We start from the raw sequence: 57671 nt of genomic DNA, 5'->3' as shown, positions 1-57671 counted from the left end.
CCTGCAGGCAGACGATGTCGGCGTCGAGCTGCTCGATGGCCAGGCCCAGGTTACCGATTTCCAGCCGGCTCAGCGGCCCCAGGCCTTGCACGCCCTTGTGGATGTTGTAGGTGACGATGCGCAGCAGCTCGGGCGCCTGGGCGTCCTCATGCTGGGCCAGGCTGGCGTGGGGGCTGTGCTCTTGGCGCATGCGGCGGGGCCTTCAGCTGGCCGCAGCAGGGGTCGGCCCGGGCGGCAGGCGCGTGGCGGTGACGCGCTCGACCATCTTGCCGTCCATTTGCACGACCTCGAAGCGCCAGCCCTGCCATTCGATGGTGTCGCCCACCTGGGGGATGCGTTCGAGCAGCAGCATGAACATGCCGCTGAGCGTGTGGTAGTGGCCTCGTTCTTCCTCGGGCACGCTGTTCAGGCCCAGGCGATCCTTGAGCTCCACGTTGGGGATGGTGCCGTACAGCGACCAGGCATCCTCGCTCAGCTGGCGCGCCCAGGCGTCGTCGGCATTGTGGGTGGTGAACTCGCCGGTCAGCGCCTCGGTTACGTCTTGCAGGGTGACGATGCCGCCAGTTTCGCCGTATTCGTCCACGACGAAGGCCATTTGCAGGCTGTTGGCGCGAAACTGCTCCAGCAAGGCCATGCCGGTCAGGGTCTCGGGCACGTACAGGCTGGTGTGCAGGTCGCGCGCGAAGTCCGGGCCCTGGCCACTGGTCACGCGCGCCAGCACTTGCTTGGCGTGGATATAACCCAGGATTTGATCCAGCCCGCCATTGCAGACCGGAAAGCGGGTGTGCCCGGATTCGGTGATGCGGCGCAGATTTTCCTCGTCCGAGGCCTGCAGGTCGATGAAGACAATGTCCGTGCGCGGCGTCATCAGCGAGCCGACCTCGCGGTCGTCGAGGCGAAAGACGTTGCGCACGATGTCGTGCTCGCTCTGGTCTATGACGCCGGACTGTGAGCCCTCGGCCAGCACGGCGCGGATTTCCTCGGCGGTGACGCCGTCATCGCCCGCCTGGCGCGCGCCCAGCAGCTTGAGTGAGGCATTGGTGGAAAACGCCAGCAGCCACACGAAGGGGCGCGTCAGCAGCGCCAGCCAGTGGATCGGGAAGGCCACGATGCGCGCTACCGATTCAGGGGAAATCTGTCCCAGGCGCTTGGGCACCAGCTCGCCCACGACGATGGAGATGTAAGTCACGCCGATGATGACGGCCACTGTGGCGACGATGCTGGCTGTAGTCGCAGGCATGCCCAGCGCGCCCAGCCAGGCCGCCAGCGGCGCGGCCAGCACGGCCTCGCCCACGATGCCGTTGAGCAGGCCTATGGAGGTAATGCCAATTTGGATGGCCGAGAGAAAACGGGTCGGATCCTGACCGAGCTTGAGCGCCAAGGCCGCGCCTGTATCCCCTTCGTCGGCCATGGCCTGCAGGCGCGCACGCCGCGCCGTGACCAGAGCAATCTCGGACATGGCAAACATGCCATTGAGCACCACCAGGCCAACGAGAATCAGCACTGCCATGCAGGGCCTCCGTACAGAGCAGGCTCAGCCGAGCAGTGGGCGCGGCGGCTGGGCAGGGAAAGATGCAAAAAGGCGAAGGCGCGGGCTGGCTGCAGGTGCCAGCGGCAACTGGGAGGTTCCATCAGGCAGTCGCCACGCCGTGTAGTGCAGGTGCGCGCTGCTGCATGGCCTGACTCAGACCTGCAGAACGCACCACGACCGGGCGTGGCGGGAAGTTGAGAAGAAACGTATCGTAACGCAAACCGCCGCGCCACCCGAAACCGGCTGGCGCGGCGACGAAGAGCCAGCGCTCAAAATCTTCACGCTGGCGCGCGCACCCCGACCCCGGGGCGAGCGCTGTGCGCGGTGAATTCAAGGGCAGGCGGCTCTAAGAGCCTGTTCGAAGGCATGCAGATTGATCCATGCATGGCCCGCCCTGGATGCTCACTTGGGCGCCAGGCGGATGGCGCCGTCCAGGCGGATGACCTCGCCGTTGAGCATGTCGTTCTCGATGATGTGGCGCGCCAGCTTGGCGTAGTCCTGCGGGGTTCCCAGGCGGCTGGGGAAGGGCACGCTGGCGGCCAGCGCGTCCTGCACCTCCTGCGGCATGCCAAACAGCATGGGCGTGCCGAAGATGCCGGGGGCGATGGTCATGTTGCGGATGCCGTCGCGGGCCAGATCGCGGGCAATGGGCAGCGTCATGCCCACTACGCCGCCCTTGGAGGCGCTGTAGGCAGCCTGGCCGATCTGGCCATCGTAGGCGGCCACGCTGGCCGTGGAGATCAGCACGCCGCGCTCGCCGGTTTCTTCCGGCTCGTTGCCGACCATGGCGGCGGCGGCCAGGCGGATCATGTTGAAGCTGCCCACCAGGTTGATCTGCACCACCTTGCTGAAGGTGGCCAGGTCGTGCGCGCCTTTCTTGCCCACGGTCTTCTGCGCCGGGGCGATGCCTGCGCAGTTGACCAGGCCAGAGAGCTTGCCCAGCTTTTGCGCTGCGGCCACGGCCGCCTGGCCATCGGCCTCGTTGGTGACGTCGGTCTTGACGAACACTGCGCCGATTTCCTTGGCCACGGCCTCGCCGCGCTCGACCTGCAGGTCGGCGATCACGACCTTGCCGCCCTGCTCGGCGAGCATGCGCGCTGTGCCTTCGCCCAGGCCGGACGCGCCGCCAGTGACGATGAATGCATTGCCTTGGATTTTCATGGAGTCTCCTTTGGTGGTGAATCTAGCGCGGCGATTGTAGAAGCTGTAGCAAAGGCTTCACATAAGGCGCGGCCCCAGAGGGCGCTGCAGGCAGTTATGCACATTGCCAGGGCCTGTCAAGAGGGCCGCCGCGCCGCGCCCAAGGGGATGGGTAGGCAAAGCGCATGTTTTCAATATCGATTTGCAACCTATTGATAAAGAAAGACTTTTTTGATTTTTTGGTGCTTGCTGAAATTTTGTGCGATCTACCGCTGCGCACGCAATGACAAGCATTGGTTGCGGCTGCCCAGGGCTTTTCCACAAAGTTATCCACAGATTTTGTGGACTACCAGGTAAACGCTATGTAAATCAAACAGTTGGCGCGCCTTTCGGGGTGTGGGCAAGGCTGTGCGGCTGCGCTCAGCGCCGCCCGCCCGAACGGTATTCCTCATCCATATCCGGCCCGGTGTAGGCGCGTCGCACCACGCGCTGGGCATCGAGCACGACGGTGAACATGCCTTTGGTGGTGGCGTCCTGCAGATAGCGCCAGTCCACGTGGTGCTCTTGCTGCAGCGGGTACCAAACGTCCTTGGCGGGCTTGCCCAGCAAGCGGCGCACCTGGTCGTAGTGCATGCCGGGGCGGACTTTGGCGAACTCCTGCGCGGTGAGCACTTGGCGGATGGCCTGCAGCCGCCCATCCGGGCCGATCACCAGCATGTAGTTGACGTGGCCGGCCGGCTGGCGGTTGTACTCCAGCGTGCGGCTGCCGTCGGCTTCGGGCCAGATCTGGTGTGGCGCGCCCATGGCGTCGCGCACGTCGGCTTCGGTGGATTGGCCGATGGAGAGCTTGTCCAGGGCGATGGGGTCGCAGGCCTGCAACAGCGGCAGCAGGGCGGCCAGCAGCAGCGTGCGCCGCAGCTTGGGGAAGATGCGCAAGGAATGGGCCATGGCTAAAGAGTGAAAGGGAAAGACAAAGGTGGGCGGCGTAGAATCGGCGGCTTGTGTCTGCCCCGCCGAGCCAAGTCTATGTCAATCTTCCAACGCCCCCACTACGAGTCCGACGCCACCCGTTTTCTCGACCAGCTCAAGGCCGAGCGCCCCTATCTGGATGCGCAGCAGCAGGCCGGGCGCGATTTGCTGTGGGACAAGGATGTCAACCCGCGCCTGTGGGCCCAGTTCCGAGCTGGCCAGGTGGCGCAAAAGCCCTACGTCTACCAGACCAATTCCGATCACGCCGAGCCGGCCGCTGCCGACGAGCAGCCAGGCCCCGGCAGCCAGGGCTGAAGCGGGCAGGCTGCGCGCCCGCTGGTTTTTGAGTCCACGTGCACGGCGACCCCGAGCCGATGATGGGTGCTGCTGCGGAGCAGCCCGCCGCTGATGCGCCCGCGCCAGACGGGCCTTTGCCCCAGCCGCCCCAGGGCGAGGCGCTGGCGCGCCTGTACGGAGAGCCGCTGTTCGAGCTGCCCGCCGACCTTTACATCCCGCCCGATGCGCTGGAAATCTTCCTCGAAGCCTTTGAAGGGCCGCTGGATTTGTTGCTGTACCTGATCCGGCGGCAGAACTTCAACATCCTGGACATCCCCATGGGGCCGCTGACCCAGCAGTACATGGGCTATGTGCAGGAAATCCGCAACCGCAACCTGGAGCTGGCGGCCGAATACCTGCTGATGGCGGCCATGCTGATCGAGATCAAATCGCGCATGCTGCTGCCGCGCCCGCCCGCCGCCGAGGAGGAGGACGAGCCCGACCCGCGCGCCAAGCTGGTGCAGCGCCTGCTCGAATACGAGAAAACCAAGCTGGCTGCGCGCGCGCTCGATGCCCTGCCGCAGCAGGGGCGCGACTTCTGGCCCACGCAGGCGCATTTCGACCTGGAGCTCGCGCCCGTGCTGCCGCATGTCGAGCCCGAAGACCTGCGCCGCGCCTGGCTGGCCATCGTGCGGCGCAGCAAGCTGGTGGCGCACCACACCATCACGCGTGAAAAACTCAGCGTGCGCGAATACATGAGCCATGTGCTGCGCGATCTGCAGGGCAAGCCCTACGTGCCGTTCGAGGCTTTGTTCCGCCCCGAGCTGGGCGTGCCCGTGCTGGTGGTGACCTTCATCGCACTGCTGGAGCTGGCCAAGGAAACCCTGATCGAAGTCGTACAGGCCGAGGCCTTTGCTCCCATCTACGTGTTGGCGCGCCAGCATGAGCCCGCCCCGGCTGGGGGCGACGATGCAGAGGGCGCAGCAGGCGAACAGGCCGATGCAGCCGCAGCGCCCATGTGAGTGGCGATGAACTTCGCGGGTTCGCGAAGCTCATAAAAACGTTCCGAAGCTTGCTCGCGAGCCCGGCCCGTGCCGAGCCCGTGAACAGGCGCTTGCTTACTCTGGGAGATTTTTGCCATGAGCCAACGAGTTCGCGCGGGCGCTGACCGCATCCATGCGGCGCGACGCCGCTTCCCATGGGGCTGGGCCACGCTGGCGCTGTTGCTGCTGGCCGCTGCGGCGCTGTGGTGGGCCTGGCGCACGCCAGGGGCACTGCCCGAGACGGTGCGCCATGGCCTGGAGCAGGGCGCGCAGCAGGCCCGGCAATGGGCGCAGCAGCTGCGCGATGACGAGCGCCCGGCTGAGCCGGCCCAGCCTTCGTCAGCGCCCCCCGACAGTCCGGGCGATGCCCAGGCCAGCGCGCCACAGGCGGGCGGGGCCGATGGCGCCGCTGCGCTGGGTCAGGCATTGGATGCCGCGCCGCGCCATCCCATTGCGCCTTGGTCGGTGCCAGGGCAGGAAGGCGCAGACGCCCAGGACCTCGCCCAGGCCCGCGCTGCGCTGCCCGAGCTGGATGCCTCGGACGCGGCCATGGCTGGCGTGCTGGCGTCCCTGGCTGGGCCGCAGCCCATGCAGACACTGGTGCGCAGCGACCGCTTCGTGCGCCGCTTCGTGGCCACGGTGGATAACCTCAGCCGGCCGCGCGCCTCGGCCATGCTCTGGCCGGTACACCCTACGGACGAGCGTTTCACCGTGCAGGAGTTGGCCGCCGAAGGCGGCACGGCCATCGCCCAGGCCAACAGCGCCCGCTATGCCGCCGCCGTAGCGCTGCTGCAAGGGCTGGATGCGGCCGAGCTGGCGCGCAGCTACCGCCAGCACTACCCGCTGTTTCAACAGGCTTATGAGGAGCTGGGCTATCCGCAGGCGTACTTCAATGACCGGTTGGTGGCCGTCATCGACCACTTGCTGCAGGCCCCAGAACCGCAAGCGCCGCGCGTGCGCCTGATGCCGGTGCGCGGCCAGGTGCCCTCGCTGCAGCCCTGGGTGCGCTATGAGTTCGAGGATCCGCAGCTCGAAGCCCTGTCGGCTGGGCAGAAAATCCTGGTGCGCATCGGCCCGGAACATGCGCGTCTGGTCAAGGCCAAGCTGCGCGCCCTGCGGGCCGAGATCGCCACCAATGCCCCAGCAGCCGGCGCAGATGCGCCGCCGCCCAGCCAGTGACATCACCCACGCGGGTGGTGCTTGGCGTGCAGTTGCTTGAGGCGCTCGCGCGCCACATGGGTGTAGATGGTGGTGGTGGAGATGTCGCTGTGGCCCAGCAGCATTTGCACGGCGCGCAGGTCGGCGCCGTGGTTGAGCAGGTGCGTGGCGAAGGCGTGGCGCAGCGTGTGGGGGGACAGCGGCTGCGTGATCTGGGCCTGCTGCGCGTACTTCTTCACCAGCGCCCAGAACATGGCGCGGCCCATGCCTTGGCCGCGCGCGGTGACGAAGAAATCGTCGCTGAGCTGGCCGCCCAGAATGGCTGCGCGCGCCTGCTGTGCGTAGCGCTGCAGCCATTGCTGGGCCACGGCGCCAAAGGGCACCAGGCGCTCTTTGCCGCCCTTGCCGCTGATGTGCACGATGCCTTCGGCCATGCGCAGCTGGTGGGTTTTGAGCGCCACCAGCTCGCTCACGCGCAGGCCGCTGGCGTACATCAGCTCCAGCATGGCCTTGTCGCGCAGGCCCAGCGGCGTGCTGGTGTCGGGCGCGGCCAGCAGGGCATCGACCTGGGCCTCGCTCATGCTTTTGGGGATGCGCAGGCTCTGGCGCGCAGCAAGCACGCGCGCCGTGGGGTCGTCGCTGCGCAGGCCCTCACGCAGCAGCCAACGGAAAAATCGCTTGAAGACCGTGAGCCGGCGGTTGGCCGTGCTGGGCCGGGTGTTGGCGTGTTGGGCGCCGAAGTAGGCTTGGATGTGCGCCTCGCCGGCGGCCTGCAGCGCCACGGGCGGGCGCTGCTGCGCCAGCCAGGCGGCAAACAGCTCCAGGTCCTTGCGGTAGGCGTACAGCGTGTTGCGCGACAGGCCATCGTGCAGCCACAGGCTGTCGGCAAAACGCTCAATCAGCGCCTGGTCATCGGGCGCTGCTGTGCCGTGCGACACGGCGCTCACTCCAGGGTCAGCTTGCGCTGCTTGACCAGCTCCTCATAGACCTCGTATTCCGCCTTGATCTGCGCGGCAAACTCCTCGGGGCTGCCCGAAATGACTTGTGCGCCGGTGTCCTCAATGCGCTGGCGCACGTTGGCCATGCCCAGCACCTTGGCAGTGGCGGCGTGGATTTTGTAGACGATGGGCCTGGGCAGATCCTTAGGGCCGACGATGCCGTAATAGGCCATGCGATTGGCCGGCTCCAGGCCCAACTCCTTGAAAGTGGGCACCTGGGGCAGCGCGGCAATGCGCTCGGGCGCGGCAATGGCGATGGGGCGCAGCTTGCCGCTGGTGACGGAGAACAGCGAGGAGGGCAGGTTATCGAACAGGATCGGCACCTCGCCCGTCACCACGCTGTTGAGCGCCGGCCCGGCACCGCCGTAAGCGGCGTGTTGCATCGCCAGGCCGCTGAGCGATTGCAGCAATTCCATCTGCAAATGGCCGATGCCGCCCGTGCCCGATGAGGCATAGCGATAGCCATCGGGTTTGGCCTGCACGGCCTTGACGAATTCGGCGTAGCTCTTGGCCGGGAACGAGGAGTGCACCGACAGCAGATTGGGTGTCGAGGCGATGTGGATGATGGGGCTGAAATCGTTCAGCGGGTGGTAGCCCACATCGGGGTGGATGGCCGGGTTGGAGGCCATGCTGGAGACTGTGGCGATGCCCAGCCGATACCCGTCGGCGGCTGAGCGCGCGATCTGCTGCGCGCCTGCGATGCCGCCTTCGCCATCGATGTTAACCACCAGCACCGGCTGGCCCAGCTCCTTGCCCAGCGGCTCGGCAATGGCGCGGGCGATGATGTCGGTTGTGCCGCCAGCGGCAAAGGGCACCAGCAGCTCGATGGGCTGCTCGGGGTATTCGGTCTGCTCGGCCATGGCTTGGCCTGCGCCCAGGCTGAGGGTGCAGCAGGCCAGCGCAGAGGCAAGTTGGCGTGTGAAGCAGCGGCGGGACAGCGTCATGAAGATCGTTTCCTGTTGGTTCCGGTGGAAGAAGGCGGTCACGCCCCGCGCCATACCGGCAGGGGCGAGCAAGAAGATATTGCGTGCACTCATGCGGTGCGCGCGCCGCGCCCGAATATACCCAGCTTTGCCGCAGCGCAGCCGCTGCTGCGCGGGCGGCAGCGGTGCGTGCGGCCAATGCGGCTGCAGTGGTCGCTCACTCCAGCGTCAGTTTCTGTTTCTTGACCACGTCGGCATAGACCTCGTACTCGGCCTTGATCTGCGCGGCAAACTCCGCAGGGCTGCCCGCGACGATTTGCGCGCCCGTGTCCTCGATGCGTTTGCGCACGGCAGGATCCTGCAGCACCTTGGCGGTGGCTGCGTGGACTTTTTGCACGATGGGCTCGGGCAGGCCCTTGGGGCCGACGATGCCGTAGTAGGCCATGCGGTTGGCCGGCTCCAGGCCCAGCTCCTTGAAGGTGGGCACCTGCGGCAGCGCTGCAATGCGCTCGGGCGCGGCAATGGCCAGCGGGCGCAGCCGCTCGCTGGCGATGAAGGGCATCGAGGAAGGCAGGTTGTCGAACAGGATCGGCACCTGGCCGGCCACCACATCGGCCAGCGCCGGGCCCGAGCCGCGGTAAGGAATGTGCTGCATGGACAGGCCGGTCAAAGTCTTGAACAGCTCCATCTGCAAGTGGGCGATGCCGCCCGTGCCCGACGAGGCATAGGCATAGCCATCGGGCTTTGCTTGCACGGCCTTGACGAACTCCTCATAACTCTTGGCCGGGAATGAGGGATGCACTGCGATGATGTTGGGCGTGGCGGCAATGTTGATGATCGGGGTGAAGTCGGTCAGCGGCTTGTATGCCACCTTTGGGTTGATGGCCGGATTGGATGCGGTGGTGGAGACCGTGGCAATGCTCAACAAATAGCCATCGGCCGGTGCGCGCGCCGCCTCGGTCGCGCCGATGGTGCCGCCGCCGCCGCCTTTGTTCTCGACCACCACGGCTTGCCCGAGCTCCTTGCCCAGCGGCTCGGCAATGGTGCGGGCGATGATGTCGGTCGTGCCGCCGGCGGCAAACGGCACCAGGATGCGCACCGGCTTGCTGGGGTAGTCCGACTGCGCCAGCGCGCTGCTGCCCAGGCCCAGGGCGATGGCGGCAGCGGTGCAATAGTGGCGCAAGCGGCGGTTGAAGTGGCGGCGTGAAATGCGCATAGGGTGTCTCCTCGGTTTGTTGGATGGGTGATGGCCGACATCAGCGGCGCGCGCCATCATGGCATGGGCGCGCCAGTGCCGGAGCTATTCGTACTGCGCCAGCGTGGCGGGCTCGAGCACTTGCAGGCCGCCGTATTCGAGCTGTACCAGGCCCTGGGCCTGCAGTCGCACCAGCGCCATGTTCACGCGCTGGCGCGACAGGCCGATCAGGTAGGCCAGCTCTTGCTGGGTGATGCGCAGGCTGCGGTCGGCGTTGGGGGCCAGCACGGGGTTGACCAGCGCGGCCAGTGAGCGGGCCACGCGCGCATCGGGGTTGGAGAGGCGGTCCATCTCGCGTCCGGCGATGAACTGGCCCACACGCTCGTTGAGCTGGCCCATGATGACGCGGTTGAATTCGATGGAGCGATCCAGCAGGGTGTGGAAGGCCTCCAGCGGCAGTGCGGCGATGGTGCTTTTGCGCAGCGCCTGGATGTTGTAGCGATAGGGCTCGCGCTTGAGGGCCGTGCCCTCGCCGAACCAGCAGCTTTTGGGAATGCCCGCGTAGCTGATGGTGGTGCCATCAACGCGGTTGTTGCTCATCTTGAACAGGCCATCGACCACGCCCAGCCAGTAGCGCACGGGCTTGCCGGCAATGCAGATGAAGTCGCCCTGCGGGATCTGGCCCACTTCGATGGCTTTTTCGGCAAAGCGCCGATCCTGGGGCTTGAGGCGCGCCAGCCAGGGGATGGCGGCGAGCTCGTCCTCGGTGGGCGCGCGGCGCTGCTGCACGATGGCGGGCAAGCGGCGTTCTGGAATAGGGCTTCTCATGCTGCGAAACATAGGGGCAGTTGCAGTCTGGAAAAACCAGGGAAATACCTGCCTAGGGTTTACCCAAGATTGTCGTTGCAAGGACAGAAAAACGTCAAACTGATGGCTATCATGCCGCCGTGCATTCACCCAGGATGGCGGGTGGCGGGCGTTGCTTTGGCAGCGCGCAGTCACAACCGCTCAGGTGGTGCAGGCTCTTGAAAGACCCGTTCTTGCAGAGAAAGGCACAGGACATGGAGACGACATTTCCCCGGCTGCTGCTTCAGCATGCCCAGCAACGGCCCGAGGATCCAGCAATCCGGGAGAAGGAATACGGTATTTGGCAGACTTGGAACTGGCGCGAGGTGGCGCGTGATGTGCGTCACCTGGCCTGTGGGTTTGCAGCGCTGGGCTTGAGCGAAGGGCGCAATCTGGCGCTGGTGTCGGGCAACCGCCCCTATGCGTACATGAGCTTTCTGGCCGCGCAGTGCCTGCGCGCCGTGCCGGTGCCGATGTACCAGGATGCGGTGGCTTCGGAGATGGCCTATGTCGTGGCCGATGCCGAGGTGCACGTGGTCTTTGCCGAGGATCAGGAGCAGGTGGACAAGCTGCTGGAGATCCGCGAGACCTTCCCGCAATTGCAGTACATCGTGTATGACGATCCGCGCGGCATGCGCAGCTACCAGCAAGATTGCCTGGTCAGCGTCGAGCAATTGCTGGAAATGGGCCGCCAGTGGGATCAGCAGCATCCAGGCGCGTTCGAGCAGCAGGTGCAGGCCGGCCAGCCCGATGATGTTTCGGTGATCCTCTACACCTCGGGCACGACGGGCAAGCCCAAGGGTGTGTGCCAGACGCACCGCTCCTTTGCCACTGCGGCGCAGGGCGGGGTGCAGGTCGATGGGCTGAACAAGGACGACAACGTGATCTCCTACCTGCCGCCGGCCTGGGTGGGCGATCACCTGTTCTCGATCGCGCAGTGGTTGGTGGCGGGCTTCACGATCAACTGCCCCGAGTCCTCGGCGACGGTGCAGATCGACCTGCAGGAGATCGGCCCGACGTATTACTTTGCGCCGCCGCGCGTGTTCGAGGGGCTGCTGACCAATGTCTCGATCCGCATGGAAGATGCCTCGCCGCTCAAGCGCTGGATGTACGCCAAGGCCATGGACGTGGCCCAGCGCGTGGGCGCCGACATTCTGGACGGCAAGAGCGTGGGCGGGCTCGATCGCCTGAAGTACGCGCTGGGCAACTTCTTCGTCTATGGGCCGCTGCGCAATGTGATGGGCTTCTCGCGCATCCGCGTGGCCTACACGGCCGGCGCGGCCATCGGGCCGGAGCTGTTCAAGTTCTTCCGCTCCATTGGCGTGAACCTCAAGCAGCTCTACGGCCAGACCGAGACCTGCGCCTATGTCTGCATCCAGAAGAACGGCCACGTCAAGCTCAACAGCGTGGGCCAGGCGGCGCCAGGCATTGAGCTGAAGATCGCCGACAACGGCGAGGTGCTGGTCAAGGGCGTATCGGTGCTCAAGGAGTACTACAAGCGCCCGGACGCCACGGCCGAGGTCATCAACGAGGATGGCTACTTCCTCACAGGCGACGCCGGCGTGCTCGACTCCGAGGGGCATCTGCGCATCATCGACCGCGCCAAGGACGTGGGCAAGCTCAACGGCGGCGCGATGTTTGCGCCCAATTACATCGAGAACAAGCTCAAGTTCTTCCCCCAAATCAAAGAAGCCGTGTGCTTTGGCCACAACCGCGATGAGGTCTGCGCCTTCATCAATATCGACTACGAGGCCGTGGGCAACTGGGCCGAAAAACGCAACCTGCCCTACGGCGGCTATGTGGATCTGGCCGGCAAGCCGCCGGTGCTGGAGATGATTGCCGATTGCGTGTCCAAGGTGAACCAGGAGCTGGCCGGCGAGGAGGGTATGGAGGCCACGCAGGTCACGCGCTTTCTGGTGCTGCACAAGGAGCTGGACCCGGACGACGACGAGCTCACGCGCACACGCAAGATTCGCCGCAACTTCGTGGCCGAGAAGTACGCCGTGCTGATCGACGCGCTGTACGGCGGCAAGAAGGAACAGTTCATTGAAACCCAGGTGAAGTTCGAGGACGGGCGCACCGGCAGCGTCAGTGCGACGCTGCAAATCCTCGACGCGAAAACCTACCCTGCGGCAAGAAAGGCGGCCTGAGCATGAGCAGCAGAAAAATCGGCGATGTCATTCTGGACATCAAGAACATCAGCCTGCGCTTTGGCGGCGTGAAGGCGCTGACCGACATCAGCTTCAACGTGCGCGAGCACGAGATCCGCTCCATCATCGGCCCCAACGGCGCAGGCAAGAGCTCGATGCTCAACTGCATCAACGGCGTGTACACGCCCAGCGAGGGCTCCATCACCTTCCGCGGCCAGACTTTCAGCCACATGAACAGCCGCCAGGTGGCGGAGATGGGCGTGGCGCGCACCTTCCAGAACCTGGCGCTGTTCAAGGGCATGAGCGTGATCGACAACATCATGTCCGGTCGCAATCTGAAGATCAAAAGCAACATCTTCCTGCAGGCGCTGCGCTGGGGCCCGGCCGAGCGCGAGGAGATTCGCCACCGCGAGTTCGTTGAGCACATCATCGACTTTCTGGAAATCCAGGCCTACCGCAAGACGCCCGTGGGCCAGCTGCCCTACGGCCTGCAAAAGCGCGTCGACCTGGGTCGCGCGCTGGCCATGGAGCCGCAGGTGCTGCTGCTCGACGAGCCCATGGCCGGCATGAACCTGGAAGAGAAGCAGGACATGAGCCGCTTCATCATCGACGTGAACGAGGAGTTCGGCACCACCATCGTGCTGATCGAGCACGACATGGGCGTGGTGATGGACATCTCCGACCGCGTGGTGGTGCTCGATTACGGCAAGAAGATCGGCGATGGCCCGCCTTCGGAAGTCGTGCACAACGAAGACGTGATCCGCGCCTACCTGGGCACGTCGCACTGAGCAGGGGCTGCAAGAAATCGAAGGAGACCCATCATGGCATTTTTTCTTGAGACCCTGTTTGGCGGCCTGATGACGGGCATGCTGTATTCGCTGGTAGCGCTGGGCTTCGTGCTCATCTTCAAGGCCAGCGGCGTGTTCAACTTCGCGCAGGGCGCGATGGTGCTGTTCGCCGCGCTGGCGATGGCGCGCTTTTCCGAATGGCTGCCCAAGTGGACGGGCATCGACAACCCGTGGTTTGCCAACATCGGCGCCTTTGTGATCGCCGCGCTGATCATGTTCGTGGTGGCCTGGTTCATCGAGCGTCTGGTGCTGCGCCACCTGGTCAACCAGGAAGGCGCCACGCTGCTGATGGCCACGCTGGGCATCACCTACTTCCTCGAGGGCGTGGGCCAGACCATCTTCGGCAGCGAGATCTACTCCATCCACATCGGCATGCCCAAGGACCCGGTGTTCGTGCTGGAGTCCATGTTCGAAGGCGGCGTGCTGGTCAACAAGGAAGACCTGATCGCCGCGCTGATCGCTGCCGCGCTGGTGGCGCTGCTGACACTGTTTTTCCAGAAAACCGGCACGGGCCGCGCGCTGCGCGCCGTGGCCGACGATCACCAGGCGGCGCAATCCATCGGCATCCCGCTCTCGCGCATCTGGGTCATCGTCTGGACGGTGGCCGGCATGGTGGCCCTGGTGGCCGGCATGATCTGGGGCAGCAAGCTGGGCGTGCAGTTCTCGCTGGCCACGGTGGCGCTGCGCGCGTTGCCGGTGGTGATCCTGGGCGGGCTGACCTCGGTGCCCGGCGCCATCATCGGCGGGCTGATCATCGGCGTGGGCGAGAAGCTCTCCGAGGTCTACCTGGGCCCCTACGTGGGCGGCGGCATCGAAATCTGGTTTGCCTACGTGCTGGCGCTGGTGTTCCTGCTCTTCAGGCCGCAGGGCTTGTTCGGCGAGAAGATCATCGACCGTGTGTGACACACAGGATCCAAGGAGTCATAAAGCATGTTCTATAGAGAAAACGGTCAGTTCAAGACCAGCTACCGGGCCGATCAGCAGATCTTCCCGATCCGGCAGGATCGCATCGCCATCGGCCTGATCCTGGCCTTTGCCTTCATCGGCGTGCCGCTGCTGGCCAGTGACTACCTGTTCCTGTCCATCCTGCTGCCCTTCGTCATCATGTCGCTGGCAGCGCTGGGGGTGAACATCCTGGTGGGTTACTGCGGCCAGATCTCGTTGGGCTCGGGCGCCTTCATGGCCATGGGCGCTTATGCGGCCTACAACGCCTATATGCGCATTCCCGGCATGCCGCTGGTGGTGGCGCTGATCATCGGCGGCATTGCCGCCATGGTGTTTGGCGTGCTGTTTGGCTTGCCCAGCCTGCGCGTCAAGGGGCTGTATCTGGCTGTGGCCACGCTGGCGGCGCAGTTCTTTGCCGACTGGATGTTCCTGCGCGTGACCTGGTTCACCATGGATTCGCCCTCGGGCTCGGTGTCGGTGTCCAACCTGAAGGTGTTTGGCATGCCGTTGGATTCGCCTGTGGCCAAGTACCTGTTCTGCCTGACGGTGCTGGTCATCATCGCCTTGCTGGCCAAGAACCTGGTGCGCAGCGCCACCGGGCGCGAGTGGATGGCCATTCGCGACATGGACGTGGCCGCCGCCGTGATCGGCATCCGCCCGCTGTACGCCAAGCTCAGCGCCTTTGCCGTCAGCAGCTTCATCGTCGGCATGGCCGGCGCGCTGTGGGCCTTCATCTACCTGGGCGCGTGGGAGCCCGCCGCGTTCTCGCTGGAGGCCATGTCGCTCAAGCTGCTGTTCATGGTCATCATCGGCGGCATGGGCTCCATCATGGGCAGTTTCTTTGGCGCGGCCTTCATCGTGGTGCTGCCCATTGCGCTCACGCGCATCCTGCCGGTGCTGGCGAGCCTGGTGGGGGTGGAGTTCTCCACCACTGCGGTCTCGCACGCTGAACTGATGATTTTCGGCGCACTGATTGTGTGGTTCCTGATCGTTGAGCCGCACGGCCTGGCCAAGCTCTGGTCCACGGCCAAGCAAAAGCTGCGCGTCTGGCCCTTCCCGCACTGATGCCTGGCCCTGCCTGGGCGGGCGCTGTCAGCGCCGCGCCCGACTCTTTTCACCCCCCTCAAAGGAGACAACCATGAAACGTTCCCTGAACCTGATCACCGCTGCGGTTGCCGTGGCCGCGTCGCTGGCAGCGCCTGCCGCCATGGCGCAGGAGCAGTTCATTCCGGTGCTGACCTACCGCACTGGCGCTTACGCCGCCAACGGCACGCCGATCGCTAACGGCATGGTCGATTACTACAAGTACATCAACGCCAAGGGCGGCGTCAACGGCGTGAAGATCGCCTTTGAAGAATGCGAAACCGGCTACGACACGGCGCGCAGCGTGGAGTGCTATGAGCGCCTCAAGACCAAGGGCGGCGGCGCGGCGCTGGTGCATCCCTGGTCCACTGGCGCGACCTTCGCCCTGACCGAGAAGGCCCCTGTTGACCAGGTGCCGCTGATCACCACCGGCTATGGCCGCAGCGAGAGCCAGGACGGCATGGTGTTCAAGTGGAACTTCCCGCTGGGCGGCACTTACTGGGTGGCCGCTGACGTCATCATGAAGGCCATTGCCGACAAGGAAGGCGGCATGGACAAGCTCAAGGGCAAGAAGATCGCGCTGGTCTACCACGACAGCCCGTTCGGCAAGGAGCCCATCCCACTGCTGCAGGAAATGGCCAAGCAACAGGGCTTTACGCTGCAAATGCTGCCTGTGACCGCGCCCGGCGTGGAGCAGAAGTCCACTTGGCTGCAGGTGCGCCGTGATCGCCCCGATTACGTGCTGCTGTGGGGCTGGGGCGTGATGAACTCCACCGCGCTGAAAGAAGCCCAGGCCACCGGCTATCCGCGCGAGAAGATGTACGGCGTGTGGTGGGCTGGCGCCGAGCCTGACGTGAAGGACGTGGGCGCAGGCGCCAAGGGCTACAACGCCGTGACGCTGATGCACTCGGCCGACAAGAACTCGCCCATCGTCAAGGAGATCCTGGCCACGCTGCACGACAAGGGCCAGGGCACTGGGCCGAAAGAGGAAGTGGGCGACGTGCTGTACCTGCGCGGCGTCTTCAGCGCCATGATCGGCGTGGAAGGCATCCGCGCTGCGCAGGAAAAATTCGGCACAGGCAAGGTCATGACTGGCGATCAAGTGCGCTGGGGCCTGGAGAACCTGGACCTGACGCAGGACAAGCTCGACGCGCTGGGCTTCAAAGGCGTGCTCAGCCCGATCAAGACCAGCTGCAAGGACCACATGGGCAACATGCAGGCGCGCATCCACACTTGGGATGGCAAGGCCTGGAGCTACACCACCGACTGGATCCAGGCTGACGAAGCCCGCATCAAGCCGCTGGTGGACGCCACCGCCAAGCGCTACGCCGACGAGAAGAAGGTGCCTGTGCGCCCTGAATCCGACTGCAGCTGAGCGGGCCTGATGGCTGGGCAGGCGGCTGCCGCGCAGCAGCGCCGCCTGCCAGCCATTGGCACGCATTGCCCCGCCGTGCAGGCGGGGCCATTTCGACGACGAGGTTTTCTCACATGAACAACGCCGCATCCACCACCGCCCCCATCGTGCTCAATGTCAATGGCATCGAGGTCATCTACAACCACGTGATCCTGGTGCTCAAGGGCGTCTCGCTGGCCTTGCCCGAGAGCAGCATCGTCGCCCTGATGGGCGGCAACGGCGCGGGCAAGACCACCACGCTGCGCGCCATCTCCAACCTGCTCAAGGCCGAGCGCGGCGAAGTCACCAAGGGCAGCATCGAGCTGCGCGGCGAGCGCATCGAAAACCTCTCGCCATCCGATCTGGTCAAGCGCGGCGTGGTGCAGGTCATGGAAGGGCGGCACTGCTTTGCCCACCTGACCATCGAGGAAAACCTGATGACGGGCAGCTACACCCGCACCGACAAGGCCGAGATCGCGCGCAACCTGGAGAAGGTTTACACCTACTTCCCGCGCCTGAAAACGCGCCGCACCAGCCAGGCCGCCTACACCTCCGGCGGCGAACAGCAGATGTGCGCCATTGGCCGCGCACTGATGGCCAACCCCTCCATCGTGCTGCTCGACGAGCCCAGCATGGGCTTGGCGCCGCAGATCGTCGAAGAGGTCTTCCACATCGTCAAGGACCTCAACACCAAGGAAAAAGTCACCTTCCTGCTCGCGGAGCAGAACACCAACATGGCCCTGAAGTACGCCGACTACGGCTACATCATGGAATCGGGCCGCATCGTCATGGACGGCCCAGCGCAGGATCTGGCCAACAACGCCGACGTCAAGGAGTTCTACCTGGGCATCGGCGGCGAAGGCCGCAAGAGCTTCCGCGACATCAAGAGCTACAAGCGGCGCAAGCGCTGGCTTGCCTGATGCGCCAGCGCCCTGACCGACTCGTTTGATTGGAGGAGACTGCATGACCAGCCCCAACCTGGATTCCCTGGAAACCCGCGCGCCACAAGAGCGCGAGCAAGCGCTGCTGGCGGCCCTGGCCGCCCAGGTGGCCAACGCCCAGCGCCGCAGCGCTGCCTTTGCGGACATTTTGCAGGGCGTGGACGCCAGCGCCATCACCAGCCGTCAAGCCTTGGCACAGCTGCCGGTGACGCGCAAGTACGAGCTGCTCGAACGCCAGAAGGCCCAGCGCGCGCAGGACTTGTTCGGCGGCTTCAGCGCCATCGGCTTCGGCCCGGCCATGCGGCGCGTGTTCGCCAGCCCAGGCCCGATCTACGAGCCCGAGGGCGTGGCCGTCGATTACTGGCGCATGTCTCGCGCGCTGCGCGCGGCCGGGCTGAAGGCCGGCGAGCTGGTGCACAACAGCTTCAGCTACCACTTCACGCCCGCAGGCTCAATGATGGAAACCGGCGCCCATGCGCTGGGTTGCACCGTCTTCCCTGCCGGCACCGGCCAGACTGAGCAACAGGCCCAGGCCATTGCCGAACTGCGCCCGGCCGCCTATGCCGGCACGCCCAGCTTCCTCAAACTGTTGGTGGAAAAAGCCCAGGCCATGGGGCTGGACATCGGCAGCCTGAAAAAAGCCCTGGTCTCGGGCGAAGCCTTCCCGCCCTCGCTGCGCGAATGGCTGCAGCAGCACGGCATCGAAGGCTACCAGTGCTATGCCACGGCCGACCTGGGGTTGATCGCCTATGAAACCGAAGCCCGTGAGGGCCTGGTGCTCGACGAAGGCGTGATCGTCGAAATCGTGCGCCCCGGCACCGGCGAGCCCGTGCCCGAGGGCGAAGTGGGCGAGGTCGTGGTCACCACACTGAACCCGGACTACCCGCTGATCCGCTTCGGCACCGGCGACCTCTCTGCCGTGCTGCCCGGCCAATGCCCTACCGGCCGCACCAACACCCGCATCAAGGGCTGGATGGGCCGCGCCGACCAGACCACCAAAGTGCGCGGCATGTTCGTGCACCCGGCCCAGGTGGCCGAAATCGCGCGGCGCTACCCACAGGTGCAAAAGGCGCGCCTGGTCGTCAGCGGCGCCATGGCCAGCGATCAGATGCAGCTGCTGGTGGAGACCACCGAAACCTCCGGCGGCCTGGCCGGGCAGATTGCCGACACCATCCGCGAAGTCACCAAACTGCGCGGCGAGGTGCAGCTGGTGCCGCCGGGCAGCCTGCCCAACGACGGTAAGGTCATCGAGGACGCGCGCAGCTACGACTAGGGCGGCGCGCCTGCCTGCCGCTCGCAGCAGCAAGTGGCCGTGCCAAAGGCGGGAAGGCGTCACATAGCCCTATGGAAAACCCTGATCCTGGTGTTTTTTGACAATCGTTGACGTTTGCGGTGTGGAGCTCGGCCATACTGAGCGGCGGTGAAACATTGGCTTGCATATGTGTGCGTGCGCGTGGTTGCTCTGGCGCTGTGCAAGCCGAAAGCCTGTTCAACGCCTCTGCACGCTGAAAACCCCAGGCAAGGCCTGCACAAATCGCAGCGCTACGCGCATCTGCATCTGCGGATTCGGGCGGCCTGGCGTCGTTGCCAATAGCCCACTCGCGTCCGAGACCTTGAACAGGCCCTGACAGCACAAAAGCGCAAGCCGGGTGCAGAGCGCCCTCGGTGGATGAATGGAGAGTGCCATGGGCAAGCCTGGATGTCACAGCATCGGCAGTGAGACACACAAATACCGCACAGCCCTGCTGTTTTGCAGCAGTTGCTTTGGGATCATCTATGCCCAGCATGCTCAGGCCCAAGCGCAGGCCATGACGATGGAACGCCTGAGCGTGTTCGCGCAGGCCGGTGGGCAAAGCGCCGAGGACAGACGCCTGCCCAGCACGCGCGAAGGGTTGGCGGCGCTGGGCTTGCGGGCAGTCTTTTCCGAAATGCAGCAGCCCAATGGCGACTGGCATTGGATCTGGCAGCTGAGCAACGACAGCGGCGCGGATTTGTCTCAGCTGCGCTTTACGGCCGTGCTGGACGCCGACTTGAATGCCGAGCACAACACCTTTTTCAACGAGGCCGGCCAACTGATTGCCTTGCAGGCGCCGGATCTGCACATTGCCGCTGACCGCTGGGAAATTGGCGAGCCGGGCTATCTGCGCGGCGATCTGCTCTCGCGCGCCGTCAGCGGAGCGCTGAACAACCAATCGGCATGGACGGCGGCGCAGGCCGACGACGTGGCCTTTGCCGCCTCCTTGCCCGTGCCCCTGCTCAAGGCCGGGCAGGTGGTGACGCTGACGGCCATTGCTTCGCGCCAGGGGCGCAGCGGCCAGTTGCAAAGGGACACGCAGGACGGCGCCCAGGCGCAGTTTCAGTTCTATGCTCGGCTGGGGCAGGACCCCAGCCCGGCGCCGAGCCCAACACCGAGTCCAAGCCCGTCACCAAGTCCAAGCCCGGCACCAAGTCCAAGCCCGGCACCAAGTCCAAGCCCAGCGCCGAGCCCAGGCCCAGCGCCGAGCCCAAGCCCAGCGCCGAGCCCAAGCCCAGCGCCGAGCCCAAGCCCAGCACCGAGTCCAAGTCCAGCGCCGAGTCCAGGTCCGGCGCCAAGCCCAGGTCCGGCGCCAAGCCCAGGTCCGGCACCGAGTCCAAGCCCGACCCCCAGCCAAATCACGCCGGTGCCCGTGGCTGGCCCCTGGGGCAGCGTGTGGCTGGCCTTGGGTCTGGCGCTGGCCGGGTTGTTGGGCCGTGGCAAAGGGCGGCGCGGTGCTGGCGGCGCTGACCAGTCTGACCGCAAGGCGCGCAAGCGGTCAGGCGGTGGCTTCTGGGGCCTGTTTGGGGCCTGGCTGCTGGCGGCGCCGCTGCTGTGGAGCGTGCCGGAGCCAGCGCAGGCCATCTTCCTCAATGGCGATTTTGAAATCGGCACCTTCGACGACTGGGTGGCCGGGCATGGCAGCAACCCTGGCCTGCAGGGCCTGCCGCCTTTCAACGAAGGGGCGATTCGCATCACGCCCGGCGGCACGCGGCTGCTGGAGCTCATCGGCGCTGGCGTCGATCCGCGCGCGCCGCATCTGGTGCTGCCGCGCCAGGGCAATTACTCGGCCAAGGTCAATGATGAAACCAATGGCTACCACCTGAACTACATCCAGCAAAAGGGCACGATCCAGGAAAGCGACCGCGATCCCGTCGATGGCAAGCTGCACGTGCGCTTTTCCTATGCCGCCGTGCTGGAAGACCCGGGTCACGAACCCCAGGGGCAGCCGTACTTCCACGTCTATCTCAAGGACTTGACCAGCGGCCAGACCCTGTACGACGACTTTGCCTACTCCAACCAGCCGGGCCGGGTCTACTACGTCACCCGTTACCGGGGCGGCAAGTGGGTTTCCACCCCGTTCATCGACGTGGACATCGTCGTGCCCGACTCCAGCCTGGGTCATGAGCTGGAAATCCGCGCACTTGGGGCAGATTGCGCCCATGGTGGCCACGGCGGTTACGTTTATGTCGATGCCTTTGGTTCGCTGGCCATTCCGCCGCAGGGCGCCTGCATCCACGACCTCAAGGCGCGCGGCAAGCCCGGCAATGTGCAGCTGACCTGGGGCGACACCGGCGCGGCCTCCTACGCCGTGTACCGCGCCACGGCCCTGCAAGGCCCCTTTGTCAAACTGGGCGAGACCCAATCGCGCTATGCCACCTGGCTGGACCGCAGCGTGGCCGCAAACACCCCTTACTACTACAGCGTGCGCGCGTTGGACACCAACGGCAACGAAATCTGCACATCCGGCGAGATAGTCGGCGTGGCGCCCGAGGACTGGAGCCCGGGCGACGCGCTCAACCGCGCGCCTTACTTCACCAGCGCGCCGCAGCGCAGCGCCGACGTGCGCAACCCCTGGAGCTACCAGCCCCAGGTGCACGACGAGGACGGCGACAGCCTCAGCTACGTGTTGCACTACGGCCCCACCGGCATGACGCTCGATGCCGCTACCGGCGCGCTGCAGTGGCAACCCACGTCCACGGGCGACTTCCGCGTCAACCTCGGCGTCAGCGACGGCCATGGCCACCAGGCCAGCCAGGCCTTTGCTATCCGCGTGACCGACAGCAACCAGCCCCCGCAGATCGGCAACAGCTTCCCCGGCAAAGTGCCCGCTGGCGTGCGCCTGACGCACCAGGTGCAGGCCAGCGACCCCGAAGGCGACGCCCTGATCTACAGCATCGGCAGTCAGGCCACGGGCATGGACATCTCGTCCTCCGGCCTCATCACCTGGCAAGACCCCCAACCTGGGCGCTACCCCGTCACCATCGTCGTGGCCGACACGCACGGCGCGCGCGACACCCAGCAGGTCGTCGTTGCCGTCGAAGCCTTCCCCGAATTCACCAGCACCCCCGTCATCGGCGCCAGCGTGGGCCAGCCCTACCGCTACCAGGCGCGCGCCACCGACCGCGATGGCGACCCCATCACCTACAGCGTGCTCGAAGGGCCGGCGGGCATGGTCGTTGACGCCGCCAGCGGCCAGGTGCAGTGGGACCCCACGGCCACCGGCAGCTTTGCCGTGCGCCTGGGCGCGGCCGACCCCAGCGGCAACACCGCCCAGCAGCGCTACCAGATCACCGTGCGCACCGAGCCCAACCGCGCCCCGGTCTTTGCCAGCACCCCCGTCACCCACGTCGTCTACCCGGCCAGCTACAGCTACCAGGCCCGCGCCACCGACGCCGATGGCGACCACCTGCTCTGGAGCCTGCTGCAAGCGCCCCCCGGCATGGAAATCAGCGCCACTGGGCACCTCACCTGGAAATTCGACAACGCCACCAACGGCCGCTTTGCCGTGCGCATCCAGGTCGATGACCAGAGGGGCGGCACCGCCGTGCAGGAATACCAACTGCAAGTGGGCGCCTTCGCCAACAGCCCGCCCACCATTCGCAGCGCCCCGGCCAGCCAGGTGCGCGCCGGGCAAACTTACAGCTACACCATCCAGGCCAGCGACCCCGACCAGGACGCCCTGAGCTACGCCCTCGTGCAAGGCCCGCAAGGCAGCGCCAGCGCCCCTGCGCTCACCAACAACCAGCTCAGCTGGGCCACGGCCGATGCCGACGTGGGCGTGCACGACTTCCAGATCAGCGTCAGCGACAGCGCCGGCAACACCGTGCTGCAAACCTGGCAGATCGAAGTGCTGCCCGCCAGCGGCAACCGCCCGCCGGTCATCCAATCCAGCCCGGCCGTGAGCGCGCAAGCGGGCAGCCACTACCAATACCAGGTGCAGGCCAGCGACCCCGACGGCGACGCCCTGAGCTACCAGCTTGCCCAAGGCCCTGCGGGCATGCACATCGACGCCGCCAGCGGCCTGGTGCAATGGCCCATCCCCGCAGGCACAGCCGGGCGCTTTGCCGTGGCCATCGACGTCAGCGATGGCCGCGCAGGCGCCGTGCGGCAGGAATTTGCCATCGGCGTGGGCATCGGCGCCAACCGCCCGCCCATGATCGGCTCCACCCCCACAGCCAGCGCCAGCGCCGGCAGCACCTGGCGCTACCAGGTGCAGGCCAGCGACCCCGATGGCGACAGCCTCACCCTGAGCCTGAGCAGCAGCGACCCCGCCATCACCCTGGGCGCTGGCGGCCTGGTCGAATGGGCAGTGCCCGCAGGCGCCACTGGCAGCGCCACCCTGGAAATCACCGCCGACGATGGCCGCGGCGGAGCCGCCGCGCAAATCTTCAGCGTGGTCATCCAGGGCGCGGGCGGCACAAGCGGCAACCGCGCGCCGCGCATCAGCAGCCTGCCTGCCGTCACCGCCGCCCAAGGCAGCGACTGGCGCTACCAGGTGCAGGCCAGCGACCCCGATGGCGATCCGCTGGGATACCAGCTCGCCCATGCCCCCGCAGGCATGCACATCGACGCCAACGGCCTCATCCAGTGGCGCGTGCCCGCCGACCTGGCCGGCCTCGTGCCCGTGGGCCTGGAAGTCAGCGACGGCCAGGGCAGCCTGGCGCGCCAGAGCTGGGACATCTCCATCGCCGGCAGCGGCAACCGCGCGCCGCGCATCACCAGCGCCCCGCCCGTGCAGGCCACGGCTGGCAGCGCCTGGCGTTACCAGGTGCAGGCCAGCGACCCCGATGGCGACCCCTTGAGCTACCGGCTCGCCCAGGCTCCCTCGGGCATGCAGATCGACGCCGCCACCGGCCGCATCGACTGGACCCCCAGCGCCGCGCACAACGGCCCGCAGCGCGTGAGCCTCATCGTGCGCGACAGCCACGGCGCCCAGGCCCAGCAAAGCTGGCAGGTCTACGTGCAGCTCTCGGCCAACCGCCCGCCCAGCATCGGCAGCCAGCCCGTGCAGCGCGCCCAGCCCGGCCTGACCTACAGCTACCAGGTGCAGGCCAGCGACCCCGATGGCGACCTGCTGAGCTACCAGCTGCACACCGCCCCCGTCGGCATGAGCATCAGCGCCACCGGCGCCATCCTCTGGACCAACCCCACGGCGGGCAACCACCCCGTGGAACTGCGCGTGAGCGACCCCCACGGCGCCTGGGCCAGCCAGAGCTGGACCCTGCGCGTGGGCGCCAACGGCCAGCCCGTCATCCACAGCGCGCCCGTCAGCAGCGCCCAGCGCGGCCAGCCCTACAGCTATCAGGTGCAGGCCAGCGACCCCGATGGCGACTTCCTCACCTACCAACTCAGCGGCGCGCCCAGCGGCATCAGCGTCAACGCCAGCGGCCTCATCAGCGGAGTGCCCGCCAGCATCGGCAACCACACGCTCACCGTCACCGTCAGCGATGGCCAGGCCAGCGTCCAGCAAAGCTGGACCCTGCACGTGAGCGAGCCCATCGTCGCCCCGCTGGCCGCCAGCGTGCAAATCGCCCCGCCCGTGCTGCAAGTGGGCCAAAGCGCCGCCATCACCATCCTGCCCAGCGGCGGCACGCCCCCCTACACCCTGCACAACCCCGCCATCGCCGGGCGCAGCCACCCCTTCACCCCCAACGACAGCGCCAACCCCAGCGCCTGGCAGGCCAGCTACACCGCCACCACCGCCGGCCGCTACCCCGTGCGCGCCACCGTGCGCGACAGCAAAGGCGCCAGCATCAGCGTCGAAGAAGCCTTCAGCGTTGCCCATGCCGGCGACAGCGACGACCCAGTAGCCCAAATCACCGCGCCGGCCAGCAGCGAGCAAATCAGCGTAGCCACCATCAGCTCGCCCACGGACGTGGTGGGCACAGCCAGCGACGCGCACCTGGCCCGCTGGCAACTGCTCATCAGCCCATCGGGGCAGAACCAATGGAGCGAACTGGCCCAAGGCAGCAGCAGCGTGATCGACGCCAAGCTCGGCCACATCCAAAGCCAGACCATCGCCAACGGCCTGTACGACATCGGCCTGATTGCCACCGACACCAGCGGCAAGCAAACCAGCGCGCGCATCACCGTGGCCATTGAAGGCGCGCAAAAAACCGCGCCGCTGCAACTGAGCTTCGAAGACCTCAGCCTGGACGTAGAGGGCCTGCCGCTGACCGTCACGCGCACTTACGACAGCCTCAAGCGCCACCAATCGCTGGACTTTGGCCACGGCTGGAGCGTCAACTACCAGGACATCCAAATCCAGACCAACGGCCAGCTCGGGCGGCACTGGAGCTTCGAGCAAGTGGGCAGCGGCTTCAACCGCCGCATGTGCGCCCGCCCCGCCGGCGCGCGCGTAGCCAGCGTGCGCCTGCCCGGCGGCCAGCTCGAACAATTCGAGTTGCGCGCCCAGCCCGAATGCGTGCCCTTGCTGGGCTGGATCGGCAACATGGACATCGCCATCGCCTTCCAGCCCAAATCCCGCAACCAAAGCGGCGCCCAGCTCGAAGCCATCAATCACGGCCAGCTCAGAATCATCAACGGCGCGCTGTTCGACATGGGCAGCGTCGACACCTTCGACCCCAGCCAATTCAAACTCACCCAACGCGACGGCAGCCAATACCTGCTCGACAAACACTTCGGCATCCGCCAAATCAAAGACCCGCGCGGCAACACCCTCGACTTCCACGAAAGCGGCATCCGCCACAGCGGCGTGGACGGCTGGGCGCTGCAATTCGTGCGCGACGCGCAAGGGCGCATCAGCCAAATCCACGGCGCAGGCCAAACCCACCACTACCAATACGACAGCGCGGGCAACCTCATCAGCCACAGCGAGCCCAGCGGCGCGCAATCGAACTACCGCTACAGCGCCCAGGCCGGCCAGGCCCACCTGCTGACCGACTACACCGACCCCCTGGGCCGCCTGCTGCTCAAAACCGAATACGACCAGGACGGGCGCATCGTGCGCCAAACCGATGGGCAGGGCAAAACCATCCACATCAGCACCGATGTGGCCCGCCAGCGCCAAACCATCAAAGACCGCAACGGCCACACCACCGTCTACGACTTTGACCAGAGGGGCAACGTCACCCAAATCACCGACGCCGCTGGCGGCATCACCCGCTACGCCTACGACGCCAACGACAACGAAATCGAAGTCATCGACCCGCTGGGCCGCAAAACCACCCGCGCCTACGACCAGTTTGGCAACATCACCGAAGAAACCAACCCCCTGGGCCAAACCACCCGCACGGCATACAACAGCGCAGGCCAAATCACCCGCATCACCGACGCGGCAGGCCACGCCACGGTCAACACCTGGGACAGCGCCACCAATGACCTCACCGCCATCACCAACCCCCTGGGCCAGGCCACCCGCCTGGGCTACGACCCCAAGGGCAGCCTCAACCGCCTGACCGACGCGGCGGGCAACGCCACGCGCTACAGCTATGCCCGCATCAGCGGCGCCCAGCGCAAGCAAAGCGAGACCGCGCCCGACGGCACCCAAACCAACTACCAATACGACGCAGCAGGCCAGCTCAGCAGCACAGCCACCAGCGCCGTGCTCAGCCCAGGCGCAGCGCCCACGGCCATTCAAATGGCCAGCGAGCACGATGCCGCCGGACGCCTGACCAGCCAAACCGACCCTGAAGGCCAGCGCAGCAGCTACCACTACGACGCCGCCGGCCAACTCACCCAGGAAACCAACCCCCTGGGCCAGATCACGCGCCACCAATACAACCAGCGTGGCGACAAAACCCAAACCACCCACCCCAGCGGCCTGACAGACACCTGGGCCTACGACGCAGAAGGGCGCGAAACCCGCGCCTGCCAGGCCGGCCTGTGCACCCAAACCCAATACGACAGCCTCGGGCGCGCCATCCAAACCACCGACCCTGCCGGCCACACAAGCGCCACCGCCTACGACGCCGCCGGGCAAATCACCAGCGCCACCGACGCTCTGGGCCACAGCACCACCTACCAATACGACCTGGCAGGGCGGCAAACCCAAAGCACCGACCCCCTGGGCCGCAGCACCCACTACCGCTACGACGCAGCCGGCAACCTCACCGAAGAAACCGACCCCCTGGGCCAGATCACACGGCACAGCTACAACGCCGCCCACCAAAAAACCGCCACCACTCAGCCCAGCGGCGCTGCCACCCACTACCAATACAGCGCAGTAGGCCAAAGAACCGCCCAGACCAGCCCAGAGGGGCGCACCACCGGCTACAGCTACGACAGCCTCGGGCGTTTGAGCCAAGTCACTGACGCCCAAGGCAACGCCACCGGCTACCAGTACAACAGCCAAGGCCAACTGCTCGCGCAAACCGACGCTGAAGGCAAAACCACCCAATACGGCTACGACAGGGCAGGGCGCAGAGTGCAGCGCACCCTGGCCGACGGCGCAAATGAGGCCCTGCACTACAACGCCCTGGGCCAACTCACACAAAAAACCCACTTTGACGGCAGCCAAACCACCTGGGAATACGGAGCCGCAGCCAGCGGCAACATCCCCAACCCCGCCTGGGGCCAAATCACCCGCGAACACCGCGCAGACGGCAGCAGCCAAAGCCGCAGCTACGACAGCCACGGCCGGCACATCCAGACCAGCGACAGCCGAGACGGAACAGAAACCCGCGACCTCGATCTGCTGGGCCGAGTCACCCAACAAAGCACCACCCACAGCGCAGCGCAACTGAGCGGCAGCAGCGCCTACCAAAGCCGCCAAAACTACCAATGGGACGCCAACAGCCGCCGCACCCAACTGCACACCCCCGCCAGCGGCAACAGCCCCGAACACCGCATCAACGCCAGCTGGGACGCCGCAGGCCAACTGCAAAGCCTGCAAGCCAGCAGCGACGCCGCCGCCAACCAATTCACCCACGACGGGGCAGGCCGCCTGACGCACATCCAAAGAAGCGACGGCTCAAGCACCAGCTACCAATACACCCCGGACGGGCACATCAGCCAAATCCGGCACCAGGGCAGCCAAGGCCAAACCCTGGCCCAGTTCGACTACCAGCACAACCGCGACGGCCAGCGCACGCAGGCAGTGGAAGTCATCCATGCTGCGGGCAGTACTGCGCCTACTACCCAACGCACCATCGACTGGACATACGACCCGGCGGGCAAACTCACGCAGGAACACATCCAGCAAACCCAGCCCACGGCGCAAACCCTGAGCATCGCCTACCAATACGACAAAGTCGGCAACCGCACGTCCCGCACAGTCACAGGCGCAATCAACCAAACCACGACCTACCAATACGACGCCAACGACCGCCTCACGCAGAGCAGCGACAGCATTGAAGGCACGACAAGCTACCGCTACGACCGCAAAGGCAACCTCGTTGAAAAAGCCAACGGCAACAACAAGACCGCCTACAGCTGGAACAGCGACAACCGGCTCATCAAGGTCGAGCACACAGGCCAAAACAACAAAACCATCCAATACGGCTACGACCCGCAAGGCAGGCGAATCAAGAAACTCGTCACCCAAGGCACGAGCAAAACCGAAACCCACTACAGCCTGGACAGCGAGCGGCCTTATCACGAAGTAGTCGTTGAAAGCACGCGCGTCAACACCCAGCCCTGGACGCACAAGACCTACGTCCACACCCCGGGCGGAGTGGGCGAGCTCATCAGCCAAAGCGACGGCGCGACCACCAAACAAATCTACGCCGACGCACAGGGCACCACGCGCCTGATCGCAGATGGCAACACAAGCCGAAGCTACAGCTTTGATGCCTTTGGCAACTGGCTGGAAGGCGACAGCCTGGCAGCAGACCAAAACCCGCCCACGCACCTGTACACAGGCGAACGTTATGACGCGGACACGGGCCTGATCTACCTCAGGGCCAGGGACTACGACCCGAGTACCGGGCGCTTCATCAGCATGGATGAACACCCCGGCGACCAGCGCATCCCGCTGACGCTGAACAAATACCTGTATGCCAATGCCGATCCCGTGAATCATGTTGATCCTAGTGGGAATTTTGGGATTGGTGGTTTTAGCTTTGGTGGCGCATTGACATCTCTTAATACATTGGCAAACATGTATACCATCGCCTCCATTGGCTTTGATGTAGCTACCGGCAATTACGCTGGTGCAGCCGAAGATATTGCCAGTGAGCTTATCTGTGTGAAATTTGGCAAGGCATTGTGCGGGATGGTGAAAAAGCATCTTGGCTTTTTCTTTAAGCACATTAAGGTTAATGTTGGAAACCTTCGGTTGGGGAATTTAAATCCAAGTTCTGTGGATCTTGATATTAATATGAGGGAAATGGGGATATTTCGTCCTCCTGGAACACAGGCGCATCATATTGTTGGTAAGGCATACGACTCGGGTAAACAGGCGATGGCTTTGCTTCAGAAACACAACATCAATATCAATTCCCCTTTGAATGGGGTTTACTTGGCGGGTTGCAAAAGCGGTATGTCGGGGGCAGTCCATTGTGGTAATCATACCAAAGCGTATGCTAATTATGTTTTGCGTGAATTATCCTCAGCTGATGCAGTGGGAGGTAGAGATGAAGTTCTTCGCGCATTAGACAGGATGAGACGAGAGCTTCTGAGTGGAGAAATTGAATTAAATACAAGAGGTATCAATCCATGAATTTTTATATGTATTCGATGTGGTCCAGGTATACGGCCTTGGTTATACGTGACGAGGATATTCAGGATGATGCTAATGGCAATTCAACTCAAGAATTTGAAGTTACAGTTCGTCTGAAAGATCCTTTGCCTCTGGATAGGTATAAAAAATTGAAGATGCACCCCTATCGAGAGAGTCGAAAAACACTTGATGGATCAGATTTTCCTTCTACGAATCTGATGATTATGAGTGAGCGGGCTGTCGATGCTTTGAAAGAATTGATATCAAAAGATGGAATTTTTTATCCTTTGGATATTATTGGGGTTAGCGATAAATATTTTTTGTTTCATGTAACGAGAACTATTAATTGTATTGATGAGGAAATGTCTGAGGGGAATTTGAATCGTTATGACTCGATGGATGCAAAATTTACATATATTAGAAAATTCTACTTAAAAAAAGAAATGATTGAGCCTGGGGTGCATGTTTTTAAAGATGGCCGTTATGGGAATTGGTATAAGTTTGTGAGTGATGATTTTTATTCGATCGTCAAGAAAAATAAGTTGAAGGGTTTGTTGCTTTATCCGGAGGGTGTGGATCAAATGAATGGAAAGCCTTTAATAGTGAATAAATCCCTTGCCAAGGAGCCTGTGCAAACTTCGTGGCAATAGATTCCAGTGATTTTGGTTGATAGCAGATGAGGAGCGAGTTGAAGTCGAAATTCATCTTTGCCTCACTGGCCGCAACTCTGGCCCTATGGCAGCCTAACGTAAGCTTCCCCTCAATTGAGACAGTTCTAAAGGAGAACTTTTGGCAGTCTATGAAGATGACTGAAGGAGAGTTCAGATGCGCAAGAGCAAGTTCACTGAATCCCAGATTGTGGGGATCCTGAAGGAGGGCGATGCAGGCATTCCCGTCAAGGATCTGGTGCGTAGTCACGGCATCAGCGTGGCGACCTACTACAAATGGAAGAGCCGCTATGGCGGCATGGATGTTGCGGAGTTGGCGCGGATGCGCGAGCTTGAGGCTGAAAACAGTCGTCTCAAGCGCTTGTATGCCGAGCAGGCGCTGGAGATTCATGCCTTGAAGGATGTCATTGCAAAAAAGCACTGGGACCGCTAGAGCGGCGCGAGTTGGCGCAGGTTCTGGTGGTTGAGCATGGCTTGTCGGTGCAACGGGCGTGCCGCGCCAGTGGTCTGGCAAAGGCTTCGTGGTATCGGCCGGCGACGGAAACGATCGCGAAGGATACCCAAGTCATTGACGCATTGCAGGGGCTGGTTGCACGGCACGGGCGATGGGGCTTCTGGAAGTGCTTCCGGCGCCTGCGCCTGGATGGGCACCCTTGGAACCACAAGCGGGTCTGGCGGGTGTACTGCCAACTCAAACTCAATCTGCCGAGACGGACGAAGAAGCGCCTGCCGATGCGGGAGAGACAGACACTGAACGTGCCAATGCAAGCCAATGCCCTATGGTCGATGGATTTCATGGCCGACACGCTCTGCGGAGGCCGGCGCTTCCGCACCCTCAATGTACTGGACGAAGGCGTGCGTGAAGCCCTGGCCATCGAGATTGACACCAGCCTGCCGGCCGAGCGGGTGATTCGTGCACTGGAGCAGCTGAAGCAATGGCGCGGTTTGCCCAAGGCCATTCGTTGTGACAACGGCCCTGAATACACCGCACAAAGCTTGGTGGAGTGGTGTCGCAAGCATCACGTCGAGCTGCGCCACATCCAACCGGGCAAGCCGAACCAAAACGCTTACATTGAACGATTCAACAAAACCTATCGCGCCGAAGCGCTGGACGCGCGCCTGTTCGAAGATCTTGAGCAGGTGCGCGACATCACCGACCTCTGGCTGCAAAGCTACAACGAAGAACGCCCGCATGAGTCGCTCGGCAACCTGCCACCGAGCGTCTTTCGTCAACAATGCGAACGGGCAAATTCTCCTTTACAACTGTCTGCTTGACGGGGAAGGCTACGAGACCATCGCCAACGGCCTGTACGACATCGGCCTGATTGCCACCGACACCAGCGGCAAGCAAACCAGCGCGCGCATCACCGTGGCCATTGAAGGCGCGCAAAAAACCGCGCCGCTGCAACTGAGCTTCGAAGACCTCAGCCTGGACGTAGAGGGCCTGCCGCTGACCGTCACGCGCACTTACGACAGCCTCAAGCGCCACCAATCGCTGGACTTTGGCCACGGCTGGAGCGTCAACTACCAGGACATCCAAATCCAGACCAACGGCCAGCTCGGGCGGCACTGGAGCTTCGAGCAAGTGGGCAGCGGCTTCAACCGCCGCTGGCCCATGGCCCGTGGCGCATGGCATGGGCTGACTACAATGGCCGGGTTTTGATGCATGAAGGACATAGACCCATGGTTCCCCACCTCGTCACCGCATTGACCGGCCCTATCAGCGAGCTGGAGCAGCGCATTCTTGAGTCCATGCCCGCCATTGAGCGCTGGTTCCGCCTGGAGTGGATGGAGCACACGCCGCCGTTTTACTGCTCGGTGGATGTGCGCAATGCGCAGTTCAAGGTTGCGCCGGTGGATACCAACCTGTTCCCTGGCGGCTGGAACAACCTCACGGCAGAGATGCTGCCGCTGGCGGTGCAGGCCACGATGGCGGCGATCGAGAAGATTTGCCCGGAGGCGCGCAATCTGCTGCTGATCCCCGAGAACCACACGCGCAACCCCTACTACCTGGCCAACGTGGCGCAGTTGCAGCGCATTTTCCGCGCCGCCGGCCTGAATGTGCGCATCGGCTCGATCAGCCCGGAGATCACCGAGGACACGACGGTGACGCTGGCCAATGGCGAAGAGCTGCTGCTCGAACCAGTCAACCGCACCAAGCACCGCCTGCAGGTCAAGCAGTTCGACCCCTGCACGATCTTGCTCAACAACGATTTGTCGGCAGGCACGCCGGGCATTTTGGAAGACCTGCACGAGCAGTTCCTGCTGCCGCCGCTGCATGCTGGCTGGAGCGTGCGCCGCAAGAGCCAGCATTTCAAGGCCTACGACGACGTGGCCAAGAGCTTCGGCAAGATGCTGGGCATCGACCCCTGGCTGATCAACCCGGTGTTTGCGCAGGCCACGGGGGTGGATTTTGCACAGGGCCAGGGCATTGAGGCCCTGCAAGAAAACGTCAACGCCGTGCTCGCCAAGATCCGGCGCAAATACAAGGAATACGGCATCACCGAGAAGCCTTACGTGGCCATCAAGGCCGATAACGGCACCTACGGCATGGGCGTGATGATGGTGCAGGACGCGGCCGAGCTGGACAGCATCAACCGCCGCACCAAGAACAAGATGTCGGTCATCAAGGACGGCCAGCAGGTCAGCGATCTGCTGATCCAGGAGGGTGTGGCCACCATCGAAAGCATCGACGGCGCCACGGCCGAGCCGGTGGTGTACATGCTCGACCGCTACGTGGTGGGCGGCTTTTACCGCACCCACGCCAGCAAGGGCGCTGAGGAAAACCTGAACGCGCCGGGCGCGACCTTTCTGCCACTGAGCTTTGAGCCTGGCCACGTGCTCGATGCCAAGGGCAAGCCCGGCGAGGCCCTGCCCAACCGCTTCTACATGTATGGCGTCATCGGGCGCCTGGCCATGCTGGCGGCCAGCTACGAGCTCGAGCGCACCAACCCCGAGGCGGAGGTGTACTGACATGATTCTTGTCACTGGCGGCGCTGGTTTCATCGGCGCCAATTTCGTGCTCGACTGGATCGAGCGCGTCGGTGAGCCCATAGTCACGCTGGACAAGCTCACCTACGCAGGCAATCTGCAGAACCTGGCGCCGCTGCAAGGCGATGCGCGGCACCAGTTCGTGCAGGGCGACATTGCCGATGCCGAGCTGGTAGCCAACCTGCTGGCCGAGCACCGGCCGCGCGCCATCGTGCACTTTGCCGCCGAAAGCCACGTGGATCGCTCCATCCACGGCCCGGAGGACTTCTTGCACACCAACGTGCTGGGCACCTTCCGCCTGCTGGAGGCTGCCCGCGCGCACTGGGGCGCGCTGGACGGGGCCGAGAAGGCAGCGTTTCGCTTCCTGCACGTCTCCACCGACGAGGTGTACGGCACGCTCGCGCCCGATGCGCCGGCCTTCACCGAGCAACACCCCTACGAGCCCAACAGCCCCTACAGCGCCACCAAGGCCGCCAGCGACCATCTGGTGCGCGCCTGGTTCCACACCTACGGCCTGCCGGTGCTGACCACCAACTGCAGCAACAACTACGGGCCGCTGCACTTTCCGGAAAAGCTCATCCCGCTGGTCATCACCAACGCCCTGGCCGGTAAGCCCTTGCCCATCTATGGCGATGGCCAGCAGATCCGCGATTGGCTCTACGTCAAGGACCACTGCAGCGGCATTCGCCGCGTGCTTGAAGCGGGCACGCCCGGCCAGACCTACAACATCGGCGGGCACAACGAAATGGCCAACATCGACATCGTGCGCCGCATCTGCGCGCTGCTCGACCGGCTGCGCCCGCGCGCCGATGGCCTCAGCTACGCCGAGCAAATCCGTTTTGTCGCCGACCGCCCCGGCCACGACCGCCGCTACGCCATCGACGCGCGCAAAATGCAACAGGAACTGGGCTGGGCCCCAGCCGAAACCTTCGACAGCGGCATCGAAAAAACCGTCCAGTGGTATCTGGACAATGCCGACTGGGTGCGCAACGTGCAAACCGGCGCCTATCGCGACTGGCTGGCCAAGCAATACGCCGCGGCCTGAACGCGAGCGCCTGTTCAAAATCTCTGCACGGCGGGCAATTAGCGGATTGGGGCAGCCCGCAGCGCTGGCAAGGCCTTGCCGGGCCACGTACAGGAGGGCATCCAACCATGAAAATTTTGCTATTGGGAAAAAACGGCCAGGTCGGCTGGGAGCTGCAGCGCAGCCTGGCCGTGCTTGGTGAGGTCATCGCGCCCGAGCGCAGCGATGCCCAGCAGGGCGGCGACCTGGCCCAGCCCGAGGCGCTGCGCGAGGCCATTCGCCGCATCGCGCCACAGGCCATCGTCAACGCCGCGGCCTACACCGCCGTCGATCGGGCGCAAAGCGAAGCTGAGCAAGCCCACGCCATCAACACCGTGGCGCCGCAGGTGCTCGCCCAAGAGGCCAGCGCCCTCGACGCCTGGCTGGTGCACTACAGCACGGACTACGTCTTTGACGGCAGCGGCCACACCCCGTGGCGCGAGAACGATGCCCCAGCCCCGCTGTCCGTCTATGGCCAGAGCAAGCTCGCCGGCGAACAGGCCATTGCCCAAAGCGGCGCCAAACACCTCATCCTGCGCACCAGCTGGGTCTATGGCGCGCACGGCAACAACTTCCTCAAAACCATGCTGCGCCTGGGCGCCCAGCGCCCGGAACTGCGCATCGTGGCCGACCAGATCGGTGCACCCACCGGCGCCGAACTGCTGGCCGACGCCACCGCGCAGGCCCTACTGCAAGCCATGCAGGGCAGCCCGGCCTTTGGCGGCATCTACCACCTCACGGCCAGCGGCGCCACCAGCTGGTTCGACTACGCGCAATACATCTTCGAACAGGCGCGCCGCATCGACCCGGCCACCGCCTGCGCCCAGCTGGTGCCCATCCCCAGCAGCGAATACCCCACACCTGCTGCCAGACCGCTGAACTCGCGCCTGGACACCACGCACTTCGAGCACACCTTCGGCCTGACCATGCCGCCCTGGCAACAGGGCGTGGCACGCGTCGTGGCCGAACTGCTGCAACCTGGCTGGACGCAGCAATAAACGCGCTCAATCCAGCGCCACAGCCAGCGAGGTCGCGCCGCCCAGCGCCGCCTCGCTTTTTTGCCGTGATGCCAGAGAGCAACAAGCAAGGCAATTTCACTGCTTGTAAAACGTGCAATACGCACTCAACTCACGCGCCCGCGAGAGGCGCGACCGAGGAGGTCAGCAAGGCGCAAGCCGAGCGCGATGTTTCAACTCACGCGCCCGCGAGAGGCGCGACGACCCTCGACGCGCAGGCCGTGGTCGTCCTGCGCGTTTCAACTCACGCGCCCGCGAGAGGCGCGACATGGCGCGCATCCAACGCATTGCAGCCAGGCTGGAGTTTCAACTCACGCGCCCGCGAGAGGCGCGACGCAGTGACGGGCTGGGCAGCGACGAATGGCTTGGGGTTTCAACTCACGCGCCCGCGAGAGGCGCGACGACGCTGTTTTTGCCGTAGGTGTAGGACAGGCCATCGTTTCAACTCACGCGCCCGCGAGAGGCGCGACAAACAGGCGCCGATAAGGCAGACGAAAGCAGAGAGTTTCAACTCACGCGCCCGCGAGAGGCGCGACATCCGCAGGCGGGCGCGGTCTGTGGTGGCGTAGCGGTTTCAACTCACGCGCCCGCGAGAGGCGCGACGCTAACCATGCGCGGATTCCGGGCAGGCAAAGTCCGTTTCAACTCACGCGCCCGCGAGAGGCGCGACCAAGCACCTTGGTATCTTCCAGCGTGCTGCCGTGTTTCAACTCACGCGCCCGCTAGGGGCGCGACGTAGGTTGGTCTGGATTGTCCGCAGGTGATGATGTTTCAACTCACGCGCCCGCGAGGGGCGCGACCAGGCGCAGGTCAGTAATGCGGCGGTGGCGCAGATCGTTTCAACTCACGCGCCCGCGAGGGGCGCGACAAACGCGCCAAGGAACAGGCCGAGCGCGACTATGTTTCAACTCACGCGCCCGCGAGGGGCGCGACGTAGTCCACTGCCCATCTTCATAATACCGGGCAGAGTTTCAACTCACGCGCCCGCGAGGGGCGCGACCGTTTTGCGCCGGTACAAATCTGTGCAATGGACACGTTTCAACTCACGCGCCCGCGAGGGGCGCGACCGTACCACTTGTTTGTGATTACGTCGAAAGCGTGCAGTTTCAACTCACGCGCCCGCGAGGGGCGCGACCCATAGCCCGCGAGATTCATCAACGCGGTTGCAGTGTTTCAACTCACGCGCCCGCGAGGGGCGCGACGTTCAGACGTTCCCCCGAATACACAGAGAAGGCCCCGTTTCAACTCACGCGCCCGCGAGGGGCGCGACAGCATCTTTATAACGCGTTGATGGACAGCGTTTTTTGAGTTTGATGGCGCGAATCTACGGTTGGGGCGGGCTTGGGTGCATGGCCGCTTGGTGGCTTTCGCGGGAATGTCTTTGCTAATCAATGCCTTGCGCTGTGTGCGAACCTGTCTTGCAATGCGTAGGACGCTTGGGGTTCGCGGATGCTGGGGATGGTGCGGGGCGGCCGTGCTGTTCAGAACACCAGCGGGCCTTGCAGGTCGAGTGCGGGCTTGGCGCCGATGTGCTCGACTTTGTGTTTCCAGTTCTGGCCCAGGTAGTAAAAGCGCAGGCTGTCGGTTTGCGGGTCGATCAGCTCGCTCAGCTTGTGTTTCAGCGGCACCCATTGCGCGGTGCTGACTTCGATTTCGAAGACGGAGTATTGCACGCGCTGGCCATGGTCTTGGCAGGCGCGGGCGATGCGGCGCAGGCGGCGTTCGCCTTCCGGGGTGCGGGTGCTGACGTCGTAGCTGACCAGGATCAACATGGCGGGTGCTTGGCTGGGGGCTTATTTCCAGATGAAGGGCGGATAGGCGTCCAGATCGCCGCGCAGGTGGCGTGCCAGCAGCTGGGCCTGTACGAAGGGGAACAGGCCGATGGGGGCGTTTTCGCCGGTGAAGCTGTGTTGCAGCTGCTCGCGCTTGCGCTCCTGCCAGGCGGTGAGCACGGTTTTGCGTGCGTCGTCTTTGAGGAGCACGGCGCCGTTGTCCAGTGTTTGGAAGTCGCGTGGGCCGATTTGCCGGCGGTTGATGAGCGAAAGGGCCAGTCGGTCGGCGAGCACGGGGCGGAATTCTTCCATCAGGTCCAGCGCCAGGCTGGGGCGGCCGGGGCGGTCGCGGTGCAGAAAGCCGACGGCAGGATCCAGACCCACGGTTTCAAGTGCGCTGCGGCAGTCGTGGGTGAGCAGGGTGTAGAGCAGCGAGAGCAGGGCGTTGACGGCGTCGCGCGGCGGGCGGCGGCTGCGGCCGGTAAAGCGCAGCGCGGGCTCGTCCACGCGGATCAGGTGGTCGAAGACGCTGAAGTACAGCTGCGCGGCTTCGCCTTCCAGGCCGCGCAGGGCGCCGGTGTCGGCGCAGGTGCGCGCTTGCTGGCTGATGCGTTTGAGGCGCAGCGTGGCGTGCTGCAGGGCCTGGGTGGCGGCGGGCGCCATGCTGCTGGCGTGGTCGCGCAGGGCGCGGGCCAGCACGGCGCGCTGGTTGAAGACTTTGCCGGCGACGATGTGGCGGGCGATGGCTGCGCCCTGGTCCTGGTCGCTGCACCGGTATTGCGCGCGCCGCAGCAGTACGTTGCCGGAAACGGGCCCTTCCACGCGGGCGAGAAACCGGCCGTTGGAGCTGAGGTGGCTGATGCAGATGCCGCGCTGGGCGCAATGGCCCATGAGCGCGGGGGAGACGAGCACGTGGCCGATGCAGACCAGGCCTTGCAGCATGTGCACGGGCAGGCGCGCGCGCGGCTGGCCTTCGACTTCGACGACGAGGTTTTCACCGTCCTTGCGCAGCCAGGCGCCTTCGGTGGTGACGTACAAGGTGTTGAGCAGAGGGCGCATGGCGGGCAGGTGTGCGGGCGCGGGCTTGGGCGGCGGGCTCAGTCCGGCGCTTGCAGCTGGGTTTGCAGCCAGGGCGCCACGCGGCGCGCGGCGCGGGCCCATTGAGGCTGGCAATCGTCAATGAGCGAGCAGGCGCTGCAGCGCCTGGCATCGTCCACGGGCGGCGGGGTGCGGCCGGCGGCCAGCAGGGCGCGGGTGCTGGCGATGGTGTTCAGGGTCAGGGCGCGCAGGTCGGCGTCGAACACCACGTTGCGGCGGCGGCGGGTCTGGCCGTAGAACAGGGCGCCCTCGGACACGGGCTGACCCAGCATGTCTTCCAGACACAGGGCTTGCGCGCACAGTTGCACTTCATCGGCGCGATGCGCCCTGGGCCGGCCGCGCTTGTATTCGACAGGCAGGGCCTGCGGCGGGCCGGCGGCGCGGGGGTGGAACTCGACCACGTCGGCCACGCCAGCAATGCCCAAGGCCGTGTGGCGCAGCGGCATGGCGGTGACGGTGCGCACGCCATGGCGCTGTTCGGCGCCTGGGGAGTCGGCGCGCTGGTGCAGTAGCCGGCCTTCGGCCGTGAGGGCGTTTTCCGACCACAGCTGCTCCAGGTGAATCAGCGCGCACTGGCGCGGGCAGTACAGGTAGTGCTGCAGGGCCGAGAGCGGGATGGGGTCTTCTTCCTGAGCTTGGTCAGCGCTTGGCTTGGCGGCATTCATGCCTGGCGTTCTTGGCTGGGCGGGGCGATGGCGCTACGCCATACGCCCCGCGTGGCGCGCGCGGGCATTACAGCTTTTCTTCCACCGTCACGCCATCCGGCACGGCGCCGATGTGGACCTGGTAGTCGGCAAAGCTGCGCGCGGGCGGGCGGTTGTCGCTGTCGTCCTTGCGCGTGACCTGGACGGCGTCGAACAGCAGGTGCGCCGGGGCGTTGCCCATGGCGCTGTCGTGCTTGAAGACGATGAGCTTGCGCGCGGCCATTTCGCCGCGCGCGGCGGAGCGGTCGTGCTCGAACATGTTCATCAGCGCCTGCCACAGCAGTTGCAGGTCGTCCTCGCCAAAGCCGGTGCGCTCGGCCAGCTTGGCCGAGACGAAACCGTGCGCGCGGTACAGGCCATAGGGCAGGATGTGCTTGCGGCCCATGGTGCGGTTGTCGCCGCTTTGGGCCTCGGCCTCTTTCTCGGTGGTGACGGCCATGCGGGTGATGGCGATCTCCAGCGGCAGCACGGGCTCGACGGAGCTGGCAAAGGCCAGCTGCACCGGGCCGCGCACCTGGCCGGCGTTGACGCCGGTGGTCATCACGGCGCCGAAGGTGCGCACGTCGAAGAAGTTCTGGCACATCCAGGCGGTGATTTCGCGCGCCTTGGCTTCGTCCTTGGGCAGTTTCTTGAAGGCGTCCTTGGCGTCGGGCGGGATGCCCAGCGCCTGCCAGGCCTTCTGGTGCTGTTGGTTGAGCACGGCTTTTTCCTGCATGTAGATGGCAAAGCCGGGCGCGCCGTCCTTGTCCAGCGCCACGTAGTTGCGGATTTTGCGCTTGAGGCTGACGTCGGTGACCAGGCCGCGGCTGGTTTCCGGGTCCAGCCGCGGCAGGTTGCCCGCATCAGGGTCGCCGTTGGGGTTGCCGTTGGTCACGTCGAACAGGTACACGAACTCATAACGGTGGGCGATGGGCTGGCTCATTCAAAAATCTCCTGCTGCGTGGCGGTGGAATCGGTGTCGGTGGTGTTCTTGTCGCCTGCGCCTTCGTTCTTGGTGAACAGCGCGCGGTTCTGGTGGTAGTAGCCGATGGCAAAGCGCCCCTGGTGCTCGATGTTGAGCGTGCGCGGAAATTGCTGGGGCAGGCTGTCCATCACGTCGCCCATCAGCTTTTCCAGATGGATGGCCTGGCCGGTGCGCTCCTTGCGCAGCTTGGACAGGTGGTTTTGCGCGTTGCGCAGCAGCACGGGGAAGATGCTGGCGGGCGTGGCCGAGGCCGCGCCGTAGTAACGGTCGCGGATGGTGGCGTTGAGCTGCGCGCCCAGGGCGCTGCGCTGCACGTGCTCCAGCACGGCGAACAGCCGCCCCAGCAGGTAGGCGGGCTGGGTCGATTGGGGGTCAAGGCTCACCGGGATCTCCTCTGTCGATGATGGTTGAAGCAGGCGGCGCTGGCGCGCGAGCACGCCCTTGCAGATGGCGGCGCGCAGGCCGGAGAGGTGGCCGTCGGCGCGGATGCGCATGACGGTATTGGCCAGCAGGCTGCGCGGGTAGAGGCCGCCGGTCAGGATGGAGCGCAGCGTCTCGCCCACCAGGTGCGCGGGGGCGTCGTCGGCCTTGGGCATGGCCCCTTCGCGCTGGGGCACGGTGGCCAGCACCAGACGGCGCATGGCCGGCGCGGTCTGCCAGGGGCAGGGTTCGATGCGCAGGTCGGCCTCGTGCTGGGCCAGTTTTTCCACGAAGTGCTGCAGCGAATCGGTCAGCCACAGGCGCACCGACAGGCGCGAGGCATTGGGCGCCAGGCCGAGCACGAAGATGCGCGTGTCGGGGTGCAGGCCCGCGTCCAGCTGCGCGGCGTTCAGCGGGCGGCCTTTTTGCACAGCTTGCAGCACGCCCCGCAGGCGCATGGCTTCGCTGCCGTCGTCGATCGGGTCGAAGAGCGAGGCCAGCAGGTCTTCGGCGGCCTGGGCCTGGGCGGGCTCGGGCGCCTCGGCCCAGAACACGACGCTGGTGTCGCCGATCTGGATGCGCTGGCGGTTGTCCGCGCCGCTGCGCAGCAGGTGGTTGAGCGCCGTGGTGTAGGCAAAGGCCGCCTGCGCCGAGACGGGGGCGTTGTCGCCCTGCTCTTTGCCGAAGGAGTTGAAGGCGTCCTGGTTGAAGGAGACGATGGAGGCGCCCGAGCTTTGCGCGCCATGCACGCCTTTGATGGCCGGGTGCAGGCGGGCCGGGGCGGCTGGCTCGCCCGTGGCCAGGCAGGTCATGGCGGGCGGGCCTGCCTGGGCGCCGGGCGCGGGGGGCGGGCCAGCGTCGCCGCCGGCCTCTTGCGCTTGCAGCAGTTGCATGCGCAGCGCCTGCGCGGCCGGCCTGTCGTGCAGGTAGGCGTTTTCACCGTCAAGGCTGAACACCAGATTGGCGTCCTTCATTTCCTCGGTGAACAACGGCGGCTGAAAGTGCTCGGGCCGCCACTGCTGCAAAAAGCGCCGCAGCGCCAGCAGGCCCTCGTCCGTGGCCTGCGCCAGCAGGGGCAGGTGCAGCGCCTTGAAGGCTTCGTGCTCCTTGTCTGCGCGCTTGCTGCTGGCGCTCACGCCCAGCACGTAGCTGCTCTTGTCCCACAGCACATTGGGCTGGATGCCCACCGTGCGCTTGACGGGCTGCGGCACGGTGATGAGCTGGGGCTTGGGCTTTTTGCCCGAAGTGTCCATGCGCGCCTGCACGGCGGCCACGCTGCCATCGGGGCGCAGCTTGATCACGTAGCTGATCTTCTCGGGGCTGTAGCCGTAGGGCGCCAGGCCGCTGCCGGGCTGCGCGGCCAGCCGGTGGTAGAGCCGCACCAGGGCTTGCAGGATCATGCCTTGACCTCCTCGCTGTGCCAGGCGGGCACGTCGATGGCGCCATCGACCATGCGCGCGCGGAAAAAGCGCGGCGTGTGCCCGTGGTCGAAGTCGATGTCGTGCAGCATCCAGCCCAGGTCGCGCTGGCGCTCGGCCTCGGGCAGGGTGGAGGCGGGCAGCGCCTCGCCTTCTTCCAGCAGGCGGAAGAAGGCCGGAAACTCGCGCACGCCCAGGCAGGGCGTGTGGAAATACTGGCCCTTGCGCGCGCGGCGCGTGAAGATGTCCAGGTGCTTGCCGGCGCTGTCGCCCGCGCCGGCGCGGGCGCTGAGCTCGAAATGCGCCTCGATGACATAGGCCACGTCGCGCAGCAAGGTGGTGGCACGCTGCTGGCGGTCCTCCTCCACACAATGCAGCAGCGAGGCCGTGCTGCCCGCCTTCATGGCCTTGCTGACCAGGCCCGCCGGCACCTTGCTGCCCACTTCGTTGCGGCGCAGCGATTCGAAGCGGATGGGGCGCAGCACATGGATGCGGTCCACGCGCCAGGCGATGGCCGGCTTCCAGTGGATGGCGCTCAGGATGCCGCGCGCGGCCGACGGCGTGATGACGTCGTACGACACGCGTTCGCCCTTCATCTCCGGCCGGGTGAAGCAGGCCCGCTCACCCCAGACGTGAAGGCGGATTCCGTAAGACATGGCGTGCGACCTCCTCCAAAGCAGTAGCAAGGGATGCCTGGCGCGATCGGCCTGACCGTCGGTTCAACTTCCGTTGGGCCTGGCTTTGTAACGAAGCGTCATCAGCGCGCCCAACCCCGGCATAAACCATCGGTGCGGTGCAGGGAACGCGGTGTAGCAGGGCGCGCACTGCGCTCAATACCTGCCGAGCATCCTGGATGGCGCCGTATTCTATGTGATCAAAGTTACCTATGAAACAAATAAATACAATGGTTTTCACGGATGAGCATCTTTGCCCAGGCGTGCAGCGGTGGTTGGAGATGCCTCAGACAATGAGCTGGGCCGCATCCACAAACGTTGGCTCCTCCCACCACAGCCCATATTGGGGGCTGTAGATGTCCATGTTGACCAGGGCCATGAACTGCTCGCCCCAGCGTTCGGGGGCGATGGGCTGGATGGCCCCGGCCTGGCGCAGCGCGGAGAAGGCTTGGCGGGGCACTTGCACCAGGTAGGGCTGCAACTGGCGCGCCAGGCCGCCCACGGTGTAGCTGTGGCGCAGCGCCTCGATGGCGTGGCGGGCCGTGTCGTCCCAGGCGATGACGACGGGCTGCTGCGCGCTCTGGATCATTTGGAACTGGTGGGCGATGTGCTCGAACGGCAGGTTGTCCAGGCGGCTTTGCCTGAGCTGGCCCAGCAGGTCCTGGGCGTCCAGCGCCTGCTCGCCTTTTTGCCAGTACAGCGCCTCGAAGTAGGCCTGGATGGCGGCGGGTGACAGCGGGTCGGCCTGGTGCCGGGGCTGGCGCAGCACTTCCTGCGCGGCCTGGGCGTAAACGCGCAGCTCGGGCGGCGGCGCCCATTGCGCCTGATCGGTGGCGAAGACCAGCACCTCGCTGCGTTCCACCGGCCACTCCTTGTTGCGGTTGCAGCGGCCAGCGGCCTGGACGATGGCGTCCAGGCCCGCCTCGGCGCGCAGCACGGTGGGCAGGGAGATGTCCACGCCCGCTTCGATCAGGCTGGTGGAGACGATGCGGCAGGCCAGCCCGTCCTGCAGGCGCTGGCGCGCCTGGGCCAGCACCTGGCTGCGGTGGCGCGCGCACATCAGCGTGCTCAGGTGCGTGGCGCCGGGCAGGTCGGCAATGGCGCGGAAGACGGCGCGCGCGTGCAGGCGGTTGTTGACGATGCACAGCACCTGCTCGCGCGCGCGCAGTTCGGCGGCCAGGGCCGCGTCGTCCAGAGTGCCCGCGTGGCGCACGCGCACGCGCTCGAGCTGGCGCGCCAGGGCGTGCTCGTCCTGCACCAGCGGGCGCACGTCGCGCAGGCCGCCCTTGAAGCGCGGCGCCTGCAGCGCGGGCTGGGTGGCGGTGCACAGCACGACGCTGCTTTGGTAGTGGCGCGCCAGCTCGTCGATGGCGGCCACGGCCGGGCGCAGCAGGTGCAGCGGCAGGGTTTGCGCCTCGTCCAGCACGATGACGCTGTTGGCGATGTGGTGCAGCTTGCGGCAGGCGCCGGTGCGCGCGGCGAACAGGCTCTCGAAGAACTGCACGGCGGTGGTGACGACGATGGGCGCGTCCCAGTTTTCCATGGCCAGGCGCAGCTTGGCCTGCGACTGGTGCCAGTCGGGCCGGCTGGCGTCCGGCGCGGGCGGGGTGAAGGCGCTGTGGTGCTCCAGCACGGCTTGCGCGCCATGCGGGCCGAGGGCGCGGCGGAACACGGCGGCGTTTTGCTCCACGATGCTGGTGAACGGGATGACGAAGATCACGCGCCGCTGGCCGTGGGCGATGGCGTGGTCCAGCGCGAAGGCGAGCGAGGCCAGCGTCTTGCCGCCGCCGGTGGGCACGGTGAGCGAAAACAGCCCCGGCGCCAGCGTGGCCTGCTGGCGCGCGTAGGCCAGGATGCGCGCGCGGATGCGGTTGACTTCGCTGTCGGCCTGAAAGCCGCGCAGGTGCTCGTCCAGCTGCGCGCGCAGCGCCTGCAGGCTGGGGGCGGGCTGGGCGCGCGCGGCGGCCTTGCGCTGGCTGGGGGGCAGGAACTGGTCGTAGTAACGCTCGGTGTCCAGATAGTCGGCATCGACCAGGGCGGAAAACAGCATGCGCGCCAGAAAGGCGGCGCTGAAGCCCAGGCCGTGCGGCGCGTCGCGCGGCAGCTTGCGCGCGGCTTCGGCCAGCAGCTCTTGCAGCGCGGGCAGCGTGATCTCGCGCTGCCAGGCGGCGTCCAGCGCGGGCAGGGCCGGGTCGGCCAGGCGCTCGGCCAGCGGCAGGCGCTGCCCCCCTTGCGACAGGCCGCCATTGGCCAGCCCCGCATGGTGCCCGGCAATGCCGTAGGCCAGCAGCCAGCCCAGTTGCCGGTATTGCTCCAGCGCCACCTTGGCCCCCCAGGTGGAGTGGTTGACGCGGATGGCCGCGCCCAGCGCGCGCTGCTGGAAGGGCGCGCAGTATTTGCCCAGGTCGTGCAGCAACCCCATGGCGCGCGCCAGCTGCGCCGCGCCGAAATGCGCCGCGAAGCTGGCAGCCAGCGCGCCCGTGTTGTGCGCATGCTCGGCCAGCGGCTGGTGCGCGGCGATGGCCAGGTCGGGGGAGGAGTGGGCGATGTACGTGCTGGATGGCATATGCGCTGCTTGAGCATGAAAAAGCCGCCCTGTGGTGAGCAGGGCGGCTGATGGGGGCGCTTACTTGAACTTGGGCAGGTTGAACTGCGGTGGTACGCCCATGCGGGTGTTGATGATCCACTGCTGGGCGATGGACAGGATGTTGTTGGTCAACCAGTACAGCACCAGGCCAGCGGGGAAGAAGAAGAACATCACGCTGAACACCAGCGGCATGATCCACATCATCTTGGCCTGCATGGGGTCCGGCGGTTGCGGGTTGAGCGCCACTTGCAGCAGCGAGGACAGCATCATCAGCAGCGGCAGGATGAAATAGGGGTCGGGCGCGGAGAGGTCATGAATCCAGCCAATCCATGGGGCGTGGCGCATTTCCACGCTGGACAGCAGCACCCAATACAGCGCGATGAAGAAAGGCATCTGGATCAGGATCGGCAGGCAGCCGCCCAGCGGGTTGACTTTTTCCTCGCGGTAGATGCGGATCATCTCCTGCTGCATTTGCTGCGGATTGTCCTTGTAGCGCTCGCGCATTTGCATGATGCGCGGGTTGATGGCCTTCATCTTGGCCATGCTGGCGTAAGCGCGGGCGTTGAGCCAGTAGAAAGCAATCTTCAGCAGGAACACCAGCGCGACGATGGCCCAGCCCCAGTTGCCCAGCAGGTCGTGCAGCCGATCGAGCAGCCAGTACAGCGGCTTGGCCAGGGCCTTGACCATGCCGTAGTCCTTGACCAGCTCCAGGCCGGGGCTGATTTCCTGCAGCTCGCGCTCGATCTGCGGGCCGGCGTAGAAGGTGCTGTCCAGCGTTTGCGAGGCCCCGGGGGCGATGCTGGAGAAGGGGGCAATGGCGCCAACGGCGTACAGGCCATTGCCTGGCTTGCGCACGAAGTATTCGCGCTGCAGCCCCGCAGGCGGGATCCAGGCGGCGGCAAAGTAGTGCTGCACCATGGCGGCGTAGCCGCTGGCGCTGGTTTTCTGGAATTTGGTGTTGCCTTTGTCGATGTCCTTGAACTCGACTTTCTGGAATTTTTCCTCGTCGGTGTAGATGGCCGGCCCGGTGTAGGTGCCAGTGAACATCACGCCGCCGTCGATGGTGCCGCCATCGCGCACCAGTTGTTCATACAGCTGCGGCGCCACGGCGGCCTGACCGTGGTTGAGCACTTCGTGGCGCACGGCAATGGCGTATTGGCCGCGCTGCAGCGTCCAGGTCTTAACCAGCTGTACGCCGCCTTGCACGGGCGACTCGAAGCGCAGCTGCAGGCTGTCCTGACCATCGGCCAGGCTGCGAGGGCCATCGGCCAGGCGCATGATGGTTTTGTGGTTCGGAAAATCGCCGCCGATCAGGCCGGTCTGCGCCACGTAGGCACGGGTGTTGCTCTCATCGAGCAGTACGACCTGGCCGTCGCGGGCGTCGTTTTCGTAGTCCAGCAGCTCGACGCGGTTGAGCGAGCCGCCCTCGGTGCTGAAGCTCAGGCGCAAGACGTCGGTGGAGACCTCGATGCGTTCGGCCGCTGCTGCAGGCGCGGCAGACGGTGCTTCGATGGGCGGCTGCCCAGTCTGGATCAGCGCTGTACTGGCTTGCGGGGTCTGCGCGCCGGGGGTGATGCCGGGCACGGCATCGCTGGCTGCGACTGGCGCCGACGCTGTGGTGGCGGCCGGCTGAGGGAAGAAGAATGCGGAGCGGCCATTGTGCAGCTGCCAGCGATCCCACAGCAGAATCAGCGAGAACGCAAAGATCACCCACAGAATGGAGCGGCGAATATCGTTCATGGGGACTTCTTGGACGAAGAGGAGGAAGAAATCAGGCGGCTGAACAACCCTTGTGCCGGGGCTTCAGGCACCGGGTCATGGCCGCCTGCGCACCAGGGGTGACAACGCGCCAGGCGGCAGGCAGTCAGCCAACTGCCGCGCGCAGCGCCATGGCGCTGCAAGGCGGTGATTGCGTATTGCGAACAGGTGGGCTCGAAACGGCAAGCGCTGCCCAGCCATGGGCTGAGCAGCAGGCGGTACAGCTTGATCAGCCCGACCAGTGCAGAGCGGATCATGGTTGGGCCTTCGCCTCAAGCCCTGTGGAGCCCGAGGCAACACCATGCGCTGCGGCGCGAGCAAACAGCAACTGCAACTGCTCACGCACTTGCTGGCGCAATTGGGGTGACGCGGCGCTGCGCAACACGGGCGCACTCGCATGGGCCTGCTGGCCCATGGCAGGCTGCTTGGGCGCAGTCTTCTTGGCTTTGCCGCGTCCAGAGCTAGCTGGAGCATGAAAGCCAGCCCGAAGACGAACCAGCCAGGCAAAGCCTACCTGAGCAGGCGATGCAGCCATGCCAACTCCTTCGACGGAGCTGTCAGAGGCAGCACGCAGATGCTCCAGCGCCACTGCATACACCTGGCGGCGGATCAAATTGCGCGTCACTGCTCGTTTGGCCCAGCGTTTGGGCACCAGCGCCCCTACCCAAGCGCCGACATGAGCAGACATGATTCCGCCCGCCGATGACGCAGCGCCGTCCAATGGGCCGGGCAGGGCAGCCACAGGCAGACGGTGCAGACAAAAATGCGTCGTTCGGGCAATGGGCGCTTGCGCCAGCATGGCCTGAAACTGTTGGCGGGTTTTCAGATGTCGGATACGCATGCGCAGCAGCCACGATCAAAGGGCCGCTATGCAGCGGCCTTCCAAGCGATGCGCCCAGGTGGTCGAGGCACAGGCGCATTGAGGCTGGCGATCCAGAGCCCCAAACCTTTGTTTTTCGCGCAGCCTGTGCACCAGCGGCGCTGCTGGACTGCATAAGGCCCCAGCAGCGGCAGAGGCCTCTGGCATGGACTGTGCTGCTAGCCAGCGCGGAGGCTCAGGACAGGCCCAGGCGCTTGCGGCCTTTGGCGCGGCGTGCGTTGATCACAGCGCGGCCGCCGCGGGTTTTCATGCGCACCAGAAAGCCATGGGTGCGGGCGCGACGGATTTTGGAAGGTTGGTATGTACGTTTCATGAGACTCACCTATTAAGGAGGAAATCGATGACCAAAAGGCCGTGCAGCAATGCTTGCCGGGCAGGCGCAGGGCCAAGCCGTGTATGCCTCCAGCCAGGGCAAAAGGCAGGGCGCAGACCGCGCACGATCGGCACTCGGTGCGCAGTCAGCGCCTACTGCCAGATCAAAGCAAACCGCAGATTATCTCATGGCTTTGCTTTTTGTTCCAAACTGGTCGTTGGAAAGCCTGGGCCAGGGAAGTGCGGAAGGAGGAAAGGCGAGGGCGGGGTCTCAGGCTGAGGGATGCATCTGGGCCTGTGGATAACTGCCTCTCGGCAGGGGCGCGCTGCTTATAATCTGGCCCTTTTCGCTCGGATGATGCGCCGATGGCCCAGGGAAGGTCTGCGCGAATCGCAGCGCTGTGTGCCTCTGCTGATTCGGGTGCTCTGCTTCGCTCGCGGACCCTTGCGATACCGCTTGGTATCGATGCGGTTTTGCGCCGTGCATCGCATCCTGGGCCGCAGCGCACTGGATTCGTGCAGACCCTTTCTAGGACTGCCGGGAAGTGCGGTGACGGCGCGGGCATCACTGGGCAAATGGGGTCAATCGGGCAGGTGAGGCAGACGGGCATGGTGCAAGCAATGAAAAAAATCTCTCAGTTCCAGGTGCCGCCCAGTACGCAGCTAGGCCCTCAAGAGGAGGATGGCCCCACGCAGCCAACCCAGGCCGATTTTTGGCAGCGTTGTCTGGAGCGTCTGGCGCTGGAGATCCCGCCGCAGCAGTTCTCCAGTTGGATCAAGGGTTTGCAGGCCAACTACCAGCCCGAACAGGCGCGCATGCGCCTGCAAGTCTCCAATCGTGTGGCGCTGGAGCACATCCGCAAGAATTATCTGGGCACCATTGGTGCAGTCGCCCAGGAGGTCAGCGGCGCGCCGCTGAACATTCAGATTGGCCTGGCGGCGCGGGCTGGGCATGGTGGCGCGGCCAGCGCGGGCACGGCCTTGCCGCACCGCGCTCGCAGTGCGCCTGCGGTGGCAGGCATTGCCGGCTTGGCCCAGCATGTGCAGGCGCAGGCCAGCCAACAGCGGCCAGACCAGCCTGTGCAGGCCACGCTGCAGCAGCAGGCCATGCCCCAGGCCCAGGCCCTGCCGGAGATGGAACTGCCCTTGATGGAGGAGGAGCTGCTGCCGCTGGCCGAGGAGGCGCCGCCGGCAGGCGACGAAGGCGTTGCGCCCCCAGCGGCGGGTGCGGCAAGCGGCCCAGGCAGTGCGGGCGGCGCGCGCGCAGCGCACCTCAAGCCGCAGCTGACCTTCGACAACCTGATCGAAGGCTCGGCCAACCGCATGGCGCGCGCGGCGGCGCTGCATGTGGCCCATGCGCCCGGGCAGATGTACAACCCGCTGTTCATCTACGGCGGCGTGGGCCTGGGCAAGACCCACCTGATCCATGCCGTGGGCAACCAGATGCTGGCTGCGCGGCCCGATGCCAAGGTGCTCTACATCCACGCCGAGCAGTTCGTCACCGACGTGGTGCGTTCGTATCAGCGCAAGACTTTCGACGCCCTCAAGCAGCGCTACCACTCGCTCGACTTGCTGTTGATCGACGATGTGCAGTTCATCGCCGGCAAGGAGCGCACCCAGGAGGAGTTCTTCAACGCCTTCGAGGCTTTGCTGTCGAAAAAGTCGCACATCGTCATGACCAGCGACACCTACCCCAAGGGCCTGATGGACATCCACGAGCGCCTGGTCTCGCGCTTTGACCAGGGCCTGACCGTGGCCATCGAGCCGCCCGAGCTGGAAATGCGCGTGGCCATCCTCATCAACAAGGCCCGCGCCGAGGGCATTGCCCTGTCCGAGGACGTGGCCTTTTTCATCGCCAAGAGCGTGCGCTCCAACGTGCGCGAGCTCGAAGGCGCGCTGCACAAGGTGCTGGCCTACGCGCGCTTCAGCGGCAAGGAAATCTCCATCGCCGTGGTACGCGAGGCGCTGCGCGATCTGCTCTCGATCCAGAACCGGCAGATCAGCGTCGAGAACATCCAGAAAACCGTGGCCGATTTCTACAAGATCAAGGTCACCGACATGCTCAGCAAAAAGCGCCCGGCCAGCATCGCCAAGCCGCGCCAGATTGCCATGTACCTGGCCAAGGAGCTGACGCAGAAAAGCCTGCCGGAAATCGGCGAGATGTTCGGCCGTGACCACACCACCGTGCTGCACGCCGTCAACAAAGTGCGTCTGGAGCGACAGCAGCAAACCGAGCTCAACCAGCAGCTGCACGTGCTGGAGCAAACCCTCAAGCGCTGAGCGCCAAGCAGCGCGCCCTTTGCCATGCAAGCCAGCGATACCCAGCCCATCGCCGCCATCGCCACCGCCGCCGGACGCGGCGCCGTGGGCATCGTGCGCCTCTCCGGCCGCGGCCTGCGGCCCTGGGCCGAGCACTGGCTGGGCCGGCAACTGCAGCCGCGCCACGCCCACTACCTGCCCTTTCCCGCCGAGGACGGCCAGGCCATCGACCACGGCCTGGCGCTGTTCTTCCCCGCGCCGCACTCCTACACCGGCGAGGACGTGTTGGAGCTGCAGGCCCACGGCGGCCCCATCGTGCTGCAACTGCTGCTGGCGCGCTGCCTGCAAAGCGCCGCCGAACCCAACCCGGCCACTGGCCGCCCCTGGCTGGCGCAGCTGCGCCTGGCCGAGCCGGGCGAATTCACGCGCCGCGCCTTCCTCAACGACAAGATGGACCTGGCCCAGGCCGAGGCCGTGGCCGACCTCATCGACGCCAGCACCGAAAGCGCCGCACGCAGCGCCAGTCGCTCGCTCAGCGGCGCCTTCTCGCAGGCCATTGACGAGTTGCGCGAGCGTCTGATCCACCTGCGCATGCTGGTCGAGGCCACGCTGGACTTCCCCGAAGAAGACGTGGACTTCCTCGAAGCCGCCGACGCGCGCGGCCAGCTCGCCGGGCTGCAGGCGCAGCTGCGCGCCATCGGCCAGCGCGCGCGCCAGGGCGCGCTGCTGCGCGACGGCCTGCACGTGGTCATCGCCGGCCAGCCCAATGCCGGCAAAAGCTCGCTGCTCAACGCCCTGGCCGGCGCCGAGCTGGCCATCGTCACCCCCATCGCCGGCACCACGCGCGACAAGGTCGAGCAAACCATCCAGATCGACGGCGTGCCCCTGCACATCATCGACACCGCCGGTCTGCGCCAGACCGACGACGTGGTTGAGCAAATCGGCGTGCAACGCGCCTGGCAGGCCCTGGAGCAGGCCCAGGTCGTGCTGTTCCTGCACGATGCGCTGCAGGCCGACGATCCGGCCAGCCAGCAGCGCGACGCGGCCATCCTCGCGCAACTGCACGCCAGGCTGCGCAGCGCCGACTCGGCAAGCGACACCCCCGCACCCGCGCCCGATGGCATGGCCGCCGTGCCCATCGTCCACGTCTGGAACAAATGCGACGCCGCCAGCGGCTTTCGCGCCGCCCAGCCCGATGCGCTGGTGCTCTCGGCCAAGACCGGCCAAGGCCTGGACGCACTGCGCCAGCGCCTGCTGCAGCTGGCCGGCCATGAAACCGTGGCCGAAGACGTCTTCATGGCCCGCGCCCGCCACGTGCAGGCGCTGGCCGAAGTCGGCGAGCACCTCGACCAGGCCCAGGCCCAGATCGACAGCCCCGCCCCGGCGCTGGACCTGTTGGCCGAAGAGCTGCGCCTGGCCCAGCTGGCGCTGAACCGCATCACCGGCGAATTCGGCGCCGACGACCTGCTGGGCGTGATCTTCTCGCGCTTTTGCATCGGCAAGTGATGCCTCAGCATGGGGGCAGACCTGCCTGGCCCTGCCCGATGCTGCAGCGAAATGCCGTTGGCCACACGGCATGCTGACAACGCAAAGGCCCGCAGGGCACATGCGCCTGAGGGCCTTGATGAAATGCCACTGGACGCTTCAGAGCCTGGAGAAATCCGGCTTGCGTTTTTCCATGAAGGCGGCGAAGGCTTCGCGGGCGGCGGGGGCTTGCAGGAGCTGGCCGAAGATGCGCGCTTCTTCGTCGATGCGCGCCAGCACCTCTTCTTGCTGGGCGGCCTTGAGCAGGCGCTTGGTTTCGCGCAGTGAGCGCGAGGGTTTGGCGGCGAGCTTGGCGGCCTGGGCCTGGGCGCAGGCGTTGGCCTCGCCCGGGGGCACGATGCGGTTGACCAGGCCGACTTCGAGCGCGGCTTCGGCAAAGAAGGGCTCGCCCAGCAGCAGGGCTTCGCTGGCGCGCTGGTGGCCCATCAGGCGCGGCAGCAGCAGCGAGGAGCCGGCCTCGGGGCACAGGCCGAGGTTGACGAAGGGCATGGAGAAGGCGGCGTTGTCGCCGGCGTAGACCAGGTCGCAGTGCAGCAGCAAGGTGGTGCCGATGCCCACGGCGGGGCCGCAGACGGCCGCCAGCAGCGGCTTGGGGAAGCTGGCCAGGGCGCGCAGGAAGCGGAACACGGGGCGATCGGCGTCGTCGCCGACCGGCTGCATGGCCGCGCGCTGGAAGTCCTCGATGTCATTGCCGGCGCTGAAGACGCTTTCGTGCCCTTGGATGACCGCCACGCGCACGGCCTCGTCCTGCGCGGCGGCGTGCAGCGCGTCGGCCAGTTCGGCGTACATGGCCTGGGTGAAGGCATTTTTCTTCTCCAGGCGCGCCAGCGTCAGGGTCAGAACGCCGTTTTCGCTGTGGCGCAGGATGGCTTCGGACATGGGCTTACTCCTTGTAGTAGGCAATTTGGTGGGTGCTGGCCAGCAGCTGGCCGGCGCTGTTCCAGATGTGGCCGCTCTGGTCGGCAAAATTGTTGCGAAACTCCTGGCCGGTGGCCTGGGCCAGCACGTAGCCATCGCCGCTTTGCGCCAAAGTCTGGGCGTCGGCGTGGAAGTACACGGTCATGGAGACGGTGCCGGCGGGCACTTGCTTGGCGCGGCGGCGCCAGATGCGCGGGTAGAACACGTCGCAGACGGCCGCCAGGGCGCAAAAATCCAGCGCGCGCGGCGTGCTTTTGCGCACCCAGAAGCTGGTCAGGCTGTCGTCGTTTTCGCTGCCATCCCATTCGCTGGGGATGGGGCCTTGCAGCGGCACCAGGGCGTACTGACGCAGCCAGGGGGTGAAGCTGGTGACGACGATGGGCTCTTGCGCCGGATCGGGGCCGCCTTGCACGGGGGCGGGCACATCGCTGGCCGACCAGGTGGGGCGGCGCACGGCGGTGACCAGGCTGGCGGTGGTGGCGATGATGGGCTGGCCAGATTCGGGATCATCGACCCATTGCTCGATCTGCCAGTGTTGGGTGGAGCGGTTGGTGCGCACGGGCCGGGCCTGAATGCGGAATGGGCCGTCGGGTACGGGGCCGGCGAAGTTGATGGTCATGGCCGTGGGCTGGCCCAGGCATTGGGGGTGCTGCAGCGCGGCGTTGAGCAGCACGGCGGCGGTGATGCCGCCGAAGGGGCCGATCATGTTGCGGTAGGCCTCGCTGGTGTGGCCGGTGAAGCTGTCATCGGCGCCGGCTTGCAGCGCGATGGCCTGGTCGAATGGGTGCATGGGCATGTTGTGGTGCGGTGGCGGCGCTTGCCGCGGTGGCCGCAGCCAGCGCCAAAGCGGCCACTGGCTGCGGGGGCTGGCGCATCAGGCCAATCAGGCCAGGGCGTGCGTGGTCTGCATCAGGCTTTGCGCGTTGTTTTGCGCACGGCGCAGTGCGGTTTCGACTTCGGGCATCAGGCGTGCGAAGTAAAAGCGCGCGGTCTCCAGCTTGGCGGCGTAGATGGGGTCGGTCTCGCCGCGGGCCTGGGCGGCCAGCGCGACCTGGGCGGCGCGCGCCCACAGCCAGCCGAAGGCCATGTGGCCGACGATGCGCAGGTAGTCCACGGCCACGGCGCCGATTTCGTCCGGGTTGCGCTGCGCGCGCGCGCCGATGGCCTGGGTCAGCTCGGTCAGGCGCTCGCCCAGCTCATGCAGCGGCAGCAGGAACTGGGCCAGCTTGGCCTCGCTGCGGTGCTCGGCGGCCCAGGCGGCGATTTGCTTGCCCAGCGCGTTCAGAGCGCGGCCCTGGTCGCCCATGACTTTGCGGCCCAGCAGGTCCAGCGCCTGAACGGCGTTGGTGCCTTCGTAGATCAGGTTGATGCGCGCATCGCGCACCAGCTGTTCCATGCCGGTCTCGCGGATATAGCCGTGGCCACCGAAGACTTGCTGGCAGCCGATGGTGGCGGCCATGCCGTTGTCGGTGATGAAGGCCTTGACGACCGGGGTCAGCAGCGCCAGTTGGGCATTGGCCGAGGCGCGTTGCTGCTCGTCGGGGTGGTGGTGGGCCTGATCGAGCAGCAGGCCGCAGTAGCTGCCCAGCATGCGCGCGCCTTCGGCATAGGCCTTGGCGGTGAGCAGCTGATGGCGCACGTCCGGATGCACGATGATGGGGTCGGCAGGCTGCTCGGGCGCCTTGGGGCCGCTGAGGCTGCGCATTTGCAGGCGCTCCTTGGCGTAGGCCAGGGCATTCTGGTAGGCGATTTCGGTCAGGCCCAGCGACTGGTTGCCCACGCCCAGGCGGGCGGCGTTCATCATCACGAACATGGCGGCCAGGCCCTTGTGCGGCTCGCCCACCAGGTGACCCACGGCGCCGTCGAGCTGCAGCTGCGCGGTGGCGTTGCCGTGGATGCCCATCTTGTGCTCGATGCCGGTGCAGAAGATGCGGTTGCGCTCGCCAAGCTGGCCATCCTCGCCGACCAGGTACTTGGAGACCACGAACAGGCTGATGCCCTTGCTGCCCTGCGGCGCATCGGGCAGGCGCGCCAGCACCAGGTGCACGATGTTCTCGGCCAGGTCGTGTTCGCCGGCGCTGATGAAGATTTTGTTGCCGGTCAGCAGGTAGCTGCCGTCGGCCTGGGGCTCGGCCTTGGTGCGCAGCAGGCCCAAGTCGGTGCCGCAGTGCGGCTCGGTCAGGCACATGGTGCCGGTCCACTGGCCGCTGGTCAGCGGTGGCAGAAAGCGCTGCTTGAGCGTGTCGCTGCCGTGCGCCAGCAGCGCCTCATAAGCGCCGTGTGACAGGCCGGGATACATGGTCCAGGCCTGGTTGGCGCTGTTGAGCATTTCGTACACGCACTGGTTGAGCACAAAGGGCAGGCCCTGGCCGCCGTATTCGGGCTCGCAGGCCAGCGAGGGCCAGCCGGCCTCGACGTACTGGCGGTAGGCGCTTTGAAAGCCTTCGGGCGTCTTGACGCTGTGGTTGGCAGCATCAAACTGGCAGCCCTGCGCATCGCCCGGGGCATTGGTGGGCAGCACGACCTCGGCGGCGAACTTGCCGGCCTCTTCAAGCACGGCGTTGAAGGTGTCTTTGTCCAGCGAGGCGTAGCGCGGCAAGGCGTTCAGGGTGTCGATGGCGCCGAACATTTCGTGCAGCACAAAGTGCATGTCGCGCAGGGGCGGGGTGTATCGCAGGCTCATGAGGGGCTCCTTCAGTCAAGGGGGGGATGGGTAAACAAAGGTGAACGAAGACTGGGCCAATGGCCGGGTGCGCCCCCTCAAGGGGGCTGATGCAGCGCCGGTGCATACGCGGCAATCAGGCGCTCAAAGCCGTGTTGGGCATAGTCCAGCGCTGTGGGGTTGCGCAAAAAGCGCACTTCGTAATGCAACGCCAGCACCAGCGCATGGATCTCAAACACCAGTTGGGCGGGCGGTGCGTCAGGGTTCAAATGCCCTGCCGCTTGGCTTTGCGCCACGGCGCGCTGCAGTGCGTCCATCCAGCGGCGCACCGAGTGCTGCAGGGCCTGGCAGACGGGGCCTGGGCGGTCGTCGAAATCGACTGCGCCGCTGATGAACACCCCCGAATCCACGCCGGAGACGGTGTGCTGCATCCACAGCTGCACCATGCGCCGCAGCCGCGGCAGACCGTGCGATTGCTCCAGCGCAGGCTGGAAAACGGCCTGCGCAAAGCCTTGGTGGTATTGCTCGATGACGGCAATCTGCAGCTCTTCGCGCGAGCCGAAGTGGGCAAACACGCCGGACTTGCTCATGCCAGCCAGCTCGGCCAGCGCGCCGATCGACAGCCCCTCCAGCCCGACCTGGGCCACCAAGCGCAAGGCCGCGTCCAGAATCGTCTGACGGGTTTGCTGCCCTTTGTGGGAGATGGCAGCAGAAGCACTACGGGGGCGCACACTGGTCATGGCTGGGTAGAAAAAAGCACGGTCGTTCTATTTTAGGGATAAAGCATGGCCTGTACAGCCCGATGGCACCAAGATCAGTGAAAACCTGGATGCCCAGCGCCTGGCGGGGGCGGACAATCGGGCGGCCTGCGCCGGTCTGGCGCTGGCTCGCAGGCAGGCCAGCAACTGCCTTTTACCGAGAGAGCACCGATGACTTCTTCCCTTGAGCCAGCGCTGCAATGCCTGAACCAGATGCAGCAGCGCCTACAGCAATTGCGCCAGCAGCCGCAGCAGGCGGGGGACTTCAGCCAATGGGCGCTGGCGCAGTCTGATTTGCTGGGCGCATTGCCTGCTCAGTTTGGCGCCGTGCTGCGCGACTTGCTCAACCGGCTGGAGGCCAGTGCGATGTTTACCGAGGACAGCTGCTCCTTCAGTCAGGGAGAGCTGTACCAGAGCCTGCAGCTGTGGCTGGACAAGGCCGGCGAACGCCTGCGGGCTTGAAAGCCTGTTTGAAATCTCTTGCCCGCGTGCACTGAGATTTTGAACAGGTGCCGAGCCCTCGCTCTGGTGGGCGCTGACTGACACACGCTGTGGTGTGTTGTGCCCAAAGAAAAGGAGCGCCTGTGGCGCTCCTTTCGATGTCCGTCGTCCAATCAAGGCGCTCAATCGAGCTTGACGCCCGAATCCTCGACAACACCCTTCCATGTCTCGTAGTCCTGCTTGAGGAAGGCGCCGAAATCGGCGCGGCTCATGGTCTTGGGTTCTGCCCCTTGCTTCTGGATGGACTGGCGCACCTCGTCGCTATCCAGCAGGGCATTGACGGCCTCGTGCATGGCATCGGCCACGGGGGCGGGCACGGCCGCAGGGGCCATCACGCCATACCAGGTGCTGACGTCGAACTGTGCCACGCCTTCGATGCCCGATTCGGCCACGGTGGGCACATCCGGCAGGGAGGAGCTGCGCGCGGCCGAGGTCACGGCCAGCGGACGCAGCTTGCCGGCCTTGATTTGCGCCATGGCCGAGGGCACGGAGGACACCAGCAGCTGCACATTGCCGGCGATCACGTCCACCAGCGCGGGGTTGGAGCCCTTGTAGGGCACATGCACCAGGTCAATGCCTGCGGCGCCCTCGAACAAGTGGCCAGCCAGGTGGATGGAGGTGCCGTTGCCGGGCGAGCCGTAGGTGACGGTGCCCGGTTTGGCCTTGGCAGCAGCCACCACGTCGGCCAGGCTCTTGAAGGGCGAATCCACGCTGGTGGAAATCAGCACCGGCGAATAGGCCACGTGGGCGATGGGCGTGAGATCTTTGACCGGATTCCAACCCAAGTTTTTGTAGAGCCAGGGGCCGATGACCAGGTTGTCCTTCTGGCCAAGCACGAAGTCATAGCCTTCGGCCGGGGCCTTGACCGCCTCGCCAATGCCCAGTGTGCCGCCCACGCCGGGCTTGTTGTCGGCCACGATGTTCCAGCCCTTGGCTTCGGTGAGCTTGCTCGACACTAGGCGCGCCAGGATGTCGGTGCCGCCGCCGGGCGGGAAGGGGACGATCATGCGGATGGGCTTGCTGGGCCAGTCTTGTGCGCTGCTGGCCTTGGCATCCTGCGCGGCGGCAGGGCCCAGGCCAATCAGGCAGGCCAGGCCGATGGTGGAGCCGAGCATCAGTTTCTTGAACATGGCAAATCTCGCTGAGTGTGGGGAAATGGCGTGAGAGAAGGGGGAGGGCAGCACGCTGCACAAAAGAAGTTGGCGTGCCAAACGCGCTAGCTTACACAAGAAAAGCGCCTGCAGCCCCAAGCGCTGGGTTGCTGGCGCATGGCCTGCTGCCGGATGTTCAAACAACCAGCTCGTTGAGCGCTGGGGCGCTGCCGCTGCGGGCCTTGAGCGGGCGCT

45 protein-coding genes and 1 CRISPR repeat array (2 of these 46 only partly in view) are annotated in these 57671 nt (G+C 65.5%); of the genes, 20 read left to right on the top strand and 25 right to left on the bottom strand.

The window, feature by feature from the left end; translation table 11 throughout:
• From CLI93_RS08220 to CLI93_RS08205, 4 genes are all read right to left on the bottom strand, one after another.
• Positions 1 to 190, bottom strand: the 5' portion of a protein-coding gene (locus CLI93_RS08220; RefSeq protein WP_095539657.1) for an endonuclease/exonuclease/phosphatase family protein. Its footprint begins 602 nt before the window's first position; only the first 190 of its 792 coding nucleotides appear in the window; its start codon is at positions 188 to 190; its stop codon lies off the left edge, out of view.
• 12 nt (positions 191 to 202) lie between these two features.
• On the bottom strand, positions 203 to 1510 hold the full coding sequence (locus CLI93_RS08215) for a hemolysin family protein (protein ID WP_095541618.1): 1308 nt from the start codon (positions 1508 to 1510) through the stop codon (positions 203 to 205).
• A 423-nt stretch (positions 1511 to 1933) separates the two neighbouring features.
• On the bottom strand, positions 1934 to 2692 hold the full coding sequence (locus tag CLI93_RS08210) for a 3-hydroxyacyl-CoA dehydrogenase (protein ID WP_095541617.1): 759 nt from the start codon (positions 2690 to 2692) through the stop codon (positions 1934 to 1936).
• A gap of 399 nt (positions 2693 to 3091) precedes the next feature.
• Entirely contained in the window at positions 3092 to 3619 is a 528-nt protein-coding gene (locus CLI93_RS08205; RefSeq protein WP_095541616.1) for an outer membrane protein assembly factor BamE, read from the bottom strand.
• A 78-nt stretch (positions 3620 to 3697) separates the two neighbouring features.
• Between CLI93_RS08205 and CLI93_RS08200 the strand changes: the two genes are divergently transcribed.
• From CLI93_RS08200 to CLI93_RS15380, 3 genes are all read left to right on the top strand, one after another.
• Positions 3698 to 3955: a DUF3460 family protein gene (locus tag CLI93_RS08200; protein WP_095541615.1), complete on the top strand. Its 258-nt coding sequence runs from the start codon at positions 3698 to 3700 to the stop codon at positions 3953 to 3955.
• 62 nt (positions 3956 to 4017) lie between these two features.
• Complete coding sequence (locus CLI93_RS08195; RefSeq protein WP_420823119.1) at positions 4018 to 4938, top strand: segregation and condensation protein A; 921 nt, start codon at positions 4018 to 4020, stop codon at positions 4936 to 4938.
• 117 nt (positions 4939 to 5055) lie between these two features.
• Positions 5056 to 6138 carry a DUF3014 domain-containing protein gene (locus CLI93_RS15380; RefSeq protein WP_238945724.1) on the top strand — a complete coding sequence of 361 codons (1083 nt, stop codon included), beginning with the start codon at positions 5056 to 5058 and terminating at the stop codon, positions 6136 to 6138.
• Positions 6139 to 6140: 2 nt separating this feature from the next.
• Here CLI93_RS15380 and xerD read toward each other — a convergent pair whose 3' ends face one another.
• The 4 genes from xerD to CLI93_RS08170 form a co-directional block, all read right to left on the bottom strand.
• The gene (xerD, locus tag CLI93_RS08185; RefSeq protein WP_095541655.1) at positions 6141 to 7055 is read right to left on the bottom strand and encodes a site-specific tyrosine recombinase XerD; all 915 of its coding nucleotides are present in this window, start codon (positions 7053 to 7055) and stop codon (positions 6141 to 6143) included.
• A 5-nt stretch (positions 7056 to 7060) separates the two neighbouring features.
• Entirely contained in the window at positions 7061 to 8059 is a 999-nt protein-coding gene (locus CLI93_RS08180; RefSeq protein WP_095541654.1) for a Bug family tripartite tricarboxylate transporter substrate binding protein, read from the bottom strand.
• Positions 8060 to 8255: 196 nt separating this feature from the next.
• A complete protein-coding gene (locus CLI93_RS08175; protein ID WP_095541613.1) occupies positions 8256 to 9254 on the bottom strand; it encodes a Bug family tripartite tricarboxylate transporter substrate binding protein in 999 nt (332 codons plus the stop codon).
• 84 nt (positions 9255 to 9338) lie between these two features.
• Positions 9339 to 10061, bottom strand: coding sequence for a Crp/Fnr family transcriptional regulator (locus CLI93_RS08170; protein ID WP_095541653.1), 723 nt, complete (start codon positions 10059 to 10061; stop codon positions 9339 to 9341).
• A 233-nt stretch (positions 10062 to 10294) separates the two neighbouring features.
• On the opposite strand from CLI93_RS08170, the gene CLI93_RS08165 reads away from it, so the two are divergent.
• From CLI93_RS08165 to rfbD, 14 genes are all read left to right on the top strand, one after another.
• The gene (locus CLI93_RS08165; RefSeq protein WP_095541612.1) at positions 10295 to 12229 is read left to right on the top strand and encodes an AMP-dependent synthetase/ligase; all 1935 of its coding nucleotides are present in this window, start codon (positions 10295 to 10297) and stop codon (positions 12227 to 12229) included.
• 2 nt (positions 12230 to 12231) lie between these two features.
• The gene (locus CLI93_RS08160) at positions 12232 to 13017 is read left to right on the top strand and encodes an ABC transporter ATP-binding protein (protein ID WP_095541611.1); all 786 of its coding nucleotides are present in this window, start codon (positions 12232 to 12234) and stop codon (positions 13015 to 13017) included.
• Positions 13018 to 13050: 33 nt separating this feature from the next.
• Positions 13051 to 13980 carry a branched-chain amino acid ABC transporter permease gene (locus CLI93_RS08155; protein WP_095539646.1) on the top strand — a complete coding sequence of 310 codons (930 nt, stop codon included), beginning with the start codon at positions 13051 to 13053 and terminating at the stop codon, positions 13978 to 13980.
• A 27-nt stretch (positions 13981 to 14007) separates the two neighbouring features.
• Positions 14008 to 15087, top strand: coding sequence for a branched-chain amino acid ABC transporter permease (locus CLI93_RS08150; RefSeq protein ID WP_095541610.1), 1080 nt, complete (start codon positions 14008 to 14010; stop codon positions 15085 to 15087).
• 73 nt (positions 15088 to 15160) lie between these two features.
• Positions 15161 to 16480 (top strand): ABC transporter substrate-binding protein, encoded by a 1320-nt coding sequence (locus CLI93_RS08145; RefSeq protein WP_095541609.1) that lies wholly within the window; start codon positions 15161 to 15163, stop codon positions 16478 to 16480.
• Positions 16481 to 16593: 113 nt separating this feature from the next.
• Complete coding sequence (locus CLI93_RS08140; RefSeq protein WP_095541608.1) at positions 16594 to 17418, top strand: ABC transporter ATP-binding protein; 825 nt, start codon at positions 16594 to 16596, stop codon at positions 17416 to 17418.
• A 43-nt stretch (positions 17419 to 17461) separates the two neighbouring features.
• Positions 17462 to 18712, top strand: a complete 1251-nt coding sequence (locus tag CLI93_RS08135) for a phenylacetate--CoA ligase family protein (protein WP_095541607.1) — start codon at positions 17462 to 17464, stop codon at positions 18710 to 18712.
• Between the two features lie 412 nt (positions 18713 to 19124).
• Positions 19125 to 29357 (top strand): putative Ig domain-containing protein, encoded by a 10233-nt coding sequence (locus tag CLI93_RS15550; RefSeq protein ID WP_172424216.1) that lies wholly within the window; start codon positions 19125 to 19127, stop codon positions 29355 to 29357.
• A complete protein-coding gene (locus CLI93_RS14850) occupies positions 29354 to 30007 on the top strand; it encodes an imm11 family protein (RefSeq protein WP_143326331.1) in 654 nt (217 codons plus the stop codon). Before CLI93_RS15550 ends, CLI93_RS14850 begins: the two co-directional genes overlap by 4 nt.
• Before the next feature lie 175 nt (positions 30008 to 30182).
• A protein-coding gene (locus tag CLI93_RS08120; protein ID WP_238945723.1) for an IS3 family transposase occupies positions 30183 to 31300 on the top strand; the annotation gives its coding sequence in 2 pieces (ribosomal slippage) (positions 30183 to 30435 and positions 30435 to 31300; 1119 coding nt in all).
• Entirely contained in the window at positions 31218 to 31688 is a 471-nt protein-coding gene (locus tag CLI93_RS08115) for a DUF6531 domain-containing protein (protein WP_095541605.1), read from the top strand. The genes CLI93_RS08120 and CLI93_RS08115 overlap by 83 nt, the downstream gene beginning before the upstream one ends.
• A 20-nt stretch (positions 31689 to 31708) precedes the next feature.
• A complete protein-coding gene (gshA, locus tag CLI93_RS08110) occupies positions 31709 to 32998 on the top strand; it encodes a glutamate--cysteine ligase (protein ID WP_095541604.1) in 1290 nt (429 codons plus the stop codon).
• Between the two features lies 1 nt (position 32999).
• Entirely contained in the window at positions 33000 to 34061 is a 1062-nt protein-coding gene (gene rfbB / locus CLI93_RS08105; RefSeq protein ID WP_095541603.1) for a dTDP-glucose 4,6-dehydratase, read from the top strand.
• Positions 34062 to 34168: 107 nt separating this feature from the next.
• Positions 34169 to 35077 carry a dTDP-4-dehydrorhamnose reductase gene (gene rfbD / locus CLI93_RS08100; RefSeq protein WP_095541602.1) on the top strand — a complete coding sequence of 303 codons (909 nt, stop codon included), beginning with the start codon at positions 34169 to 34171 and terminating at the stop codon, positions 35075 to 35077.
• Between the two features lie 122 nt (positions 35078 to 35199).
• Positions 35200 to 36365: direct repeats of the CRISPR family, unit length 32 nt; unit sequence GTTTCAACTCACGCGCCCGCGAGAGGCGCGAC.
• Positions 36366 to 36576: 211 nt separating this feature from the next.
• On the opposite strand, the gene cas2 is transcribed toward rfbD, so the two are convergent.
• The 11 genes from cas2 to rpmH form a co-directional block, all read right to left on the bottom strand.
• Positions 36577 to 36867, bottom strand: coding sequence for a CRISPR-associated endonuclease Cas2 (cas2, locus tag CLI93_RS08095; RefSeq protein ID WP_095541601.1), 291 nt, complete (start codon positions 36865 to 36867; stop codon positions 36577 to 36579).
• 21 nt (positions 36868 to 36888) lie between these two features.
• A complete protein-coding gene (gene cas1c, locus CLI93_RS08090; RefSeq protein WP_095541652.1) occupies positions 36889 to 37926 on the bottom strand; it encodes a type I-C CRISPR-associated endonuclease Cas1c in 1038 nt (345 codons plus the stop codon).
• 38 nt (positions 37927 to 37964) lie between these two features.
• Positions 37965 to 38630 carry a CRISPR-associated protein Cas4 gene (cas4, locus tag CLI93_RS08085; protein ID WP_095541600.1) on the bottom strand — a complete coding sequence of 222 codons (666 nt, stop codon included), beginning with the start codon at positions 38628 to 38630 and terminating at the stop codon, positions 37965 to 37967.
• A gap of 67 nt (positions 38631 to 38697) precedes the next feature.
• Positions 38698 to 39591, bottom strand: a complete 894-nt coding sequence (cas7c, locus tag CLI93_RS08080) for a type I-C CRISPR-associated protein Cas7/Csd2 (RefSeq protein WP_095541599.1) — start codon at positions 39589 to 39591, stop codon at positions 38698 to 38700.
• The gene (cas8c, locus tag CLI93_RS08075) at positions 39588 to 41453 is read right to left on the bottom strand and encodes a type I-C CRISPR-associated protein Cas8c/Csd1 (RefSeq protein WP_095541598.1); all 1866 of its coding nucleotides are present in this window, start codon (positions 41451 to 41453) and stop codon (positions 39588 to 39590) included. Before cas8c ends, cas7c begins: the two co-directional genes overlap by 4 nt.
• Complete coding sequence (gene cas5c, locus CLI93_RS08070; protein ID WP_095541597.1) at positions 41450 to 42127, bottom strand: type I-C CRISPR-associated protein Cas5c; 678 nt, start codon at positions 42125 to 42127, stop codon at positions 41450 to 41452. Before cas5c ends, cas8c begins: the two co-directional genes overlap by 4 nt.
• Positions 42128 to 42431: 304 nt before the next feature.
• Positions 42432 to 44711: a CRISPR-associated endonuclease Cas3'' gene (locus CLI93_RS08065; RefSeq protein WP_095541596.1), complete on the bottom strand. Its 2280-nt coding sequence runs from the start codon at positions 44709 to 44711 to the stop codon at positions 42432 to 42434.
• 60 nt (positions 44712 to 44771) lie between these two features.
• On the bottom strand, positions 44772 to 46472 hold the full coding sequence (yidC, locus tag CLI93_RS08060; RefSeq protein WP_095541595.1) for a membrane protein insertase YidC: 1701 nt from the start codon (positions 46470 to 46472) through the stop codon (positions 44772 to 44774).
• Positions 46469 to 46747, bottom strand: a complete 279-nt coding sequence (gene yidD, locus CLI93_RS08055) for a membrane protein insertion efficiency factor YidD (protein ID WP_095541594.1) — start codon at positions 46745 to 46747, stop codon at positions 46469 to 46471. The genes yidC and yidD overlap by 4 nt, the downstream gene beginning before the upstream one ends.
• On the bottom strand, positions 46744 to 47289 hold the full coding sequence (locus CLI93_RS08050) for a hypothetical protein (RefSeq protein ID WP_238945730.1): 546 nt from the start codon (positions 47287 to 47289) through the stop codon (positions 46744 to 46746). The genes yidD and CLI93_RS08050 overlap by 4 nt, the downstream gene beginning before the upstream one ends.
• Positions 47290 to 47545: 256 nt before the next feature.
• Entirely contained in the window at positions 47546 to 47683 is a 138-nt protein-coding gene (rpmH, locus tag CLI93_RS08045) for a 50S ribosomal protein L34 (RefSeq protein ID WP_046740565.1), read from the bottom strand.
• 620 nt (positions 47684 to 48303) lie between these two features.
• On the opposite strand from rpmH, the gene dnaA reads away from it, so the two are divergent.
• Together dnaA and mnmE are read left to right on the top strand one after the other, a co-directional pair.
• Positions 48304 to 49962, top strand: a complete 1659-nt coding sequence (gene dnaA, locus CLI93_RS08040) for a chromosomal replication initiator protein DnaA (protein ID WP_095995739.1) — start codon at positions 48304 to 48306, stop codon at positions 49960 to 49962.
• Between the two features lie 24 nt (positions 49963 to 49986).
• Positions 49987 to 51447, top strand: a complete 1461-nt coding sequence (mnmE, locus tag CLI93_RS08035) for a tRNA uridine-5-carboxymethylaminomethyl(34) synthesis GTPase MnmE (protein WP_095995738.1) — start codon at positions 49987 to 49989, stop codon at positions 51445 to 51447.
• Between the two features lie 138 nt (positions 51448 to 51585).
• Here the strand turns inward: mnmE and CLI93_RS08030 are convergent, their stop codons facing one another.
• The 4 genes from CLI93_RS08030 to CLI93_RS08015 form a co-directional block, all read right to left on the bottom strand.
• Complete coding sequence (locus CLI93_RS08030; protein ID WP_095995737.1) at positions 51586 to 52365, bottom strand: enoyl-CoA hydratase; 780 nt, start codon at positions 52363 to 52365, stop codon at positions 51586 to 51588.
• Between the two features lie 4 nt (positions 52366 to 52369).
• The gene (locus CLI93_RS08025) at positions 52370 to 53194 is read right to left on the bottom strand and encodes an acyl-CoA thioesterase (RefSeq protein ID WP_095551370.1); all 825 of its coding nucleotides are present in this window, start codon (positions 53192 to 53194) and stop codon (positions 52370 to 52372) included.
• Between the two features lie 93 nt (positions 53195 to 53287).
• Complete coding sequence (locus tag CLI93_RS08020) at positions 53288 to 55087, bottom strand: acyl-CoA dehydrogenase C-terminal domain-containing protein (RefSeq protein ID WP_095541589.1); 1800 nt, start codon at positions 55085 to 55087, stop codon at positions 53288 to 53290.
• Positions 55088 to 55164: 77 nt separating this feature from the next.
• Complete coding sequence (locus tag CLI93_RS08015) at positions 55165 to 55806, bottom strand: TetR/AcrR family transcriptional regulator (RefSeq protein ID WP_095541588.1); 642 nt, start codon at positions 55804 to 55806, stop codon at positions 55165 to 55167.
• A gap of 189 nt (positions 55807 to 55995) precedes the next feature.
• On the opposite strand from CLI93_RS08015, the gene CLI93_RS08010 reads away from it, so the two are divergent.
• Positions 55996 to 56286 carry a hypothetical protein gene (locus tag CLI93_RS08010; protein ID WP_095541587.1) on the top strand — a complete coding sequence of 97 codons (291 nt, stop codon included), beginning with the start codon at positions 55996 to 55998 and terminating at the stop codon, positions 56284 to 56286.
• 161 nt (positions 56287 to 56447) lie between these two features.
• On the opposite strand, the gene CLI93_RS08005 is transcribed toward CLI93_RS08010, so the two are convergent.
• Both CLI93_RS08005 and CLI93_RS08000 read right to left on the bottom strand, forming a co-directional pair.
• On the bottom strand, positions 56448 to 57455 hold the full coding sequence (locus tag CLI93_RS08005) for a Bug family tripartite tricarboxylate transporter substrate binding protein (protein ID WP_095541586.1): 1008 nt from the start codon (positions 57453 to 57455) through the stop codon (positions 56448 to 56450).
• A gap of 157 nt (positions 57456 to 57612) precedes the next feature.
• On the bottom strand, positions 57613 to 57671 hold the end of the coding sequence (locus CLI93_RS08000; RefSeq protein WP_095541585.1) for a sensor histidine kinase. 1669 nt of this gene lie beyond the right edge of the window; 59 of the gene's 1728 nt are visible here — the last part of the coding sequence; its start codon lies beyond the right edge, outside the window; its stop codon occupies positions 57613 to 57615.

Source organism: Vandammella animalimorsus (assembly GCF_002288875.1).
Taxonomy (GTDB): Bacteria; Pseudomonadota; Gammaproteobacteria; order Burkholderiales; family Burkholderiaceae_C; genus Lampropedia; species Lampropedia animalimorsus.
The sequence above is the reverse complement of the archived record's forward strand: the minus strand, read 5'-3'. Positions and strand labels throughout refer to the sequence as shown.

Excerpts from the sequence above, each read along its gene's own strand:
- CLI93_RS08215 (WP_095541618.1), bottom strand. The coding sequence starts at position 1,510 with ATGGCAGTGCTGATTCTCGTTGGCCTGGTGGTGCTCAATGGCATGTTT.
- CLI93_RS08210 (WP_095541617.1), bottom strand. The coding sequence starts at position 2,692 with ATGAAAATCCAAGGCAATGCATTCATCGTCACTGGCGGCGCGTCCGGC.
- CLI93_RS08205 (WP_095541616.1), bottom strand. The coding sequence starts at position 3,619 with ATGGCCCATTCCTTGCGCATCTTCCCCAAGCTGCGGCGCACGCTGCTG.
- CLI93_RS08200 (WP_095541615.1), top strand. The coding sequence starts at position 3,698 with ATGTCAATCTTCCAACGCCCCCACTACGAGTCCGACGCCACCCGTTTT.
- CLI93_RS08195 (WP_420823119.1), top strand. The coding sequence starts at position 4,018 with ATGGGTGCTGCTGCGGAGCAGCCCGCCGCTGATGCGCCCGCGCCAGAC.
- CLI93_RS15380 (WP_238945724.1), top strand. The coding sequence starts at position 5,056 with ATGAGCCAACGAGTTCGCGCGGGCGCTGACCGCATCCATGCGGCGCGA.
- CLI93_RS08180 (WP_095541654.1), bottom strand. The coding sequence starts at position 8,059 with ATGACGCTGTCCCGCCGCTGCTTCACACGCCAACTTGCCTCTGCGCTG.
- CLI93_RS08175 (WP_095541613.1), bottom strand. The coding sequence starts at position 9,254 with ATGCGCATTTCACGCCGCCACTTCAACCGCCGCTTGCGCCACTATTGC.
- CLI93_RS08170 (WP_095541653.1), bottom strand. The coding sequence starts at position 10,061 with ATGAGAAGCCCTATTCCAGAACGCCGCTTGCCCGCCATCGTGCAGCAG.
- CLI93_RS08165 (WP_095541612.1), top strand. The coding sequence starts at position 10,295 with ATGGAGACGACATTTCCCCGGCTGCTGCTTCAGCATGCCCAGCAACGG.
- CLI93_RS08160 (WP_095541611.1), top strand. The coding sequence starts at position 12,232 with ATGAGCAGCAGAAAAATCGGCGATGTCATTCTGGACATCAAGAACATC.
- CLI93_RS08155 (WP_095539646.1), top strand. The coding sequence starts at position 13,051 with ATGGCATTTTTTCTTGAGACCCTGTTTGGCGGCCTGATGACGGGCATG.
- CLI93_RS08150 (WP_095541610.1), top strand. The coding sequence starts at position 14,008 with ATGTTCTATAGAGAAAACGGTCAGTTCAAGACCAGCTACCGGGCCGAT.
- CLI93_RS08145 (WP_095541609.1), top strand. The coding sequence starts at position 15,161 with ATGAAACGTTCCCTGAACCTGATCACCGCTGCGGTTGCCGTGGCCGCG.
- CLI93_RS08140 (WP_095541608.1), top strand. The coding sequence starts at position 16,594 with ATGAACAACGCCGCATCCACCACCGCCCCCATCGTGCTCAATGTCAAT.
- CLI93_RS08135 (WP_095541607.1), top strand. The coding sequence starts at position 17,462 with ATGACCAGCCCCAACCTGGATTCCCTGGAAACCCGCGCGCCACAAGAG.
- CLI93_RS15550 (WP_172424216.1), top strand. The coding sequence starts at position 19,125 with ATGGGCAAGCCTGGATGTCACAGCATCGGCAGTGAGACACACAAATAC.
- CLI93_RS14850 (WP_143326331.1), top strand. The coding sequence starts at position 29,354 with ATGAATTTTTATATGTATTCGATGTGGTCCAGGTATACGGCCTTGGTT.
- CLI93_RS08115 (WP_095541605.1), top strand. The coding sequence starts at position 31,218 with ATGAGTCGCTCGGCAACCTGCCACCGAGCGTCTTTCGTCAACAATGCG.
- gshA (WP_095541604.1), top strand. The coding sequence starts at position 31,709 with ATGGTTCCCCACCTCGTCACCGCATTGACCGGCCCTATCAGCGAGCTG.
- rfbB (WP_095541603.1), top strand. The coding sequence starts at position 33,000 with ATGATTCTTGTCACTGGCGGCGCTGGTTTCATCGGCGCCAATTTCGTG.
- rfbD (WP_095541602.1), top strand. The coding sequence starts at position 34,169 with ATGAAAATTTTGCTATTGGGAAAAAACGGCCAGGTCGGCTGGGAGCTG.
- cas2 (WP_095541601.1), bottom strand. The coding sequence starts at position 36,867 with ATGTTGATCCTGGTCAGCTACGACGTCAGCACCCGCACCCCGGAAGGC.
- cas1c (WP_095541652.1), bottom strand. The coding sequence starts at position 37,926 with ATGCGCCCTCTGCTCAACACCTTGTACGTCACCACCGAAGGCGCCTGG.
- cas4 (WP_095541600.1), bottom strand. The coding sequence starts at position 38,630 with ATGAATGCCGCCAAGCCAAGCGCTGACCAAGCTCAGGAAGAAGACCCC.
- cas7c (WP_095541599.1), bottom strand. The coding sequence starts at position 39,591 with ATGAGCCAGCCCATCGCCCACCGTTATGAGTTCGTGTACCTGTTCGAC.
- cas8c (WP_095541598.1), bottom strand. The coding sequence starts at position 41,453 with ATGATCCTGCAAGCCCTGGTGCGGCTCTACCACCGGCTGGCCGCGCAG.
- cas5c (WP_095541597.1), bottom strand. The coding sequence starts at position 42,127 with ATGTCTTACGGAATCCGCCTTCACGTCTGGGGTGAGCGGGCCTGCTTC.
- CLI93_RS08065 (WP_095541596.1), bottom strand. The coding sequence starts at position 44,711 with ATGCCATCCAGCACGTACATCGCCCACTCCTCCCCCGACCTGGCCATC.
- yidC (WP_095541595.1), bottom strand. The coding sequence starts at position 46,472 with ATGAACGATATTCGCCGCTCCATTCTGTGGGTGATCTTTGCGTTCTCG.
- yidD (WP_095541594.1), bottom strand. The coding sequence starts at position 46,747 with ATGATCCGCTCTGCACTGGTCGGGCTGATCAAGCTGTACCGCCTGCTG.
- CLI93_RS08050 (WP_238945730.1), bottom strand. The coding sequence starts at position 47,289 with ATGCTGGCGCAAGCGCCCATTGCCCGAACGACGCATTTTTGTCTGCAC.
- rpmH (WP_046740565.1), bottom strand. The coding sequence starts at position 47,683 with ATGAAACGTACATACCAACCTTCCAAAATCCGTCGCGCCCGCACCCAT.
- dnaA (WP_095995739.1), top strand. The coding sequence starts at position 48,304 with ATGAAAAAAATCTCTCAGTTCCAGGTGCCGCCCAGTACGCAGCTAGGC.
- mnmE (WP_095995738.1), top strand. The coding sequence starts at position 49,987 with ATGCAAGCCAGCGATACCCAGCCCATCGCCGCCATCGCCACCGCCGCC.
- CLI93_RS08030 (WP_095995737.1), bottom strand. The coding sequence starts at position 52,365 with ATGTCCGAAGCCATCCTGCGCCACAGCGAAAACGGCGTTCTGACCCTG.
- CLI93_RS08025 (WP_095551370.1), bottom strand. The coding sequence starts at position 53,194 with ATGCACCCATTCGACCAGGCCATCGCGCTGCAAGCCGGCGCCGATGAC.
- CLI93_RS08020 (WP_095541589.1), bottom strand. The coding sequence starts at position 55,087 with ATGAGCCTGCGATACACCCCGCCCCTGCGCGACATGCACTTTGTGCTG.
- CLI93_RS08015 (WP_095541588.1), bottom strand. The coding sequence starts at position 55,806 with ATGACCAGTGTGCGCCCCCGTAGTGCTTCTGCTGCCATCTCCCACAAA.
- CLI93_RS08010 (WP_095541587.1), top strand. The coding sequence starts at position 55,996 with ATGACTTCTTCCCTTGAGCCAGCGCTGCAATGCCTGAACCAGATGCAG.
- CLI93_RS08005 (WP_095541586.1), bottom strand. The coding sequence starts at position 57,455 with ATGTTCAAGAAACTGATGCTCGGCTCCACCATCGGCCTGGCCTGCCTG.